A 57671-nucleotide genomic window follows, 5' to 3' on the forward strand; every position below is an offset into this window, starting at 1 on the left:
TCGACGAAGAGCGTCGTCGTATCTCGCTGGGTATCAAGCAGTGTGTGTCCAATCCATGGGAAGACTTCTCCAGCAAGTTCAACAAGGGCGATCGCATCTCCGGCAAGATCAAGTCAATCACTGACTTCGGCATCTTCATCGGACTGGACGGTGGCATCGATGGTCTGGTTCACCTGTCAGACATCAGCTGGAACGAGACTGGCGAAGAAGCCGTCCGTGAATACAAGAAGGGCGACGAAGTTGAAACCGTTATCCTGTCTGTTGATCCCGAGCGTGAGCGCATCTCACTGGGCATCAAGCAGCTGGAAAGCGATCCGTTCGCCGAGTTTGTGCAGCTGAACGACAAGGGCTCCATTGTTAAGGGCACGGTATCCGCTGTTGACGCGAAAGCGGCGACGGTTACCCTGAACGACGAAGTTGAAGCTGTCCTCAAAGCCTCCGAAATCAGCCGCGATCGTGTTGAAGACGCACGCAACGCCCTGAATGAAGGCGATGAAGTAGAAGCGAAGATCATCAGCATCGACCGCAAGAACCGCGTTATCAACCTGTCTGTGAAGTCCAAGGACGTTGAAGACGACAAGCAGGCTCTTGAAGGCGTCCGCGCCAAGACGGCCGAGTCCTCCTCGGGTGCGACCACCATCGGTGATCTCATCAAGGAGCAGATGCAGCAGCAAAACGCCAATAAGGACTAAGATCTCCAGTTGGTACGAAAAAAAACGGGCTCTAAGAGCCCGTTTTTTTTGTGTTTTTTTCTGGTTTGGCTAAACTAGAACCAAGGAGCTGGTAACCGGCTATCCAATAATAATGTGAAGAGGGATGAGCCCAATGACGAAATCTGAACTGGTAGAGCTGATCGCGTCCAAGCAGACGCAGCTTTCAGTGAAAGATGTGGAACTGGCCGTGAAAACCATCATAGAGCATATGTCCCAGTCACTGGCGGATGGCCAGCGAATTGAAATCCGGGGTTTCGGCAGTTTTTCACTGCATCATCGGGCAGCCAGAACCGGGCGAAATCCGAAAACCGGAGAGGCTGTGCAGTTGCCCGCCAAATTTGTTCCGCACTTCAAGCCAGGAAAAGAGTTGCGGGAACAGGTTAACGATAGCCTGAAAAAGGGTTTTTGATTACCCTTGCAGGAAAAGTCTTGAACATGGTCCTGATTTAAACTGTCAGGTCCGCTTGGAGCGTTGCGACTATGGCCGGATTACAGAAGATCCTTCTCATTCTGCTCGTGCTGTTGCTGGTTCTGGTGGCACTTGTTTTCTCCCTCAATAATCAAATGGCCGTGTCGCTCAACTTCCTGCTTTTTGAGACCCAGCCCCACGGTGTTGCCGTCTGGATTATCATGTCCTTTGTGATCGGTGCTTTGATCGGGGTTCTGATTACCATGCTCGCAACCGTTCGTACATCGGTTTCCCGCCGTCACCTCGAGAAACGACTTGCTCGCACCGAGCAGGCATTGGAGAAATCCAGGGCCCAGAACGACCGGACGCTTTAATGGATATAGTGCTTCAGTGGCTGCTGTTGACAGTTGCGGTAGCTGCAGGTTGGTTTGTCGGGCGTATGGGTAACACGAGAGAGCGCTCCAGAACGCCCATCTCGGATGAAGAGTCGGTCAAGGACCGCTTGCAGTTTCTCTTCACCAACTATTCCGACCAGGCGGTAGAAAATTTTGTTCAATCCCTGGCCGTGAACAAGGAAACTGTTGGCCTGCACCTGTCTATTGGCGCGCATTTCCGCCACAAGGGCGAGACCGATCGCGCGATCCTGATCCACCAGAATCTTCTGGCTCGCCCGGAGCTGCCCCCACGCTATTCCCAGCAAGTGACTTATGAACTTGCTATAGACTATATGAATGCCGGCCTCCTGGACCGGGCAGAGGCACTGTTCCATCAACTGATGGGCGACAGGGAATACGGTCGCAAGGCGTCACTTCAATTGATCGAGCTTTACCAGCAGGAAAAAGAGTGGGGTAAGGCGGGTCAGGTCGCCCGAACACTGACCACCGGGGACCATGATACCGGTATGTTCAAGATGCTGGCCTACATCACCTGCGAACTGGCGGAAGACGCTCTCAAGCAGGACGACCGGTGGATGGCCCAGAAGCTGGCCAGGGAAGCACTGGAGTACGACAGCTCCTGTGTCAGGGCTACGTTTATCATGATGAAGCTGCTCATTCGCCAGGGTAACTACCGGGAAGCCGCGAGTCAGAGCCTGAAAGTCTTCGATCAGAACCCCGATTTTGGCTCCGAGGCCGTTGACCGGCTGATGAAGCTTGAGCGGGAGCATGGCGACGTTGGACGCCTGGCCAGGAAACTCGGAAAATTCTACGAAACCTGGCCGAGCACCAGTCTGCTGCTGGCACTGGTGGAATCCGTTGAACGCACCTCAGGCCGCATGGCGGCCATTGAGTTGTTGCGCCGTGAACTGGAAGTTCGTCCCAGCGTGAGAGGATTGCTACGCCTGGTAGAGCTGGCGGGCTACGAAAAAGGCATGACCACTGACGAAGGCCGGCTGGTAAGTCGCATTGGCCACCTGATTCTGGCTAACCGTCCCATTTACCGGTGCGTAAACTGCGGTTTTTCCGGCCAGCAACTGCATTGGTTGTGTCCCAGTTGCAAGCAATGGGAAACCGTGCGCCCGATCCAGGGTGTGGAAGCCGAATAACCCGATTTTTCGATATCTTGCAGGAAACCGACCTTGAAAAACCCCGACAATCCCCGAATCATTGTTGCCCTGGATTTCCCCTCTGAGCGGCCCGCACTGGCACTGGTTGACCAGCTGGACCCGGCCAAATGCCGCCTGAAAGTGGGCAAGGAACTCTTCACCCGCTCTGGCCCCGAGCTGGTTCGGAAGCTCCATGGCCGCGGATTTGAGGTGTTCCTGGATCTGAAGTTTCACGATATCCCCAACACAACATCTGCCGCTGTGGCGGCGGCGGCCGATCTGGGTGTCTGGATGGTCAATGTGCATGCTTCCGGCGGCGAAAAAATGATGACGGCCTGTCGCGACCGTCTGGAGGCTTTTGGTAAGGGCCGCCCCTTGCTGATTGCTGTCACCGTGCTCACCAGCATGGATTCGAAAGATCTCGCCGGTATCGGCATCACGGACTCCCCGGAGGCTCAGGTCTCCCGTCTGGCAACCCTGACCCGCAACTGCGGCCTGGATGGCGTCGTCTGCTCAGCCCAGGAAGCCCCGGCGTTGAAAGCGGAGCAGGGCGCTGATTTCAAACTCATCACCCCCGGCATCCGTCCCTTGTCTGCTGACAAGGGCGACCAACAACGCATCATGACCCCCACTGACGCCCTCAAAGCCGGTTCCGACTACCTGGTCATCGGCCGCCCGATTACCCAGGCTACGGACCCTCTGGCGGCGCTGGAAGCTATTCATGGTGAGGTGGGTTCCCTTTAGCCGGTCCCTTCTTCGTAATCCGTCCCTGGCCTGCTGCTTCAGTTGGCTTGCGGGCTGGAACAAAAAAAGCCGCTAATCCAGAGGACTAGCGGCTTTTCGAAATAATGGCTCCCCGAGCTGGGCTCGAACCAGCGACAAACGGATTAACAGTCCGTTGCTCTACCAACTGAGCTATCGGGGAACGTCGTCATGTGACGAGGCGCGTATATTAAGGTTACCCCAACGCCTCGTCAACCCCTTGCCGAAAATTTTAGCCGAGGGCTTTTGCCAGTCGCTCAATGGCCTGCTTCAGGGTGTCCAGGCCGGTGGCGAAACTCAGGCGCATATGGCCCGGTGCGCCAAAGGCGGAGCCCGGCACCAGAGCAACGCCTGCTTCTTTAAGCAGCTTCTCGGCAAACTCAACGTCGGTGCTGACATCAGCATCCGCATCAATAGTGCCCTGGAAACTCGGGAACACATAGAAGGTGCCATCCCCGTGCAGGCACTCGACGCCGGGCAGGGCGTTCAGGGCTTCCACCAGGTAATCGTGGCGTTCCTTGAAGGCGGTAACCATTTCCTGAACACAATCCTGCGGGCCGTCCAGGGCAGCGGTTGCAGCCGCCTGGGAGATGGATGCGGGATTGGAGGTGCTCTGGGACTGGATCTTCTTCATGGCACCGATGATCTTCGCCGGGCCAGCCGCGTAGCCGATGCGCCAGCCTGTCATGGAATAAGCTTTGGAAACACCATTCAGCACGAAAGTGCGGTCATACAGCTCCGGCGTGGCGTTCAAAATGTTGCAGAACGGCTGACCGGTCCACAGAATCGGCTCGTACATGTCGTCGGTCGCGATCATGATTTGCGGGTGCTTTTTCAGCACCTCACCAATCGCCTTGAGTTCGTCCAGACTGTAGGCCATGCCGCTGGGGTTGGACGGGCTGTTGATCACGAACAGGCGGGTGCGCTCAGTGATGGCGTTTTCCAGCTGTTCCGGGGTGATCTTGAAGCGGGTCTCAGCGGCGGTTTCGATGATCACCGGCTTACCTTCGGCTACCAGAACCATATCCGGGTAGGAAACCCAGTAGGGCGCCGGGATAATGGCCTCATCGCCCTTGTTCAGGGTGGCCAGGGCAAGGTTGAAAAAGCTCTGTTTGCCACCACTTGATACCAGGATCTGGTTGGCTTCGTAATCCAGCCCGTTGTCCCGTTTGAACTTCGCTATGATCGCCTTCTTGAGGGCGGGCGTACCATCAACGGCGGTGTATTTGGTCTGGCCGTTATTGATGGCTTCAATAGCCGCCTGCTTGATGTGATCCGGCGTGTCGAAGTCCGGCTCGCCGGCACCCAGGCCAATGATATCCTGGCCGGCAGCGCGTAGTTCTGCTGCCTTGTTGGTAACTGCGAGGGTGGGAGAGGGCTTTATTGCCTGTACTCGGCTGGAAAGTTGAAGGTCCAAACTTGCGCTCCTTAAAGCTGCATCTGATAGGGCTCCGGCGCCTGAGAGGTAGTGGATTACACCATGTTCAGGCCGCCTTGAATGCTACAGATGGTACCATGAAGCCCGCGTGACGATAAGTTTCTCTGCAGATTGCACGTTGTGACATTTACAGTGCAACCCGCTGTATTACCGAAATCTGACTGAACGGAGGGTATCTCCCGAATATGGCCACTTCAGAAACCGGCGCGCTGATGAAAGACGGTGCGTTCAAAGTGGATTCCCCGTTTCAGCCAGCGGGTGACCAGCCCAAAGCCATTGCAGGACTGGTGGATGGAATTCACTCAGGGCTGGCACACCAGACACTTCTGGGGGTGACCGGTTCGGGCAAGACCTTCACCATCGCCAACGTGATCCAGCAGGTGCAGCGGCCAACCATCATCATGGCCCATAACAAAACCCTGGCTGCGCAGCTGTATGGGGAGTTCCGGGAGTTTTTTCCGGACAATGCCGTAGAGTACTTCGTTTCCTATTACGACTATTATCAACCGGAAGCCTATGTGCCGTCGTCGGACACTTTTATAGAGAAAGACGCGTCGATCAACGAACACATAGAGCAGATGCGCCTGTCTGCCACCAAGGCCCTGCTGGAGCGGCCCGATGCCATCATTGTGGCAACCGTGTCGTCGATTTACGGTCTGGGCGATCCACAGTCCTATCTCAAAATGATGCTGCATCTGGATAGGGGGGATCAGATTGACCAGCGCTATATCCTCCGGCGCCTGGCGGAACTGCAATACACCCGCAACGACATTGAATTCCACCGTGCCAACTATCGGGTGCGTGGTGATGTAATTGATGTATTCCCGGCGGAATCGGAAAAGGAAGCCATCCGCATCGAGCTTTTCGATGACGAAGTGGAAAACCTCAGTTACTTCGATCCCTTAACCGGTGAGGTCCTGCGCCGGGTACCAAGGGTCACGATTTACCCGAAGTCCCACTATGTTACGCCGAGACAGACGGTGCTGGATGCGGTGGAACATATCAAGGTGGAGTTGGACGCGCGTCTGCAACAACTGCGGGACAACAATCGCCTGGTGGAAGCCCAAAGGCTGGAAGAGCGCACCCGCTACGATATCGAGATGATGCTGGAGTTGGGGTATTGCAACGGTATCGAGAACTACTCGCGCTATCTTTCCGGGCGCCAACCGGGGGAGGCGCCGCCCACGCTTTTCGACTATCTGCCGCCCAACGCGCTGTTGGTGGTGGACGAATCCCACGCTACCATTCCCCAGATCGGCGCCATGTACAAGGGCGACCGTTCACGCAAGGAAACGCTGGTGGAATACGGCTTCCGGCTGCCCTCGGCACTGGATAACCGGCCCATGCGTTTTGATGAGTGGGAGCGGATTGCGCCGCAGATGCTGTTCGTGTCTGCCACGCCCGGCAACTATGAAGCCGAACACTCGGGGCAGGTGGTTGAACAGGTGGTTCGCCCAACCGGCCTGCTGGATCCGGAAATCGAAGTCCGCCCGGCGTCTACCCAGGTGGACGACCTGCTCTCGGAAATCCGCCTGCGCACCAACGTTAACGAACGGGTGCTGGTGACCACACTTACCAAGCGGATGGCCGAAGATCTGACCGATTTTTTGATGGAACACGACATCCGCGTGCGCTATCTGCATTCGGACATTGACACCGTGGAGCGGGTAGAAATCATCCGCGACCTGCGGCGCGGCGAGTTCGATGTGCTGGTGGGCATTAACCTGCTGCGGGAAGGGCTTGATATGCCGGAAGTATCGCTTGTCACCATCCTCGATGCCGATAAGGAAGGCTTCCTGCGCTCGGAACGCTCCCTCATCCAGACTATCGGCCGTGCCGCCCGTAACCTGCATGGCAAGGCCATTCTCTATGGCGACCGGATCACCGGTTCCATGCAGCGCGCCATCGATGAAACCGAACGCCGCCGTGCCAAGCAGACAGCTCACAATGAGGCCCATGGCATTACGCCCCAGGGTCTGAACAAGAAGATTGCAGATATCATGGAAGGGGCCGGTGGCGGCAGTGGTCGCGGTCGTCGAAAGGCCGAGCGTCCCGGTCAGAAGGCTGCCGAGGAGGCGGAAAGATACCGGGCCAGGACTGGCAACCGCTCGCCAGAGGAGATTCTCAAGGAGATCACCCGCCTGGAAGACGATATGTACAAGGCGGCTGCCGATCTGGATTTCGAGACGGCGGCGCGGTTGCGGGATGATATCTCGGAGCTGAAAGAGGCTGCTTTGCGGACCGGCTAATGGTTTGTCGTATTACGGCTTCGCCCAATCCGACAATTGGCCATTAGCTCCCGCGCTTGGGCCCAACAATAACCGCAGCCTGCAAGGGCTGGTTCTTTCCATAGCGGGACATGCGATCGAACACGCGCCGGTCGACCGGCAGGTATTGCTTGTCGGCAACCGTTTCACCGATCTCGGTGTCAATCTCGGGATCGTGCAGATAGACAAACTGATCATCAATGGCACACACGGTTACCCAGTGGGGAACGCGGCTGCGGTTGAGCTGCCAGGTGCTGATCAGGATCACCGGAACCCGGCCATCGTGGAGGGCGGCCTGCATGCCATCCAGGGTGAGCGGGTCGTGGTGGAGTTCGATGCCGGTTTGCCCGATGTCGTATAGGAAACCCTCGTGCACCAGTTCCAGAACCCGCTTTTTGTCTTCGTTGCGAACCGTGTCCTTGAACAGGGCGCCTTCTTTGCTGATGTAAGCGCTGGCATGAAACCCCCGGTGCCAGGCGGCCAGTGCCAGGCCGTGAGGGCCGCAGCCGCCGTGGCCCGCGAGCATGAAGATGGTGGTGGCTTCGCGCCAGAGTTTCAGTTCCTCCAGCGTGGTCATGGGCTGCTGTTCGTCCAGAGTCGCCATGGCCATGATCAGAGCCGCCGGGCCGCAGGAGAATTCCGTGGTCTGGGGATAATAGGGTACCGCCGGAAACTCCCGGGAAGGTTCGTAGAACAGGATGCGGCGCTCGAATCGCAGGGCGGTACCGTGGTCTTCGTAGTAGTCACGCAAGGTGCCGAACTGGCGGTAGCCCAGGCGGCGGTAGAGCCGGATAGCGGGCGCATTGTCCTCTCGTACTTCCAGTCTCATTACGATCCGCCCGGCGTCCACCGCAGCGGCTTCGGCTTCGCGGACCAGTTGCTCGCCGATGTTGCGTCCGCGCTCTGACGGCGACACCGCAATGGAATAGATTCGCGCCAGCCTGGTGGACAGGCTCATCAGCACCAGGCAATAGCCCACCAGTTTTTCTCCGGCCATGGCGACAATCAAACGGTCCCTGGGCATGTCCAGAAAACGGCGGAAACTGCGGCGGGAGATACGGTCATCGGTGAAGCAACGGTTTTCCAGCTCTACCAGTGCGTCCAGATCATCGCCGGTGGCGTGACGAAATTCTAGTGATGTCATAGTGTCAGGACTCTGGGTAACGCAAAAAATGACGGCTTAGCCGGATTCAGCTACGGCAGCTATTATGAGTGAGAGCCGACATCGCCGGTAGCTTGTAATTATGCGTAAAAGCACGCATTTCCTGCCATTTGTAGGCTAACGCGTTACGGCGTATTGTTGCGACATTGTACAGGTCCGGCGGAAACGCGGTTGACCTGTTTATCGTCCGCTATCCGGCACTGCCCTCATGGAGGAATGCTTCTGATGTCACGTTTGTTGATTGTTGTCGATCGGGCCAGGGACTGGGCGCCGTATTACCCCAGCGAAGACGTGCTCACCTTCGACCAGTATCTGCAGTTCACGGCGCCGGCGTCCAGCCGGGTGAGGGTAATTAACCTGTGCCAGAGCGCCCGCTATCTCAGCCGGGGCTACTACTGTTCACTGCTGGCCGAGGCCCGTGGCCACCATGTTGTGCCGTCGGTGATGACCCTCAACGATCTCAGCCGCAAGGGGTTGTTTTCTCTGCAGCTGGATGAACTGGATGCCAGTGTTATTAACTGGCTCGAGGCGTCAGGGGCTGAAATTGATCCGGCGGCCGACGAAAAGAACGCGACCCATGAGGTGCGTATCCGCACCTATTTTGGCCAGGCAGAGCATGCGGACCTTAAACCCGTGGCACGTGCACTGTTTGACCGTTTCCCCTGTCCGGTTCTGGAAGTGGTTTTTCGCCGGGGAAAAACCTGGCAAATCGCTTCCATGAAGCCGGGCAGCCCGGCTGATCTCAAAGGCAAGGAACAGGACGACTTTGCAGCGGCGTTTGACCGTTTCAGCAGCATGGTCTGGCGCAAGCCCCGCACGCGTCGGCGTTATCGGTTTGATCTTGCGATGCTGGTGAATGCGGAAGAGGAAATGCCGCCCAGTGACAGGGAGGCGCTGGATAAATTCGAAAAAGCCGGACGGAAGCTTGGCATTAATGTTGAACAGATCAGCCGTCGGGACTATATGCGGCTCCCGGAATACGACGGGCTGTTTATTCGCGAGACTACGGCCATCGACCACCATACCTACCGCTTCGCCCGGAAAGCAGAAGCCGAAGGGATGGTGGTGATTGATGACCCTGTCTCGATCCTCCGTTGTACCAACAAGGTCTATCTTGCAGACCTGTTGAAGAACAACAAGATCCCGACACCGAAAACCCTGATTCTGTCCAAGGACCAGAAGGACAGTGCCGAGCAGGTCATGGGTGAACTGGGCTTTCCTGCGGTTATCAAAATTCCGGACGGTGCATTCTCCAGGGGGATCACCAAGCCGGAGGATGAAAAGTCCCTGCGGGCCGGACTGAAGGAGCTTTTCAAACAGTCGGCCCTGGTACTGGCCCAGGAATATCTGTACACCGACTATGACTGGCGCATCGGCGTACTGGGCGGCAGGGCCATCTATGCCTGCAAGTACTTTATGGTAAAGGGCCACTGGCAGATCTACCAGCACGGTGGTTCAAAGGTGGACAGCGGTGGTTTCGAAACCATGCCCACCTACGAGGTGCCGAGGAACGTGATCCAGGCTGCACTGAACGCAACACGGCTGATTGGTAACGGGCTCTACGGCGTTGACATCAAGCAGTCCGGCAACCGGGTTGCCGTAATCGAGGTGAACGACAACCCCAGCATTGATGGTGGGGTCGAAGACCGCTTCCTGGGCGGAGAGCTGTACACTCTGATCATGCAGGAATTCCTCTCCCGCATGGAGGACAACCGCCGCCGTTAGGTAACCGGCTGATGATCCGTATGGGCGTGCCAGATCCGGAGGCTGCCAAACCAGGGGTAGCGTCCCAGCTCCCGCGCGATTTTCTGGGCATCAGGAAGCGCTTCGCACTCGGGAATCTCCATGAACAATTCCATGTGGACCTTGTTGCGTAGGTAGTGCAGTCGAAGTCTGCTGTTCGGCGGCAGCCTGTCAATATGCCGGTCTAACGTATCCCGGATTTCCCCGCGGCTGGGCAGTTGCTCCGAGGTCTGGGGGTGGTCTTCGTCATTCTCGGCATCAATGTGGAAATTGATGTCGAGGATATTGTCCAGCTGCTCACGCATGGCAGATACCACCTGCATCCCGACCTGGTGCCCCTCGGAAACGCTGATTTCGGGCCGCACCACCAGGTGTATGTCCAGCATGATGTCGTGTCCCATGCGGCGGCTACGGAGTTCGTGAACGTTCCTTACACCGTCGATGTTCATGGCAACCTGCTTCAGCAGATCGGTGTCCTCCGGCGACAGGCCGGTGTCCACAAGTTCCTTGACACTGTCCCAGGTAAATTTCCAGCCAATGTGAATGATAATGACAGAAATAACGACCGCCGCCAGAATGTCCAGCCATACATAGCCAAGCATGGCGCCGGCGGTGGAAAACAGCACAATGATCGAGGAAAACGCATCGGTGCGGCTATGCCAGGCGTTGGCAATGATCAGGTCGGAGCGAATTCTGATGCCGACACGACGGGTGTAGCGATAAATCCATTCCTTGCTACCAACCGATATGGCGGCGGCGACCAGGACTGGCCATTGCGGCAGGTCGTCCGCGGTTTGTCCCATGAGCCGGAGAGTGTTGTCCCAGGCCAGGGCAGCGCCGACTGCAATGAGAAAGCTGCCAAGTACCATGGTGCCCATGGTCTCAATGCGCTGATGACCATAAGGGTGGTCGGCGTCAGGGCCCTGCCTGGATACACGCATGACCCCGAGCACTACGACATCCGAGGCAACATCACTGAATGAGTGGATACCGTCAACCAATAAGGCCTGAGAGTGAAACAGTGTTCCGCCAATGACCTTTATCACACCCAGGACGGCATCCAGGATCATGCCGATTATCGTAACCCTGGACGCTGCCCCTCGCTCTGAGGACAGGTTTTCCTGGTGTTCCGGGGAGTGTCTCTGATGGCCTTTCATTTTTTGCTCCAGCGGCTCATAAAGCCAGGATAACGGTATTTGAGGTTAGCCCTGAAAACTGCATGCAAGGCGAAAATCTGGATGATTTATGCACATGGCCGGCGCAGCGCCTCAAGGTTACCTCTCGTGTCCTCTGAGCTTTCCTCAACATAAAAACCAGTTTAAACATATGATTTTAAACACAAAATAAAGTGATCAAAAATTGATCAATCTGTAGATTGGCGCGGATCACAAGGGTTCGACGGCGTTGCCCCGCGATTTTCAACAGGGTTATCCACAGATTCCGTGGAAAAGGTCACAACACCTTAACGCTACAGACATTTAACGGTCATCTGGGTGGTGTAGGGCGATGCTGTGGAAAAGTTCCGGTATACTCCGCGTCATTCTCGATCAGGGAGATTCTGTATGTATGGCATTATGCGCGAATTGCTGTTCCGACTGCCACCGGAGACTGCCCACAATTTGACGTTGTCCGGCCTGGATGTGGCTGCAAGGCTTGGATTGCTGAGGGCCTTTATCAACCAGCCGGACCCGCTGCCCGTGCAGGTCATGGGGCTTGAATTTCCCAATCCAGTGGGCCTTGCCGCCGGCCTCGACAAGAATGCGGATCATCTGGATGCCCTGGGTGCACTGGGCTTCGGGTTTATCGAGGTGGGAACGGTGACGCCCCTTGCGCAGCCGGGTAACCCCAAGCCGCGCATGTTCAGGCTACCTGAGCAACAGGCACTTATTAACCGGATGGGCTTCAATAACCACGGTCTTGAGCATTTGCTCGATCGTGTGGACAAGCGCCGTTATGCAGGTGTGCTGGGCATCAATGTCGGCAAAAACAAGGCAACACCCAACGACGAATCCGAATCGGATTATCGCAAGGGTATTGCAGCTGTCTACTCCGGTGCTGATTATATTACTGTGAATGTGTCATCCCCCAATACACCCGGGCTGCGGGATCTACAGTTTGGTGATTCGTTGAAAAGCCTGATGCAGGCCATCAAGGATGAGCAGGCCCGGTGTGAAAAGCAGCACGGTCGTTACGTACCGCTGGCGGTCAAGATTGCGCCGGATATGGAAGATGACGGTATCCGCTTCGTCGCTGACGCATTGAAAGAGTCGGGGCTGGACGGGGTGATTGCAACGAATACGACCATCAGCCGTGACGCGGTTGCAGGGCATCGACACGCCCATGAAGCCGGCGGCCTCAGTGGTGGTCCGGTGCGGGAGCCATCAACACGTGTGATCCAGGCGCTTTATGCGGAACTGGGCGATAGCTTGCCGATTATCGGGGTAGGCGGGATTACCGACGGAACCAGCGCCGTTGAAAAAATCCGGGCGGGAGCGAAACTGGTGCAGGTCTACACCGGGTTCATCTACCGCGGACCGGCGCTGATCAGAGAGTCGGTCGAGGCAATTCGCCAGTTGGGATCGGATGCTGAGCGGGGTCGGGAAAAAAGTGGGCCCGCTTAGCGGGCCCGTGCGGGGAATGAACCCCGTGGCGCTTCATCGCATGGTACGGGTCGGGAGGACCCGTCTGGATTGCTCTGAGTACTGCGTCAAATTGTGTGTTGGTGAAAGATCAGATTAAAGATCGGAGCTTTGGCAAATGGCGTCATGCCGTTGTTACGTTTGCCAGTTTGTGGATGCCGGACACGCCGGTCATGCCCTCCCATTGATCTGTGCGGCCCTCTCGCCACCCGTTGAGCCATTCCTGGCGAACTTCCGGTTGTTCCAACGGGCAGCTGTCCTTTGCTTTACCGGACACACCGGCCAGATAGCCCCGTTTGAATGCACGAGCGTACATATCTCTTTTCTGTCTTTTCATGCCGTTCCTCACTGATGGATTAACAGAACAAGCGTGTACACATCTGCAGTGGCCGAGACTTGGGGCAACCCTTCCGGGGTAACCCACTATTGTCAGGTATGGCCAGAGCAGTCAGGATCCTGTTAACAGCGAGCCTTTTTTCAGGCTCCCCGGAACGACGCGTCATTTACAAGGTAGGACTAAACCGGCGTCCTTGTACACTATTTATTTAATCTATATGAAGCTTTTCTTATAGTTGTGTGACATAACAAGGCCGCAAAAGGTGAAGGGATGCACTGTTCTCACGCCTTCAGCCCGGTCACACCCGAAAGACTCAGGAGTCGAATGTGTCAGACCTTAACTTTTTCGTAACCTGTCCGAAGGGCCTGGAGTATCTGCTGGAGGACGAACTGCGCACCTTTGGCATGGATCCGGTCCGCAATGCACCGGCAGGAGTCTGGGCCAACGGCACGCTGGAGAGTGGCTATCGTGCCTGCCTGTGGTCAAGGCTGGCAAACCGGGTCATCCTTCACCTCGCGGATGTGGATGCCACCTCCGGCGATCAGATGCTCGGCGGTGTCACGGATCTGGTGTGGCAGGATCACATTCCCGTCGATGGCAGTTTCCGTGTCAACTTCGTAGGCCAGAACGAGGCCATTCGCAACACTCAATACGGTGCCCAGCGCGTTAAGGACGGCATCGTCGATCGTTTGCGCAGTGCCAGTGGCCAGCGCCCCTCCGTGGATGCGAAGAATCCCGATGTGACCGTGTCCGCCCGGCTCAATCGCGGCACATTATCGGTGGGTATCGAGCTCAGCGGTGACAGCCTGCATAAGCGGGGGTATCGCACCGAGAAGGGCGCTGCGCCCTTGAAGGAAAATCTGGCGGCAGCTTTGCTGACCCGCTGCGGGTGGCCGGAGATCGTCAAAGCCGGAGGCGACTTTATCGACCCCATGTGTGGCTCCGGCACGCTGGTGATCGAGGCGGCGATGATGGCCCTGGATCTGGCACCGGGCCGCAAGCGTGAGCGCTTCGGGTTTGAGCACTGGCTGGGGCATCAACCGGACCTCTGGCTGGCGCTTCGCCAGGAAGCAGAGAAGCGTGCCTACGAGGGCAAGCAGGGGGTCGATGGCCGCATGCCCTTGTTCCTGGGTTTTGACCAGGACCGGGGAGTGATCCAGACCGCCAGAAACAACCTGCAGCGCGCGGGGCTTGAAAGCATCGTGAAGGTTGAGCAGCGTTCCATTGACGAGTTCACCCGGGATGAAAGCTGGGCCAGCACTGGCCTGGTGTTGGTGAACCCCCCTTACGGCGAACGCCTGAGTGAACGCAAGGAGCTGGGGCAACTGTATCGCAGCCTGGGTGAATCTGTAAAAGCCGCGTTACCGGGCTGGCGGCTTGGCGTGTTCACTGGCGCCCCTGAGTACGGCAAATCCGTGGGCCTGCGCAGCTATAAGCAGTATCGCCTGTACAACGGCAGGTTGCCGGCACAGCTGTTGCTGTTCACTGTCGACGAGGTCAGTTCAATGACCCCGCGGGAGCCGGATGTGCCTGGCGAGGTCACGCCCCGTATTGCCAACGAAGAGCGGGCGGCCATGTTGCGCAACCGGCTGAAGAAAAATCTGAAGACGGTCGGCCAGTGGGCGCGCAAGCAGGGCATTGGCTGCTACCGACTGTACGATGCCGATATGCCGGAGTTCGCCCTGGCCATTGATATCTATGAAGGCCGGGTTCACATTCAGGAGTATGCAGCCCCAAAGTCGGTGGATGAGCGTTCAGCCCGGGAACGCCTGTCGGAAGCACTGGCGGTCATTCCGGAGGCGATCGGCGTCGATCGGGAGGACATGGTCTGCAAGCAACGGCAGCGGCAAGCCGGCACCAGCCAGTATGAAAAACAGGCTGCCAGCGGTGAGTTTTTCAACGTTCACGAGCATGGCTGCGTGCTGAAGGTCAACCTCAAGGATTATCTGGATACCGGTCTGTTCCTGGACCACCGCCCCGTGCGGCACTGGATTCAGCAGCACGCGGCAGGCAAGCGGTTCCTCAACCTGTTCTGCTATACCGGCGCAGCAACGGTTCATGCGGCAGTAGGCGGCGCGACCCGGTCATTGAGCCTGGACATGTCGAAAACTTACGTGAATTGGGCTGAGGAGAATCTGGCGCTCAATGGCGCCGACCCATCCTATCATCGGGTAGAGCAGGCAGACTGCCTGGCATGGTTGGCGGCCCGGCCGTCCAGTGACCATCGGTTTGATCTGATCTTCATGGATCCGCCCACGTTCTCGAACTCGGCCCGTATGGCCGGGGTTCTGGATATCCAGAAGGATCATGGACGGATGATACAGCAGGCGATGCAGCGCCTGACGTCAGAGGGATTATTGATCTTCTCGACCAATTTCCGGCGCTTCAGGCTGGATGAGAGCCTCGAGGAGAAGTTTGCCATTGAGGAAGTGACTCGCGACACCCTTGACCGGGATTTTCAGCGCAATGCGCGGATCCATCGATGCTGGCATGTACGCCACAACCTCTGAGGTGACGTCACTGCGACGGATCGCCTTGTCAGACTATTCGAACAGACCCTCTTCCCGGGCAATCAGCAGCAACGCGTAAACCCCGTTTTCCGGCAGCCGGGGCTCGAGGCCCTCATCCGACAGCAGCTGCCGGCGTCGGTCGTCCAGGTCTTCCCGGGGCATGCTAGTGATGAGCTCTTCAATGCCGGCGATTTCGAAGGGGGCGTCCATGCTGACCGCGGTGAAAATCAGGTCCACCAGAACTTCATCCGGGTCCATGCCGTCCACGTAAACGGTCTGGTCGGGCAGGTCCTGGTGAAGTTCATGGGCCAGTTCAATCAGCGGCACTCCCTGTTCTTCCAGATAGAGCAGGTCAATGTCGCCCAGATCGGCATCTTCCGGTATCCATTCGTCGGCGGGAGCGATCACGACGGTTTTCATCTGCCCGTCTTCCAGCGACCAGGCCATGGCCACAGGAAACAGGACGTCGTCGGTCTGGCAGTATTCGATATCGAGAAAACGTGGTGCTGGCAAGGTACACTCTCCGGGTAGCCGGGCTGCGCTGCGGCAGCCTCTTTGTACGGATATGACGTCGGGCGCCATCATGCCATACTGGCGCCGCAATTATCAGTTTATCAGGGACATCATGGAACACGCTGAATTTAACAACGATCTTGTCGAATTTCTCAACGCTTCACCCACCCCCTGGCATGCGGTTGCCACCATGAAACGGCGGTTGGATGCGGCCGGATTCAAAGCGCTGGACGAAAAAGAAGACTGGGATCTGGAGGCCGGGCAGGGCTACTACGTAATCCGTAACGGCTCGTCCATTGTGGCGTTCCGCAGCGGTCGCCGCGACGTGGCAGAAGCTGGCATTCGTATGGTGGGTGCACACACCGACAGCCCGTGCCTGAAGGTAAAGCCGAACCCGGAGCTGCGCCGTAAGGGCTTTTTCCAGGTGGGTGTGGAAGTTTACGGTGGCGTATTGCTGAATCCCTGGTTTGACCGTGACCTGTCCCTCGCGGGGCGGGTATCTTATGTGGATGAAAGTGGGCATATGAAAGACGCGCTGGTGGACTTTCGCAAGCCAATTGCCTACATCCCCAGCCTGGCCATTCACCTGGACCGGGAAGCCAACAGCAATCGCACGGTGAACCCACAAACGGATCTGCCGCCGGTATTGATGCAGGTGCCGGAAGATGACACCACACGTTTTACCGACTTGCTCACCCAACAGCTTGCCCAGCAACAGCCCGGACTCAGCATCCGCAAGATTCTCGGTTATGAGTTGGGCTTCTACGACGCCCAGCCAGCGTCGATTGTGGGGCTACGCGGGGACTTTATTGCTTCGGCAAGGCTGGACAATTTGTTGAGCTGTTTTATCGGGCTGGAGGCGCTCATCAAGTCTTCCGGAGATGAACCGGCATTGCTGGTGTGCAACGACCATGAGGAAGTGGGAAGCATGTCCGCCGAAGGCGCCCAGGGTCCTTTCCTGTCTGCGGTTCTGGACCGGTGGTGTGGCAAGAGTCGGGCACGGGCCATTGCCCGCTCCCTGATGATCTCTGCGGACAATGCCCATGGCATTCACCCCAACTACCTGGACCGGCACGATGAGAACCACGGACCACTATTGAACCAGGGTCCGGTGATCAAGGTGAACCACAACCAGCGCTACGCCACCAATAGTCGCTCAGCCGCGCTGTACCGCCACATCAGTGATGAACTGGACCTGCCATACCAGACCTTTGTAGTGCGCAGTGACATGGGATGCGGAAGCACAATAGGCCCGCTCACAGCCGGTAATCTGGGTGTGACGACACTGGACATCGGCGTACCACAATTTGGCATGCATTCGATCAGGGAAATGGCGGGAACTAGGGATGGCGTTACGCTGTTCAGGGTGCTGCGGGAGTTCATGCAGCGGAAGGAGATGTTGTAAGTGGCTCCCCGAGCTGGGCTCGAACCAGCGACAAACGGATTAACAGTCCGTTGCTCTACCAACTGAGCTATCGGGGAACAAAGTCGGAATGACGCGCATGATATGGGCTTTCCCTGTTGGCGTCAACCCCATGAATCGAAAGGCTAAATTTTGTACTACCATGTTCCGGACTATAAACCACCGCTCTGGTTGCGCAATGGCCATGTTCAGTCGATATGGCCGACGCTGTTCCGCCAGGTAAATTTTACGGATCCGGAGCGGGAAGTGTTGCCCACCGATGATAACGATGAGCTGCATCTGGATTGGTACCGCCAGGGCAGTGACCGGCTGGCGGTGTTGTCCCACGGGTTGGAGGGACATAGCCGGCGCCCTTACATGCAGGGGCTGGCGCGGGCGTTATTCGATGATGGCTGGGACGTTCTGGCCTGGAATTTTCGCTCTTGTGGCGGGGTAATGAACCGTCAGCCCCGCTTCTATCACAGCGGCGCGACGGGCGATCTGGACTGGGTGGTAAAGCACGGGCTTGGTAAAGGCTACAAAACGGCGTTTCTTTCCGGCTTCAGCATGGGTGGCAATCTCACCCTGCTTTACCTGGGGCAGCAGTCGGAGCAGCTGGACGGTCGCATCTGCGGCGCTATCACATTTTCCGTGCCCTGTGATCTGGCGGGCAGTGCCGACACCCTGGCACTGCCCAGCCGGCGCATCTACATGCAGCGTTTTCTGCGGGATCTGAAGGTAAAGATGGAAGAGAAATCCAGGCGGTTTCCCGACCTCATTGATACCGAAGGTTTTGAAAATATCCACAGTTTCCATGAATTTGATGATCGCTACACCGCCCCGTTACATGGTTTCCGGGATGCCCGGGATTACTGGGCGAACTGCTCGGCGCTCTGGAAACTGAAAGATATCCGCGTGCCGTCACTGATCGTCAATGCAGCTGATGATCCCTTTCTGTCACGGAGGTGTTTTCCGGAGTCCCGCGTGGAACTGGGGGCACACGTGCGGTTGGAGTCGCCACGCTGGGGTGGGCACGTGGGTTTTGTCGAGCACGCCCGGGATGGCTATTACTGGTCCGATCGCCGGGCAGTGGCGCATGCCGGGTCGCTATTGGCATGAGTCATGGGGATTGGCGGCGCAGCATGGGCTCCAGCACCGGCCAGACGTTATCCAGTAACTGGCCCTGGGCTTCGGCCGTGGGGTGGATGTCATCATCCTGCATCAGCCCCTCCTGGTCGTAGACACCATCCAGGAAGAAGGGCACCAGTTCAGTTTGCTGTTGCTCCGCCAGTTGCGGATAGATTTCTGCGAAGGCGCTGGTATAGCGCTGGCCATAATTGGGAGGAATCTGCATGCCCACCAGCAAAGCCCGGGCGCCGGACTCGTTCACCTGTTCAATCATGCTGGAAAGGTTACTGCGGATGACGTCGGGCGGGAAACCGCGCAGGCCATCGTTGCCCCCCAGTTCAATAATGACAATGTCCGGATCGTTTTCATCCAGCAACCGTGGTAGACGCCGCACACCGCCGTCGGTGGTTTCACCGCTGATGCTGGCGTTTACCACCTGCCACTGGTCAAGGCCTTCTTCGTCGAGACGCTCTTTAAGCAGGGCGACCCAGGCCTCCTCAGTCTGCACGCCATAGGCCGCGCTGAGGCTATCGCCAAAAATCATCAGGGTATTCTGGCTGGCCTGTGCCTGGGCACCGGCGCAAATTAAAGCTAGGAAAACTATTGATCTCAGGCGTAAAAATACCGTATGCATAGAATCCTGTTTCCAATAAACCCGTTGTGGAGAATCCGTGAGCGACCTAAGTGAGCACAAGCCCGATAATCAGCGCCCTATGCTGAAAGTCAGCAATCTGACCCACAGGGTTAGCCTCGAGACTGATACGTTGACGATCTTGCAGGGGGTCACTCTGGAAATCAACCGCGGTGAGTCGGTGGCGATTGTCGGGCGCTCCGGTTCTGGCAAGACAACCCTGCTGGGCTTGTTGGCAGGGCTGGACACTCCCTCAGAGGGGACGGTGGAGCTTGATGGCTCCGTGATCAGCCAGCTCAGCGAGGATGACCGCGCAAAACTCCGCTCCCGTCGGGTCGGTTTCGTGTTCCAGTCGTTTCAGCTGTTGCCGGCATTGACGGCACTGGAAAACGTCATGCTGCCCCTGGAACTCGGTGGCTTTGATAGCCCCGAGGCAAGGGCGCGGGAACTGCTTGAGCGGGTCGGGCTTGGTGAGCGGCTCTACCATACTCCCCGGCAACTTTCAGGCGGGGAGCAGCAACGCGTGGCTATTGCCCGGGCCTTTGCTTCGGAACCTGCCATCCTGTTTGCGGATGAGCCCACTGGCAACCTGGATAACCGCACCGGCGCCGAAGTGTCCGATCTGCTGATGACACTCAACCGCGAGCAGGGCACCACCCTGGTCATGGTCACTCACGATGAACGCCTTGCCGCCCGCTGTAATCGGCAGTTCAATATTGAGGCCGGTATTCTAACCGAACCTGCCGATGCAGATCAGTCGGAAGCGGTGAACTGATGGCGGCCTCCAAAAAGCTGATGTCAGTCAAACGCGACTGGCGTGAGAGAGACGTTCGGGTCGTCCTGTCAGCGCTGATCATCGCTGTTGCCACGGTTGCAACCATCGCGCTGTTCGCCAGTCAGTTGCAGCGCACACTGGTGTCATCTGCCAGCTCCTTCCTGGCGGCTGACCGCCAGCTGGAGGCGGAGAATGGTCGCCCGATTCCCGAGGGCTGGATGCAGGAGGCGCGGCAGCGGGGTCTGGAGACGGCTCGCATGGTCGAGTTCTCCACCATGGTCTACGGCGCGGACAACTTCCAGTTGGTGTCGATCAAGGCGGTGAGCAACGAATACCCGTTGCGGGGCAAGGTCGAGTACCAGGAGGGCGCGACGGCCCCACGGCAGACAGTCGGCCACGGGCCGGGGCCCGGTGAAGTGTGGATCAATCCGCGCCTGCTGCGGTTACTGGAGCTCGAGGTTGGCGACAGTCTGGAAGTGGGTAATCACCAGCTCAACATCTCCGGTTTGCTGGTGCGCGAGCCGGATGGCGGCTTCCGCATGTCATCGCTGGCACCGCGGGTGATGATGCACGTGGATGATGTGGCATCCACCGAGGTGATCAAGGAAGGCAGCCGGGTAGAATATGTGTACCTGTTTGCCGGCGAGGAGTCTGTGCTCAATGACTATTACGTCTGGCTACAACCTCAACTGGAACCCAGTCACGAGTGGGAGGGTGTGCGCGATGGCGAGACCTTCTCCGAGTCCCTTGATCGGGCCGAGCGATTTCTGCTGCTAGGGGGCAGCCTCGCGGTGATGCTCGCGGCTGTCGCTGTTGCGGTTGCCAGTCGTCAGTATGCGCTTTCGCAGCGGGATACCGTTGCCTTGCTGAAAACCCTGGGGCTTAGCAGCAAAGGCATTGGTCGGTTGTATGTCCGCCGCCTGGCCCTCTGGGGCGTGGTCGGTGCCATCGGGGGGCTTCTGGTGGCGCTGCCGCTGTATTGGCTTCTGTCCAGTGTACTGGGGGATGTAATCGATCAGCAGATCGATTACCAACTGGATCCAAACGCATTGGTACCGGCGCTGCTCACGGCCCTGGTGTCCCTGTTTGCGTTTGCCTATCCGCCCATTCGAAGGTTGCGCAATGTACCGGCCATGAGGGTATTGCGTAGCCAGCCCGGCGAATCCGGCCGTGAAGCGATTCCGGATCTGATCATTGCGGTGGTGGCGATATTCGGCCTGGTGTGGATGTATGCCCGCGAAGTTTCTCTGGTTGTGTCGCTGCTGGGTGGCCTTGCACTGTTGCTGGGTACCCTTGCGTTGCTGGGGTGGCTGCTCGTCAGCACCCTGCGCAGAATCAGTGGTGGCGGCAACGCCTGGAGGCTTGCGCTGGTCGGGCTATACCGCCATCGCCGTGCCAGCCTGTCCCAGATCGCGGTGTTTGCCATGACGCTGATGCTGGCGGCCACGTTGATTCTGGTCAGGACATCATTACTGAGTGATTGGCAGGCGCAGTTGCCGGAAGATACCCCCAATCACTTCCTGATCAACATTGCCCCCCAGGCAGTGGAAGAGGTGGATGAGTTCTGGGCGGAACGTGGACATCCCCTGGAGCAACTCTACCCAATGGTCCGCGGCCGGCTTACCGAGCTGAACGGTGAACCGGTAAAAGAAGCGGTGACCAAGGAAGAGCGGGTAGGAGCCCTGAACCGGGAGCTCAACCTGACCTGGATGGAAGAGCTGCCTGAGGATAATGAGATCGTGGCAGGGGAGTGGTTCGAATCCGGGCAGACCGACGGTGTGTCCATTGAGGCGGAGCTGGCTGGCAAGCTGGGCGTCAGCGTGGGCGATGAGCTGGGCTTCACGATAGGCTCCGACAAGGTCACCGAGACGGTGACCAGCATCCGGACTGTCCAGTGGGACAGCATGAAACCCAACTTCTATATGGCGTTCCCACCCGGCGGAGGGCTTGAGGATATGCCTGCGACCTGGATCACGGCCTTCTTTCTGCCCGCGGATATGAAGGGTGAGCTCAATGAGTTTTCACGCCAGTTCCCAACAGTGTCAGTGCTGGAAATTGACCATGTGATCGAACGTATCCAGGAAATCGTGCGCCAGGTGACACAGGCGATCGAGGCTATACTGGCATTGATACTGGCGGCGGCTCTGGTGGTTATGGCGGCGGTGGTCAGCGCCACCATGCAGGACCGACAGCGGGAGGGCGCATTGCTAAGAACCCTCGGCGGCAGGCAGTCACTGCTGGTCAGAAGCACCATGCTGGAGTTTGCTCTGCTGGGGTCCTTTGCCGGTATCCTGGGAGTTATGGCGGCGGAAGCGGCTGTGTGGGCTCTGCAATTCAGGATGTTTGAAGGTGAGTTCCGCTGGCACTGGCAGGCCATTCTGCCAATTCCATTGCTTAGTGCTCTGATATTGGCTCTGTTTGGTCGCTGGCAGCTGAAACCCGTGCTCAGTGTGTCGCCCATGTTACTGCTCAGACGCCTGGAATAACCCGGCGACCAGGGCGTCCACGAAATTGAGGGCAGGGAGTTAACGGTAGTTGGCAAGAATTTCGTCCAATTCGCCGTTTTCTCTCATGATCTCAAGTTCGCGGTTGAAGGCCTCTGCAAAGTCAGCCCAGTCCTTGCGAAACATCAGTCGGAAAGCATACTCACTCAGTGTTCTTGATGAGGAGCGGAACTCGTTCTGCATGCCTTCGTTCAGCAAAATCCATCTGCCGACCAGCCGGTCCGCAATCGCAGCGTCCATGTCCTCTCCATGGAGTACGTAGGTGAACATGTCCTTGTCACGGGAAACGTCAAAACGTTTGATCCTGCCAGACTGGAAATGGGGCTCCAGGGCGGGGTGACGGTAGCCCAGATGGGTCACCACTGTTTGCGAGAACAGGTCCTCGGGTGATTTAAATTCCAGTTCCGAATCTTTGGGTATAAACAGCACTTCCTCGATACTTACCACCGGCTTGGTGAAGGCAAACTCCTCTGGATTATCCATCCACTCTTTTGCCCGGGTCGTGCCGTCGATGTAGCCCTCGGAGAGCATCTGGTCAGCACGTTTGCGGGGAACCTCCTTGGGAACCACCTGGTAGCCCAGTCGACCTGCAATCACTTTAACCACATCCCACATGATGCCGGAGTGTGTTCCATTCTCACTGATCAGATATGGCGGATAGCCGTTGGGTGAGACATTGAAGCGGAAAATCCGCTCTGGCTCTTGCGAGCCGGTGCCTTCGGCGGCGAGCGCGCCTGGCCCGACCATGGCGGCGATTGCAAGGGTCAGGACGGACAGGACAAGTGGTAGTCGTCGGCTGGATGAGGCGTTGCGCATAGCTGTGAGGCTCTGGTTTCTGAAGAGAACTAACCCGGATCCATCCATGCCAGTGAAGGGAATTGTCACTTTTTTCCGTGTTCAATTCAATGATCTGAGTAGCATGTTTACCGCAAAAACCTCGGGATCACTGCACTCATTCCAGCCCCTCCCCCTGGTTTGATACCGGCGTCGGGGCTGTCAGATCAGGCCCAGGCGCGTTTAAGCACTGCCCGGGCATCTTCCAGCGTGACTTCTTTGGGGTTGAACATCATCGACCCGTCGTCCATGGCCATTTCGGCGATGGTGTCCAGTTGGTGCTCCTCTACGCTGCCGGTTTCTTTCAGGGTGCGAGGCAGCTTGCAACGCTTGAAAAGTTCATCCCGCAGCTTGCGAAGGGCCGAAATGCTGGCCTCTGCGCGGCGACTGGCAGGTGTGGTGGCATAGACTTCCGGGCCCTCCAGATAGAGCAGGAGTTCGCCCAACGGAGCCCGGATCGTCTCCAGGTTGTATTCCAGTACGTAAGGCAGGTACAGGCTCATACACATGCCATGGGGCAGGTGGCAGATGGCGCCGGTGGCATGACCGAGGGCATGAACCAGACCTACCATGGAATTGGAGAAGGCAATGCCGGCCATGGTCGAGGCTTGTGCCAGCTCCAGCCGGTTGTCGCTGTCTTTTGGATTATCCATGACCTTCAGCAGAGAGGTGCTGATTTTCTTGATGGCTGCTGTTGCATAGGCATCGCTAAGCGGATTTTTCGCCATGCAGGTGAACGCTTCCGTGGCATGGGTCATGGCGTCCATGGCGGTGGCTGCTGTGATATGCGGTGGTAAGGTCAGGGTCATCCTGGGGTCGATGACTGCGGCGTTGGGCAGCAGGAATGACGACGTGAACGGCAGTTTTACCGATTTGGCGGTGTCGGTGATCACCGCGACGGAGGTGACCTCGGATCCGGTACCGGCAGTGGTTGGTACCACGAGAAAAGGCTTCAGAGGGTGCTTGATGATTCCGGCGCCGCTGTATTCGGCAATGTTGTCACCACCCTCTGATACCAGGATGTTCACGGCTTTGGCAGTATCAATGGCGGAGCCACCGCCCACCGCAATAAGTGAGTCACACTTTTCGCGGCGGTAGATCCCGGCAATTTCTTTTACCACACCGGTAGAGGAGTCCGGCGGAACATCGTCGTAGATACTGATAATATCCAGGCCGCTCTCTTCGCAGGCCGCAATCACGGGGTCAAGCAGGCCGGCGGCGCGTACACCCTTGTCGGTCACAATCATCGGGCGTTTGGCGCCCAGGCCGGTCAGCTCATAGGGTATGTGTTCTAGCGCCGCTTTACCGGCAATTACCTTAACCGGGCAGAAAAACTCATAGTATTGATTGGTCATTATGTTCTCACCGTATCGACAAAATTGGAGGCTACCTTGAGGTAAATACGAGCCGCACTGAGGAGTTTCTCAGGCAGGTGCAGGTTTGCGGGGTATTCCTTTACAGCCCGTTTTGCCACCAGTCTGGGGAGGATGAAACTCTCAAGCCGGTTCAGAATCCGGGTCATGCGGATGGCGTAGCTGATGTCTCCGTCCACCAGCATGCGATCGTTGGCAAAGGCGACTGCCGTTTTTTCCTGAAAGGACAGCACCAGAAATGCGTGCGCGATATGCTTGAACTGGATGGACAGATCCACCGGCCTTGGCGCCGAGCCGCTGTGATAATGAAAGCGACCGTTGCCGATGTGTTCGACAATAAGGCGGGGCCCGTCCGGCATCACCATCATTTCGAAGAGGAAGCCCTCGGGCAGGGCCCGCGCTTCCTTCTGTACAGTGGCGTCAATTTCGCTGACAGCCTGAAGCGCGCGCCCCATGACCTGGAACATCAGCTCTACATAAAGCCGGCGGGCCTGGAAGGCCATCGGCTGGATACGTTTAGCGAGCATGGCAATCGTCCGATTGTTGAGTGATTACGTCGATTTTTAGAGTTATTGCTCTAAAAGTCAATGCAGACGACATCAGTTCTGTGTCAGCTGAGCCAGTTTCTTTTGTGCCTCCTGGGCAATCTGTCCCTCAGACTTTGCCGCGGTGCTGTAATACCGGACTGCGTCCTCCCGCCGATTCTGTTGGACGGCAATATCACCGAGGCGCAGAAAGGCAATTGAGGTCGGTACCGTTTCATTGGCCTTGTTCAGCCGTTGCTTCGCCTTGTCCAGTTTGTTCAGTTCCAGTGCGTTTAGACCGCTGTGAAGCTGATAGGTGAACATTTCCGGATACAGCGAGGTGGCCTTGTCAAAGTCGGCTTCGGCTTGTTCCAACTTATCCTGTGCTTTGTGGATACGACCGCGCAGCGAGTAGAAGGCCGCTTCGTCCGGTTCGATGCTGATCGCCTCGTTTACCTTGCCAAGTGCCTGATCAAGCTTGTCATTGCTGGCCAGTTTCATGGCTTCGTCGTGGGCGTCGTAGGCGGGTTGACGGCTGCGCAGAAAAGACAGCTTGTCCTCATACGCTTCCTCGCCACGGTAACCGCCGGCGCCGATCTCGTTGACCAGCTCCTGATTTTCACGCACGCGTTTCTGTGAGGGTGGGTGGGTTGCGAACATGCCCTGAATGAACCCCGTTTCCTGGCCTTCTGACAGCCGCACAAACAGTTCCTGCAACTCCACGGCTGCCTGGGGATCGTAGCCGGCTTCTTTCATGTAAAGAATACCGTAGTGGTCAGACTCAAGCTCATCGCCCTGGCTGTACTGGGCCAATGCCAGCTGGGCTCCCATGGCGGCACCACCCATGATCAGGCCGGCCCATTCGTTGTCCGACAGGGCAAAGCCAAGACCAGCGACACCGGCACTGATGAGCATGCCTTGCTGCATCCGCTGGACACTGTGGCGTGCCGCGGCATGAACAATTTCATGGCCCAGAATCGAGGCAAGCTGGGCCTCGTCGTCCAGCTCCGTCAGCAATCCGCGGTTAATGGCGATCTTGCCGCCGGGCAGTGCCCAGGCATTCGGCACACCGCTGTTCAACACCACGAACTCGTAGGGCAGGTCCGGTCGATCACTGACGCTTGCCAGCTTCTGGCCCACTTCACTGACGTAAAGATTCAGTTCAGGATCGAGGTAAAACTTCCCACCCTGGGTCTGTTGGGTGGGTATGTATTGCTCGCTGCCGATTGAGAGCTCCTGGCTTTCGGGAATCAGTGACAGCTGCTTCTCTCCGGTAACCGGGTTAACAGAGCACCCGGAGAGGAAGCCAAGCACGATAATAACGGTCAGGTATCGTAATCCAGCGTGAATAGTCACGGATAAAACTCCTTGATTGATGTCCCCTGGCAAGTTTGCCGGTTGGCTAAATCGCCTTCGATACGGTTTTGTTACGTTTATACCATATCCCCGCTGGAAGCTGTGTGACTGCCGCGAAAGACCCGTTCCCTGGAGGTTTTCGAGCTTTGCCCGACTCTGGGCTTACGGGTGGATTACATGCGCCCGGCCGAACCCCACAAGCCGGTGTATGCCCGCGCTGAAACTTCTGACCTTGAAAACCCCGAGCCCGCCCCCAATTCCTGCCCAGACCTAAAAATTTCGTGCAGGAGCGAGCGCAGAGGCCGTTCCGAAACACGCTGTGAATGCATCCCTGTACGCTCGGGCTCCGCCATCCATGGCTCCGCACGGTTTCGGAACGGCCTCTGCGCTCACCCTCCAGATTGTGAGTAACGCCGGGCACATTTGTAGTGCCCAGATGCAAATTCGGGAGAAAAGAACGCTATGACGGTTGAATCGCAAAAAGAAACACTGGGTTTTCAGACTGAGGTTAAGCAGCTGCTTAACCTGATGATCCATTCGCTGTATTCAAACAAGGAAATTTTTCTTCGGGAGCTGATCTCCAACGCGTCAGACGCGGAAGACAAGCTCCGTTTTGCTGCTCTGAAAGACGACAGCCTGTTTGAAAATGATCCGGAGCTGAAGATTCGCCTGGATTACGATGCAGAGAAGAACACCGTCACCCTGTCCGATAACGGCATTGGCATGACCCGTGATGACGTCGTCCAGAACCTGGGCACCATCGCCCGGTCCGGCACCGCGGAATTCCTGCAGCAGCTCTCCGGTGATGAGAAGAAAGACAGCAAGCTGATTGGTCAGTTTGGTGTCGGCTTCTATTCCTCGTTTATCGTTGCGGACGCAGTGGAAGTTTATACCCGACGCGCCGGTGCACCTGTCGAGGAAGGCGTGCACTGGGAGTCCAAAGGCGATGGTGAATTCACCATCGAGAATGTGGACCTCAATGAACGTGGTACCACCATCGTTCTGCATCTGAAAGACGACGCCAAGGAATTCGCCGACGGCTTCCGCCTGCGCAACCTGGTGAAAAAGTACTCCGACCATATCTCGTTCCCGGTGGTCATGAAGTCCGAATCCGAGGAAGAGGGCGAGAAAGGTGAGTATGAAACCGTCAACGATGCCACTGCCCTGTGGACGCTCTCCCGCAGCGAGATCAAGGACGAAGAGTACAAGGAATTCTACAAGCACATCTCCCATGACTTTGAAGACCCGCTGACCTGGTCCCACAACAAGGTGGAAGGCAAGCTGGATTACACCAGCCTGCTGTACATTCCGGGCCGGGCGCCGTTCGATCTTTACAACCGCGAAGCACCCCGCGGCCTGAAGTTGTACGTGCAGCGTGTGTTCATCATGGATGATGCCGAACAGTTCCTGCCGCTCTACCTGCGCTTTACCAAAGGCGTGATCGATTCCAATGACCTGTCGCTGAACGTTTCCCGTGAGATCCTGCAGAATGACAGCACCGTGGACAGCATCCGTACCGCCGTTACCAAGCGGGTTCTGGACATGCTCTCCAAACTGGCGAAGAAAGAGCCAGAGAAGTACCAGCAATTCTGGAACGAGTTTGGGACCGTACTGAAGGAAGGCCCGGCAGAAGATTTCAGCAACCGCGAGAAAATCGGCAGTCTGCTGCGGTTTGCGTCCACCCATACCGGTGAGGAGGCACAGACGGTCTCGCTTGATGAGTACATCGGCCGGATGAAGGAAGGCCAGAGCAAGATCTACTACATCACCGCTGATAACTTCATGGCGGCGAAGAGCAGCCCTCACCTTGAAGTATTCCGCAAGAAGGGCGTTGAGGTGCTGATCCTCTCCGACCGGATTGACGAGTGGATGATGGGTTATCTGAACGAATACGATGGCAAGCAGTTCCAGGACGTGGCCCGCGGCGAACTCGATCTCGGCGATGTAGAAACCGAGGAAGACAAGAAGCACCAGGAAGAGGCGACCAAGGAACACAAGGATCTGCTGGAACGCATCAAGGCGGCCCTGTCCGACCGGGTCCAGGATGTGCGTGTTACCAATCGTCTGACCGATTCACCGGCCTGTCTGGTGGTTGGCGACTTTGACATGGGCGCCCAGATGAAGAAAATCATGGAAGCTGCCGGCCAGAAAGTGCCCGACAGCAAGCCGATTTTTGAAATCAACGTGGACCATCCGCTGGTTCAGCGCCTGGAAAGTGAACAGGGTGAAGAGCGCTTCGGGGAACTGTCTGCGGTGTTGCTGGATCAGGCAACTCTGGCCAGCGGTGAACAACTGGAAGACCCCGGCGCCTACGTCAGTCGCCTGAATCGTCTGCTGCTGGAACTGGCGAACTGACGCCGGGATCCGGCCTACAGGTATCAGGATTCAATGCAGCAGATTATCGTAGACATCGCAATCAGCCCTGACGAGTGGATCAAGCTCTATCAGGGCGTTGCCACCGATGTCCGCACCAGGGCCCGGGACGGGCGCTCTGTCCGCTTCCCGGCCCGTATCCTTTCGCGTTTTTACCTCAGGGATGGCATTTGCGGCAGTTTCCGGATTCTTTTTGACGACGCCGGGAAGTTCACAGCCATTGAAAGGCTCTGACCGTTCACATTGCTTTAGTCATTGCCAAAAACTTTCGCCCCTCTTTTTTTAATTAATTGTATTAAACGAATGCGTCAAGTTACGTTAGTTGTTCCTGCCAGTCAGAAGAGCTTTTTGAGACTGTGGGAAAACCCGATAGGTATTCACTATCCCGGGCATAATTAATACTCAGAGCAGAGCCGTTTTTTTGTCCTATAGTTAGTGATGCTTACGCAAAGGCAGTGTCGATTTGCCATACCGAATCAGGAGAGAGAAATGACAGAGAACAATAGCTCAGGTGGAAAGTGCCCGGTCATGCATGGGTCCAATACGCAAGAGAAAGCCGATGTGGTCGCTTGGTGGCCGGAAAACCTGAATCTGGACATCCTGCATCAGCACGACAGCAAGACCAATCCCTTGGGTGAAGATTTCGACTATCGGGAAGAGGTTAAAAAGCTCGATTACGAAGCACTTGAAAAGGACATGCACGAGCTGATGACCAACAGCCAGGAATGGTGGCCTGCCGACTGGGGTCACTATGGCGGCTTGATGATCCGTCTGGCATGGCACGCTGCCGGTACTTATCGCCTGGCTGACGGCCGTGGTGGCGCCGGCACTGGTAACCAGCGGTTTGCACCGATCAACTCCTGGCCGGACAACGGCAACCTGGACAAAGCCCGTCGTCTGTTGTGGCCACTCAAGAAAAAATACGGCAACAAGATCAGCTGGGCCGATCTGTTTATCCTGGCCGGTAACGTAGCCTACGAATCCTTTGGGTTCAAAACCTTCGGCTTTTCTTACGGCCGTGAAGATATCTGGCACCCGGAGAAAGATATTTACTGGGGTGCAGAGAAAGAATGGCTGGCGCCATCCGATAGTCGGTATGAGGATGTAGAAAAGCCAGACACCATGGAAAACCCGCTGGCCGCAGTGCAGATGGGTCTGATTTACGTGAACCCGGAAGGTGTGAACGGGGTGCCGGATCCGCAGAAGACTGCCGAGCAGGTCCGCGTAACCTTCGCCCGCATGGCGATGGACGACGAGGAGACGGCGGCACTGACTGCAGGCGGTCACACCGTTGGTAAGACTCACGGCAACGGTGACGCGGAAGCGCTTGGGCCAGAGCCGGAAGGTGCTGATGTCCACGAGCAGGGTATGGGCTGGCGTAACCCGAACCTGCAGGGCAAGGCAACCAATGCGGTGACCTCAGGCCTTGAGGGTGCCTGGACTACCAATCCGACCCAGTTCGATATGGGTTATTTTGACCTGCTGTTCGGCTATGAGTGGGAGCTCAAGAAGAGCCCGGCCGGCGCGAACCAGTGGGAGCCGATTGATATCAGGGAAGAAGACAAGCCGGTCGACACCACCGATCCTTCCGTCCGTCGCAATCCGATGATGACCGATGCGGATATGGCCATGAAGGTGGATCCGAAGTATCGCGCCATCTGTGAGAAATTCATGGCAGATCCGGATTACTTCAAGGACTGCTTTGCCCGTGCCTGGTTCAAGCTGACGCACCGGGATATGGGTCCAAAAGCCCGTTACATCGGCCCCGACGTGCCAGCTGAAGACCTGATCTGGCAGGATCCCTGTCCGCAGGGCGAGACCAACTACATCGAGGAAGTGGTCAAGGAGAAGATCGCTGAAGCCAACCTGAGCCTCAACGAACTGGTTTCCACTGCCTGGGACAGTGCCCGTACTTTCCGCGGTTCCGACATGCGCGGTGGTGCCAATGGTGCTCGCATTCGCCTGGCTCCCCAGAAAGACTGGGAAGGCAACGAACCGGACCGTCTGGGCAAAGTGCTGAAGGTCTATGAGAAGATCTCGGCCGATACCGGCGCCAGCATTGCAGACGTCATTGTTCTGGGTGGTAACCTGGGTATCGAAATGGCAGCGAAGGCAGCCGGGCACGAGGTTCATGTACCCTTCCTCAAGGGCCGTGGCGATGCAACGGACGAAATGACCGATGCTGAATCTTTCGAGCCGCTGGAGCCGTTGGCCGATGGCTTCCGCAACTGGCAGAAGAAGGATTATGTGGTCAAGCCGGAAGAGATGCTTCTGGATCGCGCCCAGCTGATGGGCCTGACTGCGCCTGAAATGACTGTTCTGATGGGCGGCATGCGCGTTCTGGGCACCAACCATGGTGGGACGAAGCACGGCGTGTTCACTGATCGCGTTGGTCAGCTGACCAACGACTTCTTCGTGAACCTGACGGATATGGCCAACACCTGGGAGCCTACCGGCAAGAACTCCTACGATATCGTGGATCGCAAGAGCGGTAATACCAAGTTCACCGCGACCCGTGTTGATCTGGTGTTCGGCTCCAACTCCATCCTCCGGGCGTATGCCGAGGTGTATGCGCAGGACGATAACGAAGAGAAGTTTGTGAAAGACTTCGTGGCTGCCTGGACCAAGGTCATGAACGCCGATCGTTTCGACGTCAAATAAGACCTGCCAATGAATGAGCACCCCGGTAACGGGGTGCTCTTCTACCAACTTGCTGCCAAATTCCTTACAATCCCTCCCGCTGATTTCTGAACAACCTCAATCCGCACAGACCTCTTTTCTGCTGGAGCATTCATGCGAATCATCCTCGCCCCGATGGAAGGGCTGGTCGACGCGCCAATCCGTGAGACGCTGACAAAAGTCGGTGGCATTGACCGGTGCGTGACGGAATTCATTCGCGTAACCCATGGCATGCTACCGCCCAGGGTGTTCTACAAGTACGCCCCGGAACTTTACAACCAGTCACTGACTGAAGTGGGTACCCCGGTGGCGGTTCAGTTACTCGGCTCAGACCCGCAGCAGATGGCCCGTCATGGTGCAAAAGCGGCCGAACTGGGGGCAACCCGGGTGGATATCAATTTCGGCTGCCCAGCCAAGACCGTTAACAAGCACAAGGGTGGCTGCGTGCTGATGCGCGAACCGGAGCTCATGCACGGGATTGTGGCCGCCGTACGTCACGCTGTGCCTGTAAATGTGCCGGTTACCGCTAAAATGCGGCTGGGTTATGACGACCGCTCCATGGGTGTTGCCTGTGCCCAGGCACTGGAAGCTGCCGGCGCTGAAGAAATTGTTATCCACGCCCGTAGCAAGGTGGATGGCTACAAGCCGCCCGCCTATTGGGAGGAAATTGCCCGGGCCCGGGAAGCGGTCAACACCCACATCATTGCCAATGGTGACATCTGGAGTGTTGCAGACTACTGGCGATGCCGGAAAGTATCGGGCTGTGAGGATGTAATGATCGGCCGGGGCCTGATTGCACGGCCGGATCTGGCCCGCCAGATCAAGGCAAGTCAGCAGGGCGAGACCATCGCGGACATGACCTGGCCGGAAGCGGTGATTCTGGTTCGTGAATACGCCAGCGTTCTGCAGGGTTGGCTGGAGGACCGCTATGTAACCGGTCGCATCAAGCAGTGGCTCAACTTCCTGCGTCAGGGCTTTGCCGAAGCCGAAGCGCTCTGGCCCGAGGCCCGCAAGATCCGCCAGGTGGCGCCCATGATTGCCTGCCTGGAGCAGCCAGTTCCGCTTGCGGATTCCCGCGCCGCCTGAGGCTGGCCTTTCTGGTCAGCCTTCCATATCCGCTGAATAACGCCCCAGGGTTGCCAGGCTGTTAAGCTTTGCCCGTTTCAGCAGGGCGTTCTGGGCAGCACTGCGATTAGAGGAGATTCCGGCCCAGGCTTTTTGCGCGGGCTCCTGAAGCGCGCGACCGTAGGAAAAGCTGAGTACCCACGGCATTGATGTGTTGCTGTTCATGGCGTTGAGGTTCCGGGTTGCCTCCTCCGGTGTCTGGCCCCCGGAGAGAAAGTTGATGCCGGGAACTGCCGCGGGCACCACTCTGCGAAACACCCGCAGGGTATGCTCTGCCACTTCCTCAGCACTGGTCTTCTGGCCAGTGGCGTTACCGGGCGTGACCATGCTGGGCTTGAGAATCATGGTCTCCAGTTCAACGCGGTGACGCTGCAGGGCCCGGAATACTTCGCTGATCACCGCCTCATTAACGTCAGCGCTGCGCTCAATCGTGTGGCTGCCATCGATCAGAACTTCCGGCTCAACGATGGGCACGACGCCGCAGGACTGGCAGATTGCCGCGTAGCGGGCCAGCACCTCGGCATTGGCTTCAATCGCGGCGCGGCTGGGGTTGGTTTCGGTGATATGGTAAACGTTACGCCACTTGGCAAACCGCGCACCCAGCTCCTTGTACTTCTCAAGCCGCTGGCCCAGCCCGTCCAGACCCTCGGTAATTTCATCACCCGGCGCGTTCACCATCGGGCCTTTGCCCTTGTCCACTTTGATACCGGGAACTACACCCCGGCTTGCGGCGACCGAAGAAAGCAGCTTGCCGTCGTTTGACTTCTGGCCCAGGGTTTCCTCAAACAGAATAACGCCGCTTACGTAGCTGCCCAGCTCCTGGGTGTCGAGCAGCAGGCTGCGGTATTCGCGACGTTTTTCTTCGCTGGACTCGACACCAACTGCCTTGAATCGCTTCGCGATGGTCGGATGGCTCTCATCCGCCGCAAGAATGCCCTTTCCGGGCTGAACCAGTTCGCGGATGGTGTTGTTCAGTTCTTCCTGAATGGTCATCGTAAGCTCCTTATTCGACAGTGACGGGCTGAGCAGGCACTTGTGTCATCATGTCATTGTAGATGGCGGTCTGGAATTTGATCTGCGCTAAGGCAAAAATCGATGCCATGATTTAGGCTGTAGATGATAACAACAAGGAAGAGGGAATGTCTGAATATGAAAACCGTTGTCAGCATTAGCCAGGGATCCACCGAGTACGACTACGACCTCAAAACCGAGTTCCTGGGCCAGCCCTTCCGCATTATCCGTATTGGCACAGACGGCGACCTTGCCAGGGCAGAAGCGGCACTCGAATCAGTCCACGCCCAGGCGGATGCCATTGGCCTGAGCATGATCCCCGATCACTACGAAGTGGGTCGGGAGCAGCTAAAGCATCCGGACACGGCAAGGCTGGAGGCCTGTGTTCCGGACAAGCCGGTTACTACCGGTGCCGGCCTGCGGGGAATTCTTCAGGAATGGGCGGTTCGCCATACCCAAACGGAGCTGGGACATTTCTTTGACAATGCGCGGGTGCTGTTCATGAATGGCAAGGCGGGTTATCGCATTGCCAAGGCGCTTTCCGAGCACACGGATAATCTGTTTTTTGCCGACCCCTATACCGATTTTGGTGTACCCCGGCTGCTGACATCGTTGAAACAGCTGGAAACCTACACCTCACTCACGGCGCCGGTAATGTTCCGGCCTGCAGCGGTGAAAACCGTCGAGACCCTGCTGCGGACTCCCCTGTATCGCCTCGGCGAGGGCCTTGTAAAAGGCGCTCTGCATCACGCAGTTGCCGATGCTCACGTTATTGTCGGGGCCATCGGCGACCTGGAGCATTTCACTCACAAGGAGTTGGATGGCAAGACGCTGATCACCTCTCGCGTTACCGACTCCGCCCTCGACTGGATGCGTTCCCGGCGTGTTGCCATGGTGGTGGACTACAGTCCGTGGCTGGAAGGCCGGCCAGTCGGGGTCAATTTGATGGAAGCAATGATCAGCGCAGCCCTTTCCAGGACACCGGGGCAGTTGGCGCCGGACGATTATCTGGAGGTCATCCAGAGCCTTGGCATCGAGCCCCGCATCCTTTACCCGAATGGCTACCGTCGGATAAACCGGTTCGCTTTCGTGATCCATCCGCTTTCCCAGCAATATCTCACAAAAACGCCGCCCCTGGACTGGATTGCCAGTGTCTCACCGCCGATGGTGATGAACCTGGTGGAAAAGGCCGTGGCCTATACGCCGCCGTTTATCTACTCGAAGGTTTCCGGCATCCAGTCACCCACCGGCGAGGAGGTGGAGGGCTGGCTGATATCCGTAGGAGGTACGCCCCGGGAAATCATGGCCCACGATCCGGAGTTTACCTACGCCAGACTGTTGCAGGCCGCGGAGCTGGCGAAAAAGATGGGGGCACAGCTCATGGGGCTTGGCGCTTTCACCAAAGTAGTGGGTGATGCCGGCATCACAGTGGCAAAGCGGGCACCACTGCCGATTACCACCGGCAACAGCTATAGCGCCTCCGGCGCCCTCTGGGCGGCCCACGATGCCATGAAAAAAATTGGCCTCGTAACCATTGGCCCCAGCGGAAAAGCCGCCGGCAAGGCGATGGTGGTTGGCGCCACCGGTGCCATCGGTTCGGTTTGCGCGCGCCTGCTCGCCAAGGCGGTGGATGAAATCTACCTGGCCGCGCCAGAGCCCGCAAAACTCCTGGCGCTCAAGGAAAGCATCGAGCAGGAAACACCGGGAGCCATCGTGCATGTTGCCGGCTCTGCGGAGCGGGATCTCGGCGAGATGGATATGATTGTCACCGCCACCTCCGGCGCCGGTAAGCGCATCCTGGACATCATGAAAGTGAAACCCGGCTGTGTGATCACGGATGTTGCCCGGCCGCTGGACATTCCGGCAATAGACGTGGCCAAACGCCCGGATGTTCTGGTGATCGAATCCGGCGAGATCAAGCTTCCCGGCGAGGTCCATATGAAAGACATCGGCCTGCCCAAAGGAATCGCCTATGCCTGTCTTGCGGAGACCATCGTGCTTGCTCTGGAGGGGCGGTTCGAGAACTTCACCCTTGGCCGGAATATCGAGTGGGAAAAAGTACGAGAAATATACAAGCTGGGACTGAAACATGGCATGAAGCTGGCCGCCATTTCAGGAGTAAATGGTGTATTCAGCGAGGAGGATTTCCAGAGGGTCAGGGTTTTGGCAGAGCAGGAGAGATCCCGGGCACCTGCTTGATGTATTGTGTAGGTTGGCATTGAGGCAAAAAGGCCAGGGAGGCCTGTAAAATGACCTACATATTGTTGGCTCTGGCTCTGGTACTGCTTGCAGTTACTGTGCTCGGCAAGGTACGGCTTCACGACTGGTGGATACGTGCCTGTGAGTTTCCCCGGTTGCAGATAGTCGCGTTGGCGGTCATCACTTTCGTTGCGGCCCTGTTGATTGGGCAGGGCGAACAGCGGGTCTGGATCGTCGCAATCTGCATCGTCGTGCTGGTGCTGCAGTGCTATCGGATATTGCCGTGGACGCGCCTCTGGCCACTGCAGGTTCAGGCTGCGGAGCCCGGGAACGAAGACCATTGCGTCACCTTGATGGTTGCCAACGTGCTCACCAGCAACCGCAATAGCGAAGGGTTGATCCATCAGGTACGGGATCAGCAGCCGGATCTGCTACTGACCCTGGAATCCGATCAGTGGTGGGGTGATCAACTGGACGTTGCATTTGGCGACTGGCCTACCATTATTCGTGTACCCCTGGACAATCTTTACGGTATGCACCTGTATTCCCGCCTGCCGCTGGAGGAGGCGGAGGTAAAATATCTGATCCAGGACGATATTCCCTCAATACACGGCTGGCTGCGACTGCCCAGTGGCGATCGCATCCGCTTGCATGCTGTCCACCCACGCCCGCCCGCACCCAGTGAGAGCGAGGAATCCCTCTGGCGTGACGCGGAACTGCTACTGGTGGGACGAGAGGTCGAAAAAGGCGGATACCCCGCCATAGTGGCCGGTGACCTCAATGATGTTGCCTGGTCGAGAACCACCCGGTTGTTCTGTCACGTCAGCAGCATGCTGGACCCGCGTCGCGGGCGGGGTATGTTCAGTACCTTTCATGCAGAACGCTGGTATCTTCGCTGGCCGCTGGATCATGTTTTCATCACTGAGCATTTCACCCTAAAACGACTGTGCCGTCTCAGCGCATTCGGGTCGGACCACTTTCCCATACTGGTCACTCTGTGTTTCCGCCCTTCCCGTAAAGACGAACATGAGGCACCTGAAGCCGATGGTGACGAGGTTCAGGAAGCTAAGGAGAATATCCGCGAGGGCAAGGCGCGGGAGCAGGACGACAAATGAGTCGCCCTGTCAGCCCGCGGTCCCTCAGGCGGAAGGGTCCATCAGGCCCGCGTAGCGAACACCGCTCAGTAACGCCATTTCCCGGTGCCAGGTCGCCAGGTCCTCTTTGCTGAATTTGCTGAGGCTGTCGTGACCGCATGCTCTGGCCATTACCTGCATAAGGGATACCGACGCCTCGAGGAAATTCTTCAGCTGTCTGGACGATGTATCGATGTTAAGTCTTTGCCGCAAATCCTTTCGCTGGGTCGCGACCCCGGCAGGGCAGTTGTTGGTATTGCAGATTCGCGCGGCAACACACCCGATGGACTGAATGGCGCTGTTGGCAACCGCAACGCCGTCTGCTCCCAGAGCCATGGCCTTGACGAAATCAATCGGTACCCGCAAACCGCCAGTAACAATCAGCGTCACCCGGCCACTCGCCCCCTGGTTATCCAGGTAGCGCCGGGCGCGCGCCAGGGCGGGAATGGTGGGCACGCTGATGTGGTCCCGGAACATCTCCGGAGCAGCGCCAGTGCCTCCACCACGGCCGTCCAGGATGATGTAGTCGGCGCCGGCATCCAGGGCAAACTGAACATCCCGTTCAATGTGGTTGGCACTGAGCTTGAAACCGACCGGAATGCCGCCGGTGACCTCCCTTACCCGGCTGGCGAACTGGCGGAAGTCCTCCACCGACTGTAAATCCTCGAAGGTGGGCGGTGAGGTGAAAGGTTCTCCTTCCTTGATGCCCCTTACCTCGGAAATCCTGCCGGTATTCTTGTTGCCGGGCAGGTGGCCGCCCGTTCCCGTTTTCGCGCCCTGGCCGCCTTTGAAATGAAAGGCCTGGACCTGTTTCAGAAGTTTCTCGTCATAGCCGAATTTTGCGCTGGCCAACTCGTAGAAGTAACGGGAGTTCTCCTGCTGTTCTTCCGGCAGCATACCGCCCTCGCCGGAGCAGATACCGGTTCCTGCCATTTCCGCGCCACGCGCCAGTGCTATCTTTGCTTCTTCCGACAACGCCCCAAAACTCATGTCCGATACAAACAGGGGCATGCTCAGGGTCAGGGGTTTCTTCGCTTCCGGGCCGATGACCAGCTCCGTGGCAACATCGGCGTCTTCCATCAACGGCTTGCTGGCCAACTGGGCCACCATGAGCTGCAGGTCATCCCAGTGGGGCAGGGTATGGCGGGGAACCCCCATTGCAGTCGTCGGGCCATGGGGGCCCATATTATCCAGGCCTTCGCGGGCAAGCTGGTGGATGAATGCAACGGTTGGTTCGTCCTGTGTGGCTTTTGCCTCGGGAGCCTTCGCGGAATCTTCATCTCCCTTATCCGACTCGTCATCCCCATCGTCATCGTCAGGCCCTTCCTTGCCCACCTGACCCCTGTCGAACCGGGCATGGGTGCCATCGCAGAAGGGGGCGTCTCCGGTATACTTGCACTGGCAAAGCACGGCTTGTCCGTCCTTATCGGCTACGAAGCTTTTGGGAGTGAAATCGGTATCGGCGTGAGAACCATCGCAGAAGGGCTGATCATCTGAGCGGCCGCAGGTGCAGAACAGATACTCCTCGCCTTTTTTCAAGGTGACTTTTTTGGGTTTGTTGTCCGCAATAACGGGATTGCTCATAGATCCGGCTCCTTGATTAGTCAGAGGAGTTACGGCGGTGCCGGTGAGGTGGATTGGCCAACCGGGCGTCGCCACGATTGGCCAGGCAGGTCAAAGTCCCTGGGCACCCCGGCGCAGCCAGTCGTGTACGAAAGCAAGTTTGTGGCGCGCGAAACTCGATAATACAAACGGATACAGGTCCGACAGGCCCATGGATCGGTTGACGTGGTTCACGCCCACAGCGATCGAAGCGGCGATCTGAATCAGCCGTTGGGCGTCCGGCTCGGAATAGGGGTCCCAGTTGGGACCCGGCACATCCGCAGAAGTGAGGCCTCCGGCCACGAAGCTGTCGGTGAGGTCCGTCAGGTGAAGCAGGTGGGCAGCCGTCTCAGCCCAGTCTTCGTGAGGATGGGCCGAGGCATAACTGGTCAGATAGTACTGTTTCCAGTCCGCCGGAGGGCCATTTTCATAGTGGTGCTGCAGCGCCCCCGGGTAGCTGATGCGTTCATCGCCAAACATCGCCCGGAAGGCGTCAAGGAAGTCCTCGCGCAGGCTAAGGCGCCACCAGAGCATGTGGGCGATCTCATGGCGCATGTGGCCAATCATGGTGCGGTAGGGTTCTTCCAGGGCTTCGCGGCGCGTCATTCTCAGTACCGGGTCGGCCTCGGCCACACTGATGGTGACCACACCCTGGGCATGACCCATGGGCACCGGGGTGGGGCCTTCGGCAAGCATGTGGAAAACCGGGCGTGCGCCCGGGTCCTCGGGGCGGAACCAGTGCCAGCGCCCCAGGTTGTCCAGTGCCCAGCGTTTGGCGGCTTCGGTTTGCGCCCAGTTGGGCATGGCATTGGGAATGGAAGGGTCCGGTGCCAGCGCTGTCATGGCGCAGGAGCGGCAGAAGGCGCCCTGTTCGGGCGCAATCCAGTTACAGCCGATCACATCCCGATTGGCGCAGAAGGGTGGCATGGGCAGGAACGCCCGTGCCTGGGGATCGTAAGCGACGGGTGTTCCGTCAGCAGTGGTCAGATTATCAAACCAGAGTGAGCCGGAACCGACGGGGTTGGCGAAAACGCGCATAGGTGAAGTCTTCCAGCTGAATGAACTTCGAGTATAGGAACCATCGGCGCCCGGTGTCCAATTCCTAGTTTACCGATTTCCTTGACCGCCAGAAGCGGGCGATCGCGGGCTTTACGCTTACACCATGAACGAGAATCGACAAGGCCACCACTACCAGGGTCAGGTGAATCAGGTCCAGCGCGATAGCCTTCGGTAGTCCGTGCTGAATAGCGTACATAAGGTAGTACAGGGAACCGATACCGCGCACCCCGAACCAGCCTGCAAGGTTGCGCATTCGCATGGGAGCGTTGGTTCCGAGCAGGCCGATATGGACGCTGATGGGGCGTGCTATGAAGAACAGGAAAGCGGCAAATCCGACGGCGCGCCAGCTCCAGGAGTCCCAGAACAGTGACCCGCCAATTAACAGTACCAGGACGATTTCAGCCAGTCTTTCCAGATGTTCATTGAATACCAGCGAGCTCTGGTGAACATGGGCGATAGCCTGCGGCGCGTCACCCGATTGAGTTTCTCCAGACGTGGGGGCTTCGTAGCGCTGCTTCAGACCGGCCAGCTTCAGCTCCGTATGCCGTAACGCCACCGCTGCACTGAAAACCGCCAGAAATCCCCAGGCGCTTACCAGCAGGCTGATACCATAGGCAAAAGCGATCAGTCCCAGGCCCAGAAAACTTTCAAGGAACTCGGAGCTGATATAGGTGGTGCGCAGCTTCTGCACCAGCCAGCCAACGGCATAGCCGGCCAGTACACCAATGCCAATGCCCGCGCCGGTAGCCCAGACCACATCGACCACCAGCCAGCGCAGGCCGTCGTCACCAAGCTCGTGCAGGCCCAGCAGCCCCAACCCGAGCATGACAAAGGGAAAGGCGCTGCCATCATTGATTCCGGCTTCGCAGGTTAGTGCAAATCTCAGGCGGTCAGGATCATCGGCATGGCGAACCTGCACCTCCGTTGCGAGCACGGGGTCCGTGGGTGCCACCACCGCACCCAGCAGAACAGCGGCGCCGAGGGGCAGAGCGAGCCAGTAATACCCGAACAGTGCGACCAGCCCCACGGTCAGCGTCATCGAGACAACCGCGAGTTGAAGCGGGTTGCGCCAGCGTTTGAAAGTCACGGGTGCGGGCATCTTCACCCCGGCGCAATACAGCGAAATCAGCACCGCGATTTCGGTCAGTAATTCCAGCAGCGCCGACTCTTCCAGCGGATTGAAGTGAAACAGGCCAAAGCCCATGGGGCCAACCACGAAACCGATGAACAAATAAACCATGGCGGATGTGGCGGGCACGGTTTTAATGTAGGAGGCGGTGAAGCCCACTACCAGCAGTAGTGAGCCAAGTAATATAAACCAGGTGGCAGTGGTCATGGATAGCTCATCGCAGGGTATTGGTGTGCCGGTAGCCTTTCACGACTATTCGCAGCACACGGTGCACTCTTCGATGACCGATTGCCATGTCGCCCCTATTAAATCGCAGTAAAGGTACGCTCGTTGTCGGGTGCCGCGTCTTTCAGTCGACGGGACCAGAGCGAGGCGGATTCCGCGTCGCCGGCTGCATCGGCTGCCCGGGCCGCACCTTCCAGCGTGTTGTAGCGATTGGGCCAGGTTCGGTCGGAATCCTCGTAGGCCTGCAAAGCTGCCACCGGGCGATCAAGGGCAAGCAGCAAGTCACCGAGCGCTTCATAGGGTGGTAGCAGAGCACCGGGGGTAACCGGGTGTTTCTCTGCGGTGGTCTCCAGCTCACCGGCGGAGCGCATCAGCTCAATGGCGCGCTCGGAATCACCCTCGGCCTGGGCTATCGAGCCAGCCAGAATCCGGCGATCCACTTCAATATAGGTGGTGAAGCGCCCGTCCGCCGCGGTTTTGGCAGATTCAACCAGTGCCGCCATCTGTTGCTCTGCCTCGCGAGCAGTCTCCAGATCTCCAGTGTGGACTGCGCCCAGGCCGCGGGCAAACCAGCTCAGACCATCGGGCCAGGCAAATTTATCCCAGCTGATGTAGTCCGGGGTTTGGGGCGTGATGGCCGCTGCTGCCTTCCAGTCCCGAGTTTCAACCGCCAGCCTTGCCGGGATCGACGCCAGGTGATAGGCACCCGGGAAATTTCCCTGGTGCGGACCATTGGCCTGTGCTGCCTCCCAGACACGTCGCGCAGCGCTGTCTTCTCCGCGCTGGAGATGACCGTAAACCAGGTAGTCGAGGGCATGGATATAGTGGAACGAGGTGGCCCCTTCGATCTTGTGGTTCACGGCAACATCCGCGGACTGCTGGTTCCAGTCAATCATCCGGGGCCAGTCGCCAAGCCGCACATAGATGTGTGAGGGCATGTGCAGGGCATGAGGCACATTCGGTGCGATTCGGGTATACGAATCCACAATTTCGGTCGCATTATCACCACGCCCATCGGCATCCGTCGCGTGTATGGTGTAATGGACTGCCCCGGGGTGAGAGGGTTCAGCCTTCCAGGCGGTGCGCAGAACCTGTTCGGCCTCGTTGTGCAGGGCTTTACGATCCTCGGCGGAAAGCGCTTTTGTGAGCAGCGACAACGCGTAAAGCGTGGCTACGTCGAGATCATCCGGGTAAGCCTGGTATGCCGTATCCATACCGCCTGTCCACCCGGCCAGGCGCTCCTGGACACGGTCTGTTTCGGTCTCAAAAAAGGCAGCGGTGGCCTCGATCAGAAGCTGTTCTCTCCTGTCCTCTGCGGCATTGCGGGCTTGCTGAATGGCCTGCTGGCCCCGGCTGATGTCCGCGTCGCTGGGGGTAGTACCCCACAAGGGTTGAAACAGCGAAGTTGCAACGCCCCAGTGAGCCATGGCGCAGTCAGGGTTATCCTCGATAATCGCCTCGAATTCCGACCGCGCCTGTGTGTACATCATGTGATGCATCATACCCAGCGCATGATCGATATCAGCACGCACGCTTTGTGAACAGTCAGCTCGAAAGTCTATCGTGCCTATGGTGTTGTCGGGATTGCTCCCGGACTCGCTGTTCGCCGGTCCCTCATGGGCCGCAAGCGGGTGGGATATGCTCAGGGTGGCGACAAGAATGCCAAGACGTAGTGTGGTGTTCATGACAGGACTCCCTATAACCGGATTGGTGTGGAGCCGGCATGTCATACACCGGTCAGGAACTGAATACGTACTGCCAGTAATTGGCCAGGCATGCGCAGCTTACAACTTTGACGCTACTCCTATTCCGGCTGAGTTGCCAGGGATCTTAAATGAATTGATTTGACCTATTCGGCAGCCACAAAAAAGGCCCATTAGCCGGCGTTGCCGAATTACCGCAGAGGTAGCATCAATAACGAGCCGAGGCGCTGATCGCTGATATTTGAAAATTCCTTGAGGCCAAAAGATGAGGGTTCAGGATATGCCCTGGGGCAGGTATAGGTACCAAAAATCCGGTCCCATACCGTCAACACCTCGCCGAAATTAGAATCGGTGTGGGGCTGATGTGTGGAATGGTGAAACTGGTGGGTGCCCGGCGTGACAAAAAAAAGGTTGATCAGAGCCTCGGCGCGAGTATTCAAACGGATATTCGAATGCGCCAGAAGCTGAACTGTCTTGACTGCAACCACATAGGGGATGACCTGAAGTGGCGACAGCGCAAGTGCGGCCATCACAATGTAAATAACCAGCAAACTGACGACGACTTCGGCCGGGTGATGACGAAAGGTTGTTGAAAAATCCAGTTCGAGTTCACAGTGATGAACGCGATGCAGGCGCCACAGGGCATGGAAATGGTGGTATGCGCGGTGGAGCCAGTAGGCCGCAAGATCCAGAGCCAGAAAAGCAACCAAAGCCGCCAGTAAAGGGTGCAGGATGGAGGCTGATGCTGGTAGCAGAAATAGGGAAATCAATACCGGGGAAGCCAAAAGAACCGCCTCGTTAATAAAGCCCAGGCTGAGGTTGCTGAACCAGCGGTCGTAGCGATCGTGGATAAGCTCCTTCCGTGCGAATCGGTATTCGGCGGCAATAATGAGCGGAATACCGATCATGTAAAGAATTTGATAGGTGGCCATAACAAACTGTTCGTGTTTTTTGTCTAAGTTCAGCGTCCCTGCTTTTCGATCCCTGCACTATTTCAAAAGCGGTGTTACTTACCGAATTTTTTTGCGATAAAGATTGCCGCCACGCTGGCCGCAAACAAACCCAGCATCCCAGGTTCCGGAACAGATACAACCGGGGGCGCAGTGCCTGCCATGGCGGCCGTTGAAACCATTGAGATGGTGAGACCGGTGATCATATATTTCATAGCGAATCTTCCTTGTTGTGGATTCACTACCGAAAATTGCATTTTTCAGGCCAATGATCCTGGAGCCAGCGGATTCAAGGACATGGATTTCAGGAAAAACCCAAGGTGTAAAGGAATTCGGCGTTTTGAAGGCAACCAACGGCACTACTGAATCGGTGCAACTCTCGTCACAAAATCTCACAGAAATTAACTCGGTACTCTCCAGGCTTAGAAATACCCAGACTTAGAAGCATCAGTGTTGCTCTTTATTCGTCTTATCAGAAAGCGCCTGTTCAACCGCCTGGGCAGCATGAATTTCGGTTGTGTCGTAAAGCGGAACGGAGGTGTCTGCCTGCCTTATAAGCAGGCCAATTTCAGTGCATCCGAGGATTACGGCCTGGGCGCCTTGCTCTGCGAGCGACGCGACGGTATCAAGGTACGCCGCACGGGAATCCGGGTTGATCCTGCCCTGGCACAGTTCCTCGTAGATCACCCGGTGAACCACATCCCTTTGGACAAGGTCCGGCGTCAGCACGTTGATGCCAGCCTTTTCAAGGCGGTTTCGATAAAAATCCTGCTCCATGGTAAATCGCGTACCCAGCAAGCCCACGCGATCAATGCCATCCCGGGCCAGCGTTTTTGCTGTCGCATCCGCAATGTGAAGCAGGGGCATATCGAGGGCCTGTTCTATCTCCGGTGCCACCTTGTGCATGGTGTTGGTGGCAATTACCAGAAAATCGGCACCGGCTTTCTGCAACGACACCGCAGCGTTTGCCAGGATCCTTGCGGTCGCAGCCCAGTCACCCTGGTGCTGGAGGGTTTCGATTTCCGCAAAGTCCACGCTGTACAAAACCATCCTTGCAGAGTGCAGTCCACCCAGGCGGGCCTTCACACCTTCATTGATCAGCCGGTAATAGGTTTGGGTCGATTCCCAGCTCATGCCGCCAAGAAGGCCAATGGTTTTCATGGTGTTTTTCCTTATTGACATATATCAATAGCTGGACGATTTGCTGCTGCATCGGGATCCGGTTCTGAGTGCTCGGCGTATTACCAACCGTTAACTCTTGATAGACATCAAGGTGTGACCACATGCGTTGGTGATTGTCGAGGCACGACGCTGAAACCTGGCAGTTACCGCGTGATCTGATTTCAGAGCTTAAAGGACGATAACAATGCTAAGTATTGAAACTCTATCGTTGGATCAGTATAGCTTTGTAGGCAATGCTTTTTCTTTCGGTCTGGCCGTCATGGCTTCGACGACTCTATTTCTCTGGCTGATGCGTTCGTCAGTAGCTCCCGGTTACCGGATGGCGATAACGATTACCGGTCTGGTAACGGCCATCGCTGCCTATCACTACCTGCAGATCATGCTGTCCTGGGACAAGGCTGTGGACGTCACATCCGGTGAACTCGCTGCAACTGGTGAGCCGTTCAACCAGGCTTATCGCTATGTGGATTGGCTGTTGACAGTGCCACTTCTGCTCGTGGAGCTCATCCTGGTAATGAAGCTCAGTCAGGACGAAACCTGGAACAGGGCTATCAAACTGGGTGGTGCTGCCGCTCTGATGATCGTTCTGGGTTACCCGGGTGAAGTTGCCGAGGGCGCCGGAACGCGCTTCCTGTTCTGGATCCTGTCGATGATTCCGTTCATCTACATTCTCTACCAGCTGGTTGTGGGTCTGAAAGAATCTATCGAAAAGCAGCCTGACAATGTCAAGCAGTTGATCCACTACGCAACCTATCTTGTCATTGCCTCCTGGGCGTTCTACCCGATCGTCTACCTGCTGCCGCTGCTGGGCATTACCGGTGGTTCTGCCATTGTCGCCGTCGAAGTGGGCTACACAATTGCAGATATCGTGGCGAAAGCTGTGTTCGGCCTGGTGATCTTCACCATCGCGGTGCGCAAGTCAGCAGCCGAAGGCTACAAGACCGCTACAGAATCCTGAGGTCCGATGGATACTTTTTAGCGGTGGATTTTGCAGAAGGAAAATATTGCGCTTAGCTCATCAACTTCCCGTGCACGACAGTGCTCGGGCAGAAAAGGAGCAGGACGCCATGGAAGGCGTGCATCCGCGGCGAACTCGGTAAAGAGGAATCCAATAATGACAACCTCTTGTGGACCAACCGTTATGCCGGAAACTTCAATGAAAGAGGCAGGGAGATTCCCTGCTGAAACCGGGGACGACCTGAGCCAGGCGCGGGAACTTGCGCTTGTTCAGACACTCATGACCAATCACCTGAACCGCCTGATGGCGGGGCCTGCCAGTTCGGCAAGCAGCTACCAGGTACAGACAGGGGGGAGCCTGCTGAGAGCCCGACTGGCACTCGCCAGTGGAAGAGCCTTTGGCAGTTCAAGAAACTATCGTATTGTGGCAGCCGCTGCTTGCGAACTTGTCCATAATGCATCCCTGGTGCACGACGATCTTCTGGACAGGGATACCACCCGGCGGGGTGCGCCCAGTGTCTGGAAACGATACGGGGATGGCGTTGCCCTGTGTGCAGGTGATTTGCTGCTGTGCGCCGCTTTCGGCGTTGCTGCGGACCTTGATGATCCCAGCGAATCCCGACTGCTGGCTCAACACCTGTCGAAAATGACGGGTCGAATCATTGTTGGCCAGAGCGTGGAGATCGCGCAACCCGAAAACCAATCATTACCCAAGCTGCGCGCCTACCTTGAGGCAACAACAGCGAAAACGGCCCCTCTCATAGAGTTGCCTTTGATCAGCGGCGCCGCCGCGGGCGGGGCAGACCAACACACCCAGGACTGTATCAGGCAATTGGCAGCCGCCATTGGCCTGGCTTACCAGATCATTGACGACCTGGATGACTTGAAATCAAAGCGCCAGCCGCTGCATCCTTTTCATGCTTGGCACCATCACCGACAGGGCCAGAGAGAGGCGGCGGAACCGCGAATCAGACGAGCAACCCGGCATGCCATTGCGTCACTCAACAGGGCCCGCCGCTTGCTGGGAAAACTGGAGCACAGGGAAAAGATCTCTCTGGGGCTCACAATAGATCCGTTGCTTGCACAACTGGAGCAAAGGGCGCTGGCACATCGCCGCAACCACCATTCGGCCGGAGCGCCAGAAGGTTATGACAGCATTGTCGCAGGTTGACTCAAAGTTACAGGCCGTGGTTGTGGGCGCAGGTTTCGGCGGGCTCGCCGTTGCCTTGCGGCTGTTGGCCCGGGGTTATGCCGTGGACGTTCTTGAGAAACATGAAGATCTGGGTGGCCGGGCGCGGACCTTCGAGCTTGATGGCCACCGGTTTGATGCCGGGGCGACGGTTATCACCGCGCCTTTTCTGTTTGCGGAGCTGTTCGAGCGTTTTGGCGAAAAGCTTGAAGACCATGTCACGCTGCTGCCGGTGGCTCCTTTCTACCGCATGGAGTTTGTCGATGGCAGTCACTTTGATTATGGCGATACCACAGACGCCATCGTAGCGGAAATAGAGCGCCTGTCCCCGGGCGAGGGAGTCCGCTATCAGGAATTCCTCACCGCCGCCGAAGCCATGTATGAGCGGGGGTTTGTGGAGTTGGCGACAAGGCCCTTTACCCGGGTTTCCGACATGCTGGAAGTGCTGCCGGATCTGGTGCGTCTTCGGGCTGACCGGAGTATTTATCAGTTTGTCTCGCAGTTCTTCAGGGATGAACGTTTGCGGAAGGCTTTTTCGGTGCCTTCATTACTGGTAGGTGGCAATCCCTTCCGCACGTCGTCGCTCTACGCACTGATTCATGCCCTTGAGCGCAAGGGTGGTGTCTGGTACGTCCAGGGTGGAACAGGGGCACTGATTGATGCGCTGGCGAAGCTGTTTGAGAGGCATGGCGGGCGCCTGTTCACCGGGCAATCCGTAGAGCGCCTGGAAATGACAGGCCTGAAAGTCAGTGCCGCAGTGACCGAACAGGGTGACCGCTTTGGTGCCGACCTGCTGGTCAGTAACGCTGACCCGTTGTATGTCTATGACAACTGGATTGCCCGGACAACGATGCAGCGACTGGCGGACAGCCACCGAGGCCGGCTCAAGCAATCCATGGGTCTGTTTGTGCTCTATTTCACGACGCATCAGACATACCCTGAGATTGAGCACCACACCATTGTATTCGGAGACACTTTCCGGGAGATCCTTACCCAGATTTTTGACCAGCACGAGGTGCCGGGAGACCTGAGCCTGTACCTTCATCGGCCCGGGGCGACAGACCCCTCCATGGCGCCTGACACCGGCGACGCCTTCTATGTACTGGCACCGGTACCGAACCTCCAGGGTGACCAGGACTGGGAGCAACTGGCCCCCGCTCTTGAGCAACGAATCATCGAGATTCTCGCGGCGCGCCTGATGCCGGACTTGCCCCAACAGGTGCGGGCCACGCGCAGCATCTCCCCGGTCTACTTCCGGAACGAGCTCAACAGTCCTTATGGCAGTGGCTTCTCCATTGCCCCCACCCTGACCCAGTCCGCGGGGCTGCGGTTTCACAACCAGTCACCCCGTTATCCGAATCTTTTCTTCGTGGGGGCGGGTGTTCATCCCGGTGCCGGCGTGCCCGGTGTGGTCTGTTCGGCTGGTGTGGTTGAGAGGCTGGTCGACCGGGCTTTCCCGTTGAGGCCTGTGACCGAGGTTCACCCTGACGAGATCGCGATGAGCGGTGTCAAATGAAACCGACGGCTCTGCATTCCTCCCAGCATTCTGATCGGCAGCCTGGTCACCAAGCCGAATGGGGGGCATCAGGCACCGAGGTGCTTCGCCGCCATGGTCGAAGTTTTTATTGGGCCGGGCAATTGCTGAGCGGCGAGCAGTTGTCAAAAGCTGCCAGCCTCTACAGCCTGTGCCGCGGCATTGATGATCTCGCCGATGATGCTCTGACCCAATCCGAAAAGGTACTGGCACAGCAGAAATTATCGGCGCTGGATCAGGCGCTTGCCGAGCGTTGCCCGCCAGAAGGAGAACTTGGGCCTGTCTACCTGCAGGCGCAGCAGCTACTCTCAGGAGAACCACTGGCCCTGGGGGCGCTGCGGGATATGATCGCAACCGTACAGCTGGACCTGCAATCGGTGCGGGTATCAAGCCACCGCGAACTGTTGCAGTACGCTTACGGCGTAGCCGGTACCGTCGGCGTCATGATGACCTGCCTGCTCCATGCCCGTGAGCCATCGCGGGCTTTGCCCCACGCCATTGACCTGGGTATTGCCATGCAGCTGACCAATATAGCGCGGGACGTTGTTGAAGACGCTCAGCTGGGCAGGGTCTATCTGCCGTCTGATGGCGCTGCTGGCACCCTGGCGCCCGGGGCACTGGTGGAAGGTTGTTCAGAGTCGCAGCACAGAGCCTGGCGCGGAGTCTGTGAGTTGCTCACACTGGCAGAGCGTTACTACACCAGTGGCTGGCAGGGTCTGGGCTATCTGCCGTTTCGAGCCCGGCTTGCGATTGCGGTGGCGGCGCGGGTCTACCGGGAAATCGGACGGCAGATCCTGCGGCGGGGCGAACAACGCTACTGGCAGCATCGCAGTGTGGTGAATTCGGCGCTCAAGCTCAGGGTTTCTGCAAAAGCGCTGGTGCAGTTGATGGCTGAGGCGATGAGTCATCGACAGCCTGCCCACGACCCCAGCCTGCACAAGGGGCTGGATATCTGTCTGACCCATCGGCAACAGCGGTTCTGATTGATGGCAGGCGAGCGTGAATTCGATTGTGACCTGGTGATCATCGGGGCTGGACTGACTGGCCTTAGCCTGGCCTGCTGGCTACTGGAACTGTCCGCGCAGAAACAACAGCCGCTGCCTACCCTGCATCTGCTCGAGCCTCGGAAGGAATACCATAACGACCGCACCTGGTGTTTCTGGGACAGCGAGCATCACCCTTTCCGACACCTGATCAGCCATCGCTGGCCACACTGGCAGGTTAGCAGTGGAGAGCGCTCGGTATCGCAATCAAGTGAACAGACACCCTATGCAATGCTGCCTGCCGGCAGTGTTTACCAACATGCGTTGGCCCGCATTGAGTCCTGCCCCGGGTTCAGCCTGCGGCAGGGGATCACCGTTGAGGCAATCAGCGACTCTGCCGATGGCGTTCTGATATCCACAAATGCCGGGCAGTGGCGAGCCAGAGCGGTTATCGACACCCGGCCACCGGAAGCGACTCGAGTCGATGAAAAGCTCGGTTTCTGGCAGGTGTTTACGGGATACGAGATCCATTGCCCCGGGCACGGTTATGATGCGGGTATGGCGAAGCTGATGGATTTTCAGCCGTGCCAGGAGCATATCTGTTTCATGTACCTGCTGCCTCTCGATCGGGATAACCTGCTGGTGGAATGGACCGCGTTTCATCCGGGTGGGGAGTGGCCTGACTGCCAGGCCCGGTTGGAGGCCTGGCTGGATGAGCGGGGATTCGAAGATTATACGGTGACACGCTCGGAATCCGGGAAACTGCCAATGATGCCAGTCAGCCCGTCGCGGCAACAGGGGCGGATAGTCAGGGCCGGCGTTGGTGGTGGCTGGATGCGCGCAGCCACCGGCTATCACTTTTCCAACTGCCAACGAAACTGCGCTGAGCTGGCAGGCCAGATTCTTGCTGCCGCGGCCAGCGGGCATTGGCACTTCCATCCGCCTGAGTCGCGTAAGCATTGGCTGGACTGGATGGACCGTGTTTTTTTGCGGGCGCTACGCCGACACCCGGAAACCGCCCCCGACTGGTTTCTGGATCTTTTTTCCGCCACCACAGCTGAGCAGATGGCGCGTTTCATGAATGATCAGCCGCGTTGGGGGGATGCGGTTGCTGTGGCGGCAGCACTGCCGTCGATTCCTTTTCTACGGGCGGTAATGCCATGACTGCGAACGCGAGGGGCACGGTGGGTGGCAACCTCCACAAAAGCTCCCGGGGACGCTGGCATCAAGGCTGTGTGCTTGTTGCTGCAGTGGTTGCGGTTCTGGCTGCCCTGGTGCTGCCACCATTATCACTGGAACAACAGTTCTGGATCATACTGGTGCCGGTTGCGGTATTCGGTCTATCCCATGGCGGCGCCGACCCGCTGATTCTGAAACGTCTGACGGGCAACCGCCCAGAGGCCATGCCCTATGCACTGTCTGCCTATTCTGCGGCTGTGCTCGGGTTCGTGGGCCTGATCTGGTTTCTTCCGGTACTGGCGCTTCTCGTGTTTCTGATGCTTTCTATCTGGCACTTCGGGTTTACCGATGCGGCGTACCTCAGTCCATCCCGCAATTCCCTGTTGATCTGGCTGAGTGGCAGCCTGACCGTTCTGGGACCGATGATCGGGCACCCTGAACAGACCAGTGAACTGTTTGCCTGGCTGGTGAGCCGCGAGACGGAAACGGTCCTTGCCGTGGTCACCATTGTCGGGCCGGTGCTGGCAGCGCTGTGGCTGGTGGCCTTCGGGATGCTGGTCTGGCGCCATCATGAGCATCTGGCTGCCCGTGTTTTCACAGAGCTGGTGCTGGTGGCCGCAGCCATGATTCTGCTGTCACCGCTTCTCGCGTTTACCTTCTATTTCTGTATTGTTCACAGCATTCGCCACTTCCTGTCGATTGCGGAATATCGTCTCGGGGAAGCTGAATTCAGGCAGGTGGTGAGTTTTCTGGTGCGAAAATCCGCCCCGGCAACGCTGGGCGCCATTGCGATTGCGCTGGCGGCCTGGGGTGTGCTGGTGCTGTGGAGCCCGGCTTCGAGTCTGCTGGTAGAGGGAGTGAGAGTGATGTTCTGGGGGCTGGCGGCCCTGACTGTGCCTCACGGTTTTGTTGTCAAGATGTGGTGGGACCGCTCAGTCCAGGGGCCGGGGGAATGACCTGAAGCCCGAATTCCCAACGTAAAGACAGTGTAAAATCCGGTGGGCGATCGCGCTCCGGCAAATCTTCCGGCCCGCTGCATGGTATTGTCGGGCCTGATGCAATTCTCGTCACCAGACTGTAACCGGCTGTCCATGACCAAAGTAATGACCAAACTTCACTTGCGGCTGCTCCCGGTAGTAGCTGTCGTTTTTCTTGCTGCCTGCGCCAGCCAGCAGCAGCCTCCCCAGCCCCCGATAGAGCCCCCGGCAGAATTCACCCGCACTGGGCAGCCGGTTGTGCCCGACAGCTGGTGGACGTCTTTTGATGATGAGCAGCTCGACAGCCTTGTTACCCGGGCCCTGGAAGATAATCTGGGCCTCCGGGCCAGCTACCAGAGGTTGCGCCAGGCGCGGGCAGTGGCAGACAGGCAGAGGGCGGGGCTTTTTCCGTCTCTGGATGCCACCGCCGGGGCGGAACGGCAGGAAACCGACACCACAAATACCGATACCTTCAGCGCGGGCCTGAGCGCCAGGTACGAGGTAGATCTCTGGGGCAGGGTGCAATCCTTAAGTGAGGCGGAGTCATTGCGCGCCTCGGCAACCCTGGCCGATTACCAGGCCGCTGCCATTTCCCTGAGCGGGGAAATTGCCAACACCTGGTTTCAGCTGGTGGAGCAACGGGCTCAGCTTGCCCTGGCAGAGAGCCAGCTGGAAACCAATGAAAACGTGCTGACCGTGATTGAGTCCCGCTTCGCGATGGGCCAGAACAACAGTGCCGATGTGCTCCGCCAGCGTCAGCTGGTCAGTGCTTCCCGGGAGCGCCTGAGCAACATTGAAGGCGAAGCCGGTGTGCTCCGGCATCAGCTGGCGGTTCTGCTTGGACAGTCTCCGGGGCAGGGTGTCCTTCCCGAAGACGATACCCTGCCGGCGCTACCGCCGCTGCCGGAAACCGGTGTGCCGGCTGAACTGGTCCAGCGCCGGCCGGATCTTCAGCAGGCCTGGCGAGTGGTGCAGGCGGCTGACCGGGACCTCGCTGCTGCCATCAGCAACCGGTTCCCGAGATTTTCCATCGAGGCATCCATCAATTCACAGGCGAACGATGCCGGGGATCTGTTCGACAACTGGCTGGCGACCCTGGCCGGGAACCTGCTGGTCCCTCTGGTGGACGGGGGCGAACGGCGTGCCGAGGTCCGCCGGTCTGAGGCTGTACTGGGCGAACTGGTTCAGGAGTACGGGCAGGCCGTTCTTGTTGCCATCCGGGAAGTTGAAGATGCGCTGGTCCGGGAACAGCAGCAGCGCCGGCGCCTGCGAAGCCTCGACGAACAGAGCCAGCTGGCTGATACAACCTACCGGCAGCTGCGAAACCAGTACCTCAACGGAGCGGTCAGTTACATCGACGTATTGACCGCATTGCAGGACAGGCAGGATCTTCAGCGCACGATTCTGAACACCCGTCAGCAACTGCTCACCACCCGCGTGGCACTTTACCGGGCACTGGCCGGAAGTATCGAATCCGCGACACCAATGGAGAACAACGAGGCATGAGCCAACCCATCGACGAGAATGCCGTCCGTCCTGAGCGAGGCAAAGCCGGCCCACTGAAGACCGTGTTTGTGTCGCTGATGATCATGCTGGTGGGGATCGCCCTGATCTGGCTGATTTTCAAGACCGAACCCACCGCTACCCGCAAGGACACCGCCCGTGAGACTGCCATGCTGGTGGATGTCCAGAGCGTCAGCCGCGGGCGGTTCACGCCCACAGTGGAAGTCATGGGGCAGGTCGTTCCGGCCCGGGAAGTCACGCTGGGCTCTCGGGTGGGGGGTGAAGTCATTCACCAGGCCGACGCCTTTACCCCGGGTAGACGAGTCGAGGAAGGCGCAGAGCTGCTCCGCATCGATCCGGCGGATTATGAAGCCGCCTTACAACAACAGCGCAGCGAACTGCAGCAGGCAAAAGCAGACCTCGAGCTTGAACAGGGGCAGCAGGCGGTTGCGCGGCAGGAATTCGAGTTACTGGGAGAAGACATCGAGGCAGTAAATGATGCCTTGATACTGCGGGAACCGCAGCTGAAACAGGCCAACGCCAGAGTCGCCGGCGCTGAGGCGGCTTTACGCCAGGCAGAGCTTGATCTTGCCCGCACTCGAGTCCGCTCGCCGTTTCCGGCCCAGGTACTGAGCCGGGAAGTAACCCTGGGCTCTCAGGTCAGCGCCGGCCAGTCCCTGGGCCGGCTGGTGGGAACCCGTCAGTACTGGGTTGAGGCGACGGTTCCTCTGTCAAAACTCCGCTGGCTGGCTTTCGCGGCCGATCCGGATTCCCCCGGTGCGTCCGTCAACCTGCATCACGACACCGTCTGGCCCGCCGGTCAGACCCGGACAGCACAACTGACACAACTGGTTGGCGAGCTTGACGGCAATGCGCGCATGGCCCGGGTTCTGATCACGGTCGATGATCCCCTTGCATTGGGCGAGGCCGAGGGCAAGCCACCGCTGATTCTCGGTGCCTTTGTGCGAGCCGAAATAGAGGGCCGACCACTGGATGACGTGGTCCGGCTTGAGAGGAACCTGGTGCGCCGCAACAACACCGTATGGGTCATGGAGGAACGGCAACTGGCCATTCGCGACGTTGAAATCGCCTTTCGTGACGACGACTATGCCTATGTACGGTCAGGCCTGGAGAGCGGTGACCAGGTCATAACCAACGAACTCTCCTCCGTTGTGAGCGGTGCCCGGCTGAGGCTGGAGGGTGACGGCAATGAGTGATTCACCCAGAGGCCGGGGCTGGGTCGGGCCCATCGAATGGATGGCGCGCAACTCCATCGCTGCCAATCTGATGATGATCCTGTTGCTGGCCGGCGGCTTCTGGATGGCAACTGAGGTGCAAAAGGAAGTCTTTCCCGAGTTCCAGCTGGATCTGGTCCAGATCACCGTCAGTTATCCCGGCGCGTCCCCGGAGGAAGTGGAGCAGGGCATACTGCTGTCTGTGGAAGAGGCGGTCCAGGGAATTCAGAGTATTGAGGAAATGACCTCCACCGCCCGCGAGGGTAGCGGCAACATCCAGCTCGAACTGGTTTCCGGGAGCAATCGCATGCAGGCCCTGCAGGACATAGAGCAGGCCGTGGACCGTATCCGTACCTTCCCGGAGCAGGCTGAGGAACCGGAGATCCGCCTCGTGACGCCAACCCGCGATGTCATGGAGCTGACTCTCTACGGCGAGGTGGACATCTGGACGCTGCGCCAGCTCGGTGAGCAGGTGCGCAACCGTTTGCTCTCGGAAGATGCGATCACCCAGGCCGTCATAGACGATGTGCCGGCCTACATGACGAGTGTGGAAATTCCCCAGGAAACGTTGCGCAAGTACAACCTGACCCTGGCAGACGTCGCCAGCCGCATCGAGCAGTCCAGTGAGGACATACCGGCCGGCTCCATGGCCACGGACAACGGTGACATCCTGCTGAGACTCAAGGAGCGGAAGCAGTGGGCGGATGCCTTCGAGAGCATTGTAATTCTGAATGCGGCTTCCGGCGGCGCCGTTACCCTCGGCGACATCGCCAAGGTTCATGATGGCTTCGAGGAGGACGGCTTCCATTCCCGCTTCAACAGCCTGCCCTCGGTGGAAATCGAGATCTTCCGCACCGGGGATCAGTCACCCCTGGACATTGCCGCCTCTGTCGAGCAGGTAATGGCAGAGCTTGAGGTGACCCTCCCGGATGCGGTGAAGTTGCGCATCGACAGTAACCGGGCCGAGCAGTTTGAAGATCGCATGGACATGCTGCTTGAGAACGGCGTCATGGCCATGGTAATCGTGCTGGTGATTCTCAGCCTGTTCCTGGAGTACCGGCTGGCCTTCTGGATCATGATGGGCATGACCATTTCGTTTGTGGGCAGCGTCCTGTTCCTGCCGGTGATGGACGTCAGCATCAACATGATTTCCATGTTCGGTTTCCTGATGGTGCTGGGAATAGTGGTGGATGATGCCATTGTGGTGGGCGAAAATATCTACGAGTACCGGGAACAGGGAATGGGCTTCATGGAGGCGGCCATTCAGGGGGCCAAAGACATTGCCGGCCCGGTCACCTTCAGTATCCTGACCAACATCGTCGCCTTCCTGCCGCTGCTGTTCATTCCCGGTGTTACCGGCAAATTCTGGTGGCCTCTGGGCGTGGTGGTTATTCTTGTGCTGGCGATTTCACTGATCGAAGCCCTGTTCATTCTGCCCGCCCACCTGGCCCACAGCGGCCGCGGCAGTGTGACCGTCTATGGCCACTGGATGCACAGCATACAGCGGGTGTTTTCCCGGGGATTCCAGGCGGTAGTGGACCGTGGTTACCGGCCGTTGCTGGATCTTGCCCTGCGCTTCCGCTACATCACGCTGTCAGCAGCCGTCACCATCATGGTGGTGTCCGGCGCCTATGCGGTCAGTGACCACATGGGCATGATCATGATGCCCGAGGCGCCGACGGATGAAATCGAGGCAGGGCTCAGATTGCCGGTTGGTACTACCGCCCGCCGCGCCGGCGAGATGGCGATGGCCATTACCCATGACACCCAGCGACTGTTTGAAGAAAACAACCTGTCCCGCAACGTCGAGGGCATCAAGACCAATGTCCGGGGGCAAAGGTCCATCGATGTCGAACTTGTCCTCCTTCCGGGGGACGAGCGTGACATGACCGTCAACGAGATCATCGAGCTCTGGCGTAACGAGCTTGGCGACTTCAAGGGTGTCGACCAGATCACCTTCGAGGCTGAGCAGGGGCCCGGAAGCTGGCGTGACGATATCAGCGTGGATCTCAGCCACACCGACATCGACACTCTTGCGCGGGCCAGCCAGCGCTTTGTTGAAGAGCTGAAGGAGGTCGGTCAGACCCGTGGCGTCAATGACAACTACTCAACCGGCAAACCCCAGTTCGACATCAGCCTCACCGATGAGGGCCGGGCGTTGGGGTTGACCGGTACCCATGTGGGCCGGCAGCTGCGGGATGCCTTTTATGGCAGCATCGCCCTGCGCCAGTTGAGAGGCATCAATGAAAACGAAATAAGGGTGCGGCTGCCGGAATATCAGCGGCAGGACCTGCACTACCTGGACAACTTCGTGATCCGCACGGCCGACGGCCAGGAAGTGCCCCTGATGGACGTGGCCGAGGTAACGATCAGCGAATCCCTGCGCTCTATTGATCGCCGCGATGGCCGGCGAGTGATTACCGTTGGCACTGACGTACAACCCAAATCCGCAACGAGCCAGGTACTGGCTGTGATCCAGAGCGAGATACTGCCACAACTGCGGGCTGACTTTCCGGGCCTGACCTGGACCTTCCAGGGCAGCCAGGCGGATTTGCGGGAATCGACAACCGCTTTGTGGGGTGGTTTCGGCCTGGCGATGGGGGCGATTTTCGCGTTGCTGGCGATAGCCTTTGGCAGCTATCTGCAGCCACTTGTAGTCATGCTGGCGATCCCCTTCGGGGCCGTAGGTGCCATCATCGGCCACATGATCCTGGGCATGGAGCTGTCGCTGGTCAGCATCATGGGCATTGTTGCCCTGTCTGGTGTGGTGGTGAACGACTCGCTGATCATGGTCTCTTACGCGAACCGGCAGCGTGAGCGCCTGGGCCCGGCGCAGGCGATCTACGAGGCTGGCCTGCGCCGGTTCCGGCCCATTGTGCTGACAACCCTCACTACCTTCGGAGGCCTGACGCCGATCATTACCGAAACCTCACTGCAGGCCACTTACCTGATCCCCATGGCGGTCTCTCTGGGCTTCGGTATCGTCTTCGCCACGGCATTGATTCTGTTTCTGGTGCCCTGCCTCTACCTGGTGCTGGAGGATGTGAAAGCGGTTTTCGGGGGCCAGCGGGCGGCAGCGACGGCGGGTTAGCGCAGTACCCGCTTCACGAAAACCGGGCCCACCAGCTCAAAGATAATGGTAGAAGCCACCACCACCGGAAGAATGGTATCGCTGAACTCC

General features: G+C 57.9%; 47 protein-coding genes, 2 tRNA genes and 1 pseudogene (2 of these 50 cut by a window edge). 29 read left to right on the top strand and 21 right to left on the bottom strand.

Annotated elements, in window-relative coordinates:
• From rpsA to pyrF, 5 genes are all read left to right on the top strand, one after another.
• On the top strand, positions 1–692 hold the final stretch of the coding sequence (rpsA, locus tag DIT71_RS06750; RefSeq protein WP_114612462.1) for a 30S ribosomal protein S1. Its footprint begins 1003 nt before the window's first position; only the last 692 of its 1695 coding nucleotides appear in the window; the start codon falls outside the window, past its left edge; the stop codon is at positions 690–692.
• A 133-nt stretch (positions 693–825) separates the two neighbouring features.
• Positions 826–1122, top strand: a complete 297-nt coding sequence (locus DIT71_RS06755; protein WP_007154691.1) for an integration host factor subunit beta — start codon at positions 826–828, stop codon at positions 1120–1122.
• Between the two features lie 71 nt (positions 1123–1193).
• Positions 1194–1496: a LapA family protein gene (locus DIT71_RS06760; RefSeq protein WP_114612463.1), complete on the top strand. Its 303-nt coding sequence runs from the start codon at positions 1194–1196 to the stop codon at positions 1494–1496.
• Positions 1496–2665: a lipopolysaccharide assembly protein LapB gene (gene lapB / locus DIT71_RS06765; protein WP_114612464.1), complete on the top strand. Its 1170-nt coding sequence runs from the start codon at positions 1496–1498 to the stop codon at positions 2663–2665. The genes DIT71_RS06760 and lapB overlap by 1 nt, the downstream gene beginning before the upstream one ends.
• Before the next feature lie 33 nt (positions 2666–2698).
• Entirely contained in the window at positions 2699–3409 is a 711-nt protein-coding gene (gene pyrF, locus DIT71_RS06770; protein ID WP_114612465.1) for an orotidine-5'-phosphate decarboxylase, read from the top strand.
• A gap of 105 nt (positions 3410–3514) precedes the next feature.
• Here pyrF and DIT71_RS06775 read toward each other — a convergent pair.
• Together DIT71_RS06775 and DIT71_RS06780 are read right to left on the bottom strand one after the other, a co-directional pair.
• Positions 3515–3590: transfer RNA gene (locus tag DIT71_RS06775), tRNA-Asn, on the bottom strand.
• A 69-nt stretch (positions 3591–3659) separates the two neighbouring features.
• Entirely contained in the window at positions 3660–4844 is a 1185-nt protein-coding gene (locus DIT71_RS06780; protein ID WP_114612466.1) for a pyridoxal phosphate-dependent aminotransferase, read from the bottom strand.
• Between the two features lie 233 nt (positions 4845–5077).
• Here DIT71_RS06780 and uvrB point away from each other — a divergent pair, with 233 nt between their 5' ends.
• A complete protein-coding gene (gene uvrB / locus DIT71_RS06785) occupies positions 5078–7114 on the top strand; it encodes an excinuclease ABC subunit UvrB (protein WP_227538027.1) in 2037 nt (678 codons plus the stop codon).
• Positions 7115–7157: 43 nt separating this feature from the next.
• Here uvrB and rimI read toward each other — a convergent pair whose 3' ends face one another.
• Entirely contained in the window at positions 7158–8276 is a 1119-nt protein-coding gene (gene rimI, locus DIT71_RS06790) for a ribosomal protein S18-alanine N-acetyltransferase (protein ID WP_114612468.1), read from the bottom strand.
• A 243-nt stretch (positions 8277–8519) separates the two neighbouring features.
• Between rimI and DIT71_RS06795 the strand changes: the two genes are divergently transcribed.
• Entirely contained in the window at positions 8520–10019 is a 1500-nt protein-coding gene (locus DIT71_RS06795) for a RimK family protein (protein ID WP_114612886.1), read from the top strand.
• Here the strand turns inward: DIT71_RS06795 and DIT71_RS06800 are convergent.
• Positions 10016–11194, bottom strand: coding sequence for a cation diffusion facilitator family transporter (locus tag DIT71_RS06800; RefSeq protein ID WP_114612469.1), 1179 nt, complete (start codon positions 11192–11194; stop codon positions 10016–10018). The two genes, DIT71_RS06795 and DIT71_RS06800, sit on opposite strands and share 4 nt — an antisense overlap.
• 405 nt (positions 11195–11599) lie before the next feature.
• On the opposite strand from DIT71_RS06800, the gene DIT71_RS06805 reads away from it, so the two are divergent.
• Positions 11600–12658, top strand: a complete 1059-nt coding sequence (locus tag DIT71_RS06805) for a quinone-dependent dihydroorotate dehydrogenase (protein WP_114612470.1) — start codon at positions 11600–11602, stop codon at positions 12656–12658.
• Positions 12659–12800: 142 nt separating this feature from the next.
• Here the strand turns inward: DIT71_RS06805 and rmf are convergent, their stop codons facing one another.
• Positions 12801–13013, bottom strand: coding sequence for a ribosome modulation factor (rmf, locus tag DIT71_RS06810; protein WP_114612471.1), 213 nt, complete (start codon positions 13011–13013; stop codon positions 12801–12803).
• A gap of 326 nt (positions 13014–13339) precedes the next feature.
• On the opposite strand from rmf, the gene rlmKL reads away from it, so the two are divergent.
• Positions 13340–15523 (top strand): bifunctional 23S rRNA (guanine(2069)-N(7))-methyltransferase RlmK/23S rRNA (guanine(2445)-N(2))-methyltransferase RlmL, encoded by a 2184-nt coding sequence (gene rlmKL, locus DIT71_RS06815; protein ID WP_114612472.1) that lies wholly within the window; start codon positions 13340–13342, stop codon positions 15521–15523.
• 33 nt (positions 15524–15556) lie between these two features.
• On the opposite strand, the gene DIT71_RS06820 is transcribed toward rlmKL, so the two are convergent.
• The gene (locus tag DIT71_RS06820) at positions 15557–16036 is read right to left on the bottom strand and encodes a hypothetical protein (protein WP_114612473.1); all 480 of its coding nucleotides are present in this window, start codon (positions 16034–16036) and stop codon (positions 15557–15559) included.
• Positions 16037–16148: 112 nt separating this feature from the next.
• On the opposite strand from DIT71_RS06820, the gene DIT71_RS06825 reads away from it, so the two are divergent.
• Positions 16149–17441, top strand: a complete 1293-nt coding sequence (locus DIT71_RS06825; RefSeq protein WP_114612887.1) for a M18 family aminopeptidase — start codon at positions 16149–16151, stop codon at positions 17439–17441.
• 1 nt (position 17442) lies between these two features.
• Here the strand turns inward: DIT71_RS06825 and DIT71_RS06830 are convergent.
• Positions 17443–17518, bottom strand: a tRNA-Asn gene (locus DIT71_RS06830).
• A gap of 73 nt (positions 17519–17591) precedes the next feature.
• Between DIT71_RS06830 and DIT71_RS06835 the strand changes: the two genes are divergently transcribed.
• On the top strand, positions 17592–18557 hold the full coding sequence (locus DIT71_RS06835; RefSeq protein WP_227537987.1) for a YheT family hydrolase: 966 nt from the start codon (positions 17592–17594) through the stop codon (positions 18555–18557).
• Between the two features lies 1 nt (position 18558).
• On the opposite strand, the gene DIT71_RS06840 is transcribed toward DIT71_RS06835, so the two are convergent.
• The gene (locus DIT71_RS06840) at positions 18559–19200 is read right to left on the bottom strand and encodes an arylesterase (protein ID WP_114612474.1); all 642 of its coding nucleotides are present in this window, start codon (positions 19198–19200) and stop codon (positions 18559–18561) included.
• Positions 19201–19279: 79 nt separating this feature from the next.
• Here DIT71_RS06840 and DIT71_RS06845 point away from each other — a divergent pair, with 79 nt between their 5' ends.
• Positions 19280–19972 (top strand): ABC transporter ATP-binding protein, encoded by a 693-nt coding sequence (locus DIT71_RS06845; RefSeq protein ID WP_114612475.1) that lies wholly within the window; start codon positions 19280–19282, stop codon positions 19970–19972.
• On the top strand, positions 19972–22458 hold the full coding sequence (locus tag DIT71_RS06850; RefSeq protein WP_114612476.1) for an ABC transporter permease: 2487 nt from the start codon (positions 19972–19974) through the stop codon (positions 22456–22458). The genes DIT71_RS06845 and DIT71_RS06850 overlap by 1 nt, the downstream gene beginning before the upstream one ends.
• 39 nt (positions 22459–22497) lie before the next feature.
• On the opposite strand, the gene DIT71_RS06855 is transcribed toward DIT71_RS06850, so the two are convergent.
• The 4 genes from DIT71_RS06855 to DIT71_RS06870 all read right to left on the bottom strand — a co-directional run bounded on the left by DIT71_RS06855 (position 22498) and on the right by DIT71_RS06870 (position 26563).
• Positions 22498–23292 (bottom strand): substrate-binding periplasmic protein, encoded by a 795-nt coding sequence (locus DIT71_RS06855; RefSeq protein WP_114612477.1) that lies wholly within the window; start codon positions 23290–23292, stop codon positions 22498–22500.
• Between the two features lie 185 nt (positions 23293–23477).
• Entirely contained in the window at positions 23478–24665 is a 1188-nt protein-coding gene (locus tag DIT71_RS06860; protein WP_114612478.1) for an iron-containing alcohol dehydrogenase, read from the bottom strand.
• The gene (locus tag DIT71_RS06865; RefSeq protein ID WP_114612479.1) at positions 24665–25210 is read right to left on the bottom strand and encodes a hypothetical protein; all 546 of its coding nucleotides are present in this window, start codon (positions 25208–25210) and stop codon (positions 24665–24667) included. The genes DIT71_RS06860 and DIT71_RS06865 overlap by 1 nt, the downstream gene beginning before the upstream one ends.
• 72 nt (positions 25211–25282) lie before the next feature.
• Positions 25283–26563, bottom strand: coding sequence for a M48 family metalloprotease (locus DIT71_RS06870; protein WP_114612480.1), 1281 nt, complete (start codon positions 26561–26563; stop codon positions 25283–25285).
• A 129-nt stretch (positions 26564–26692) separates the two neighbouring features.
• On the opposite strand from DIT71_RS06870, the pseudogene DIT71_RS18110 reads away from it, so the two are divergent.
• The 5 genes and pseudogenes from DIT71_RS18110 to DIT71_RS06895 form a co-directional block, all read left to right on the top strand.
• Positions 26693–26785, top strand: a pseudogene (locus tag DIT71_RS18110) (PaaI family thioesterase); the annotation flags it as partial.
• 240 nt (positions 26786–27025) lie between these two features.
• Positions 27026–28918 (top strand): molecular chaperone HtpG, encoded by a 1893-nt coding sequence (gene htpG / locus DIT71_RS06880; RefSeq protein WP_114612481.1) that lies wholly within the window; start codon positions 27026–27028, stop codon positions 28916–28918.
• Positions 28919–28951: 33 nt separating this feature from the next.
• Positions 28952–29170 (top strand): DUF2835 domain-containing protein, encoded by a 219-nt coding sequence (locus DIT71_RS06885; RefSeq protein WP_114612482.1) that lies wholly within the window; start codon positions 28952–28954, stop codon positions 29168–29170.
• A gap of 255 nt (positions 29171–29425) precedes the next feature.
• Positions 29426–31597, top strand: a complete 2172-nt coding sequence (gene katG, locus DIT71_RS06890) for a catalase/peroxidase HPI (protein WP_114612483.1) — start codon at positions 29426–29428, stop codon at positions 31595–31597.
• Between the two features lie 132 nt (positions 31598–31729).
• A complete protein-coding gene (locus tag DIT71_RS06895) occupies positions 31730–32701 on the top strand; it encodes a tRNA dihydrouridine synthase (RefSeq protein ID WP_114612484.1) in 972 nt (323 codons plus the stop codon).
• A 15-nt stretch (positions 32702–32716) separates the two neighbouring features.
• On the opposite strand, the gene DIT71_RS06900 is transcribed toward DIT71_RS06895, so the two are convergent.
• Complete coding sequence (locus tag DIT71_RS06900; protein WP_114612485.1) at positions 32717–33733, bottom strand: class I fructose-bisphosphate aldolase; 1017 nt, start codon at positions 33731–33733, stop codon at positions 32717–32719.
• Positions 33734–33889: 156 nt separating this feature from the next.
• On the opposite strand from DIT71_RS06900, the gene DIT71_RS06905 reads away from it, so the two are divergent.
• Both DIT71_RS06905 and DIT71_RS06910 read left to right on the top strand, forming a co-directional pair.
• Positions 33890–35950: a dehydrogenase gene (locus tag DIT71_RS06905; protein ID WP_114612486.1), complete on the top strand. Its 2061-nt coding sequence runs from the start codon at positions 33890–33892 to the stop codon at positions 35948–35950.
• A 50-nt stretch (positions 35951–36000) separates the two neighbouring features.
• A complete protein-coding gene (locus DIT71_RS06910; protein ID WP_114612487.1) occupies positions 36001–37065 on the top strand; it encodes an endonuclease/exonuclease/phosphatase family protein in 1065 nt (354 codons plus the stop codon).
• Between the two features lie 24 nt (positions 37066–37089).
• On the opposite strand, the gene DIT71_RS06915 is transcribed toward DIT71_RS06910, so the two are convergent.
• From DIT71_RS06915 to DIT71_RS06945, 7 genes are all read right to left on the bottom strand, one after another.
• The gene (locus DIT71_RS06915; RefSeq protein WP_114612488.1) at positions 37090–38667 is read right to left on the bottom strand and encodes a glutamate synthase-related protein; all 1578 of its coding nucleotides are present in this window, start codon (positions 38665–38667) and stop codon (positions 37090–37092) included.
• 90 nt (positions 38668–38757) lie between these two features.
• On the bottom strand, positions 38758–39723 hold the full coding sequence (locus DIT71_RS06920; protein ID WP_114612489.1) for a zinc-binding metallopeptidase family protein: 966 nt from the start codon (positions 39721–39723) through the stop codon (positions 38758–38760).
• A gap of 64 nt (positions 39724–39787) precedes the next feature.
• On the bottom strand, positions 39788–41080 hold the full coding sequence (locus DIT71_RS06925; protein ID WP_114612490.1) for a cation:proton antiporter: 1293 nt from the start codon (positions 41078–41080) through the stop codon (positions 39788–39790).
• A 98-nt stretch (positions 41081–41178) separates the two neighbouring features.
• On the bottom strand, positions 41179–42783 hold the full coding sequence (locus DIT71_RS06930) for a tetratricopeptide repeat protein (protein ID WP_114612491.1): 1605 nt from the start codon (positions 42781–42783) through the stop codon (positions 41179–41181).
• Positions 42784–42992: 209 nt separating this feature from the next.
• Complete coding sequence (locus DIT71_RS06935) at positions 42993–43733, bottom strand: sterol desaturase family protein (protein WP_114612492.1); 741 nt, start codon at positions 43731–43733, stop codon at positions 42993–42995.
• A gap of 74 nt (positions 43734–43807) precedes the next feature.
• On the bottom strand, positions 43808–43966 hold the full coding sequence (locus DIT71_RS06940; protein ID WP_158538953.1) for a PEP-CTERM sorting domain-containing protein: 159 nt from the start codon (positions 43964–43966) through the stop codon (positions 43808–43810).
• Positions 43967–44198: 232 nt separating this feature from the next.
• A complete protein-coding gene (locus DIT71_RS06945) occupies positions 44199–44912 on the bottom strand; it encodes an aspartate/glutamate racemase family protein (protein ID WP_114612494.1) in 714 nt (237 codons plus the stop codon).
• A gap of 205 nt (positions 44913–45117) precedes the next feature.
• Here DIT71_RS06945 and DIT71_RS06950 point away from each other — a divergent pair, with 205 nt between their 5' ends.
• The 9 genes from DIT71_RS06950 to DIT71_RS06990 all read left to right on the top strand — a co-directional run bounded on the left by DIT71_RS06950 (position 45118) and on the right by DIT71_RS06990 (position 57581).
• Positions 45118–45891, top strand: a complete 774-nt coding sequence (locus DIT71_RS06950; RefSeq protein WP_199490965.1) for a bacteriorhodopsin-like — start codon at positions 45118–45120, stop codon at positions 45889–45891.
• A 198-nt stretch (positions 45892–46089) separates the two neighbouring features.
• Positions 46090–47061, top strand: coding sequence for a polyprenyl synthetase family protein (locus DIT71_RS06955; protein WP_158538954.1), 972 nt, complete (start codon positions 46090–46092; stop codon positions 47059–47061).
• The gene (gene crtI / locus DIT71_RS06960; RefSeq protein WP_114612496.1) at positions 47039–48595 is read left to right on the top strand and encodes a phytoene desaturase family protein; all 1557 of its coding nucleotides are present in this window, start codon (positions 47039–47041) and stop codon (positions 48593–48595) included. Before DIT71_RS06955 ends, crtI begins: the two co-directional genes overlap by 23 nt.
• Complete coding sequence (locus DIT71_RS06965; RefSeq protein ID WP_114612497.1) at positions 48592–49596, top strand: phytoene/squalene synthase family protein; 1005 nt, start codon at positions 48592–48594, stop codon at positions 49594–49596. Before crtI ends, DIT71_RS06965 begins: the two co-directional genes overlap by 4 nt.
• Positions 49597–49599: 3 nt before the next feature.
• Positions 49600–50760 (top strand): lycopene cyclase family protein, encoded by a 1161-nt coding sequence (locus tag DIT71_RS06970; protein WP_114612890.1) that lies wholly within the window; start codon positions 49600–49602, stop codon positions 50758–50760.
• Positions 50757–51731, top strand: coding sequence for a Brp/Blh family beta-carotene 15,15'-dioxygenase (locus tag DIT71_RS06975; protein ID WP_114612498.1), 975 nt, complete (start codon positions 50757–50759; stop codon positions 51729–51731). Before DIT71_RS06970 ends, DIT71_RS06975 begins: the two co-directional genes overlap by 4 nt.
• 147 nt (positions 51732–51878) lie before the next feature.
• A complete protein-coding gene (locus tag DIT71_RS06980; RefSeq protein ID WP_158538955.1) occupies positions 51879–53258 on the top strand; it encodes an efflux transporter outer membrane subunit in 1380 nt (459 codons plus the stop codon).
• Entirely contained in the window at positions 53255–54472 is a 1218-nt protein-coding gene (locus tag DIT71_RS06985) for an efflux RND transporter periplasmic adaptor subunit (RefSeq protein WP_114612500.1), read from the top strand. The genes DIT71_RS06980 and DIT71_RS06985 overlap by 4 nt, the downstream gene beginning before the upstream one ends.
• Entirely contained in the window at positions 54465–57581 is a 3117-nt protein-coding gene (locus DIT71_RS06990; RefSeq protein ID WP_114612501.1) for an efflux RND transporter permease subunit, read from the top strand. The genes DIT71_RS06985 and DIT71_RS06990 overlap by 8 nt, the downstream gene beginning before the upstream one ends.
• Here DIT71_RS06990 and DIT71_RS06995 read toward each other — a convergent pair.
• On the bottom strand, positions 57578–57671 hold the 3' portion of the coding sequence (locus DIT71_RS06995) for a cation:proton antiporter (protein WP_114612502.1). The gene runs 1106 nt beyond the window's last position; the window shows 94 of its 1200 coding nt (coding positions 1107–1200); the start codon falls outside the window, past its right edge; it ends in the stop codon at positions 57578–57580. The two genes, DIT71_RS06990 and DIT71_RS06995, sit on opposite strands and share 4 nt — an antisense overlap.

Source organism: Marinobacter vulgaris, assembly GCF_003344045.1.
Lineage (GTDB): Bacteria > Pseudomonadota > Gammaproteobacteria > Pseudomonadales > Oleiphilaceae > Marinobacter > Marinobacter vulgaris.

What these genes read in the sequence shown, in the direction of transcription:
- DIT71_RS06805 (WP_114612470.1), top strand. Translation starts at nt 11,600, where the DNA reads ATGTATGGCATTATGCGCGAATTGCTGTTCCGACTGCCACCGGAGACT.
- DIT71_RS06885 (WP_114612482.1), top strand. Translation starts at nt 28,952, where the DNA reads ATGCAGCAGATTATCGTAGACATCGCAATCAGCCCTGACGAGTGGATC.
- DIT71_RS06850 (WP_114612476.1), top strand. Translation starts at nt 19,972, where the DNA reads ATGGCGGCCTCCAAAAAGCTGATGTCAGTCAAACGCGACTGGCGTGAG.
- DIT71_RS06920 (WP_114612489.1), bottom strand. Translation starts at nt 39,723, where the DNA reads ATGCGCGTTTTCGCCAACCCCGTCGGTTCCGGCTCACTCTGGTTTGAT.
- DIT71_RS06800 (WP_114612469.1), bottom strand. Translation starts at nt 11,194, where the DNA reads ATGAAAGGCCATCAGAGACACTCCCCGGAACACCAGGAAAACCTGTCC.
- DIT71_RS06925 (WP_114612490.1), bottom strand. Translation starts at nt 41,080, where the DNA reads ATGACCACTGCCACCTGGTTTATATTACTTGGCTCACTACTGCTGGTA.
- DIT71_RS06975 (WP_114612498.1), top strand. Translation starts at nt 50,757, where the DNA reads ATGACTGCGAACGCGAGGGGCACGGTGGGTGGCAACCTCCACAAAAGC.
- DIT71_RS06755 (WP_007154691.1), top strand. Translation starts at nt 826, where the DNA reads ATGACGAAATCTGAACTGGTAGAGCTGATCGCGTCCAAGCAGACGCAG.
- DIT71_RS06760 (WP_114612463.1), top strand. Translation starts at nt 1,194, where the DNA reads ATGGCCGGATTACAGAAGATCCTTCTCATTCTGCTCGTGCTGTTGCTG.
- DIT71_RS06825 (WP_114612887.1), top strand. Translation starts at nt 16,149, where the DNA reads ATGGAACACGCTGAATTTAACAACGATCTTGTCGAATTTCTCAACGCT.
- DIT71_RS06955 (WP_158538954.1), top strand. Translation starts at nt 46,090, where the DNA reads ATGAAAGAGGCAGGGAGATTCCCTGCTGAAACCGGGGACGACCTGAGC.
- DIT71_RS06935 (WP_114612492.1), bottom strand. Translation starts at nt 43,733, where the DNA reads ATGGCCACCTATCAAATTCTTTACATGATCGGTATTCCGCTCATTATT.
- DIT71_RS06970 (WP_114612890.1), top strand. Translation starts at nt 49,600, where the DNA reads ATGGCAGGCGAGCGTGAATTCGATTGTGACCTGGTGATCATCGGGGCT.
- htpG (WP_114612481.1), top strand. Translation starts at nt 27,026, where the DNA reads ATGACGGTTGAATCGCAAAAAGAAACACTGGGTTTTCAGACTGAGGTT.
- DIT71_RS06905 (WP_114612486.1), top strand. Translation starts at nt 33,890, where the DNA reads ATGAAAACCGTTGTCAGCATTAGCCAGGGATCCACCGAGTACGACTAC.
- DIT71_RS06860 (WP_114612478.1), bottom strand. Translation starts at nt 24,665, where the DNA reads ATGACCAATCAATACTATGAGTTTTTCTGCCCGGTTAAGGTAATTGCC.
- DIT71_RS06915 (WP_114612488.1), bottom strand. Translation starts at nt 38,667, where the DNA reads ATGAGCAATCCCGTTATTGCGGACAACAAACCCAAAAAAGTCACCTTG.
- DIT71_RS06895 (WP_114612484.1), top strand. Translation starts at nt 31,730, where the DNA reads ATGCGAATCATCCTCGCCCCGATGGAAGGGCTGGTCGACGCGCCAATC.
- DIT71_RS06945 (WP_114612494.1), bottom strand. Translation starts at nt 44,912, where the DNA reads ATGAAAACCATTGGCCTTCTTGGCGGCATGAGCTGGGAATCGACCCAA.
- DIT71_RS06855 (WP_114612477.1), bottom strand. Translation starts at nt 23,292, where the DNA reads ATGCGCAACGCCTCATCCAGCCGACGACTACCACTTGTCCTGTCCGTC.
- rmf (WP_114612471.1), bottom strand. Translation starts at nt 13,013, where the DNA reads ATGAAAAGACAGAAAAGAGATATGTACGCTCGTGCATTCAAACGGGGC.
- DIT71_RS06990 (WP_114612501.1), top strand. Translation starts at nt 54,465, where the DNA reads ATGAGTGATTCACCCAGAGGCCGGGGCTGGGTCGGGCCCATCGAATGG.
- rimI (WP_114612468.1), bottom strand. Translation starts at nt 8,276, where the DNA reads ATGACATCACTAGAATTTCGTCACGCCACCGGCGATGATCTGGACGCA.
- uvrB (WP_227538027.1), top strand. Translation starts at nt 5,078, where the DNA reads ATGAAAGACGGTGCGTTCAAAGTGGATTCCCCGTTTCAGCCAGCGGGT.
- katG (WP_114612483.1), top strand. Translation starts at nt 29,426, where the DNA reads ATGACAGAGAACAATAGCTCAGGTGGAAAGTGCCCGGTCATGCATGGG.
- DIT71_RS06795 (WP_114612886.1), top strand. Translation starts at nt 8,520, where the DNA reads ATGTCACGTTTGTTGATTGTTGTCGATCGGGCCAGGGACTGGGCGCCG.
- DIT71_RS06985 (WP_114612500.1), top strand. Translation starts at nt 53,255, where the DNA reads ATGAGCCAACCCATCGACGAGAATGCCGTCCGTCCTGAGCGAGGCAAA.
- DIT71_RS06980 (WP_158538955.1), top strand. Translation starts at nt 51,879, where the DNA reads ATGACCAAACTTCACTTGCGGCTGCTCCCGGTAGTAGCTGTCGTTTTT.
- DIT71_RS06865 (WP_114612479.1), bottom strand. Translation starts at nt 25,210, where the DNA reads ATGCTCGCTAAACGTATCCAGCCGATGGCCTTCCAGGCCCGCCGGCTT.
- DIT71_RS06910 (WP_114612487.1), top strand. Translation starts at nt 36,001, where the DNA reads ATGACCTACATATTGTTGGCTCTGGCTCTGGTACTGCTTGCAGTTACT.
- DIT71_RS06940 (WP_158538953.1), bottom strand. Translation starts at nt 43,966, where the DNA reads ATGAAATATATGATCACCGGTCTCACCATCTCAATGGTTTCAACGGCC.
- DIT71_RS06840 (WP_114612474.1), bottom strand. Translation starts at nt 19,200, where the DNA reads ATGCATACGGTATTTTTACGCCTGAGATCAATAGTTTTCCTAGCTTTA.
- DIT71_RS06900 (WP_114612485.1), bottom strand. Translation starts at nt 33,733, where the DNA reads ATGACCATTCAGGAAGAACTGAACAACACCATCCGCGAACTGGTTCAG.
- crtI (WP_114612496.1), top strand. Translation starts at nt 47,039, where the DNA reads ATGACAGCATTGTCGCAGGTTGACTCAAAGTTACAGGCCGTGGTTGTG.
- DIT71_RS06950 (WP_199490965.1), top strand. Translation starts at nt 45,118, where the DNA reads ATGCTAAGTATTGAAACTCTATCGTTGGATCAGTATAGCTTTGTAGGC.
- DIT71_RS06965 (WP_114612497.1), top strand. Translation starts at nt 48,592, where the DNA reads ATGAAACCGACGGCTCTGCATTCCTCCCAGCATTCTGATCGGCAGCCT.
- DIT71_RS06845 (WP_114612475.1), top strand. Translation starts at nt 19,280, where the DNA reads ATGCTGAAAGTCAGCAATCTGACCCACAGGGTTAGCCTCGAGACTGAT.
- DIT71_RS06930 (WP_114612491.1), bottom strand. Translation starts at nt 42,783, where the DNA reads ATGAACACCACACTACGTCTTGGCATTCTTGTCGCCACCCTGAGCATA.
- lapB (WP_114612464.1), top strand. Translation starts at nt 1,496, where the DNA reads ATGGATATAGTGCTTCAGTGGCTGCTGTTGACAGTTGCGGTAGCTGCA.